At 48.6% G+C, this 55,074-nt stretch carries 41 protein-coding genes and 1 tRNA gene; 21 read left to right on the top strand and 21 right to left on the bottom strand.

From position 1 onward, the window contains the following. Positions 1-277 precede the first annotated feature (277 nt). From pssA to rluD, 4 genes are all read right to left on the bottom strand, one after another. Positions 278-1,093, bottom strand: coding sequence for a CDP-diacylglycerol--serine O-phosphatidyltransferase (pssA, locus tag HXZ99_RS11760; RefSeq protein ID WP_194757485.1), 816 nt, complete (start codon positions 1,091-1,093; stop codon positions 278-280). Between the two features lie 131 nt (positions 1,094-1,224). Then, complete coding sequence (gene clpB, locus HXZ99_RS11755; protein WP_194757484.1) at positions 1,225-3,798, bottom strand: ATP-dependent chaperone ClpB; 2,574 nt, start codon at positions 3,796-3,798, stop codon at positions 1,225-1,227. A 90-nt stretch (positions 3,799-3,888) separates the two neighbouring features. After that, positions 3,889-4,617: a peptidoglycan editing factor PgeF gene (gene pgeF / locus HXZ99_RS11750; RefSeq protein WP_194757483.1), complete on the bottom strand. Its 729-nt coding sequence runs from the start codon at positions 4,615-4,617 to the stop codon at positions 3,889-3,891. 29 nt (positions 4,618-4,646) lie between these two features. Then, positions 4,647-5,618 carry a 23S rRNA pseudouridine(1911/1915/1917) synthase RluD gene (rluD, locus tag HXZ99_RS11745; protein WP_194757482.1) on the bottom strand — a complete coding sequence of 324 codons (972 nt, stop codon included), beginning with the start codon at positions 5,616-5,618 and terminating at the stop codon, positions 4,647-4,649. A gap of 122 nt (positions 5,619-5,740) precedes the next feature. Here rluD and HXZ99_RS11740 point away from each other — a divergent pair, with 122 nt between their 5' ends. Further along, on the top strand, positions 5,741-6,463 hold the full coding sequence (locus tag HXZ99_RS11740; protein ID WP_194757481.1) for an outer membrane protein assembly factor BamD: 723 nt from the start codon (positions 5,741-5,743) through the stop codon (positions 6,461-6,463). 38 nt (positions 6,464-6,501) lie between these two features. Here the strand turns inward: HXZ99_RS11740 and glnB are convergent, their stop codons facing one another. The 4 genes from glnB to HXZ99_RS11720 all read right to left on the bottom strand — a co-directional run bounded on the left by glnB (position 6,502) and on the right by HXZ99_RS11720 (position 9,695). Further along, a complete protein-coding gene (glnB, locus tag HXZ99_RS11735; RefSeq protein WP_194757480.1) occupies positions 6,502-6,840 on the bottom strand; it encodes a nitrogen regulatory protein P-II in 339 nt (112 codons plus the stop codon). Between the two features lie 16 nt (positions 6,841-6,856). After that, positions 6,857-8,476, bottom strand: coding sequence for an NAD+ synthase (locus HXZ99_RS11730; RefSeq protein WP_194757479.1), 1,620 nt, complete (start codon positions 8,474-8,476; stop codon positions 6,857-6,859). 61 nt (positions 8,477-8,537) lie between these two features. Continuing rightward, positions 8,538-9,071, bottom strand: a complete 534-nt coding sequence (locus HXZ99_RS11725; RefSeq protein WP_194757478.1) for a DUF1285 domain-containing protein — start codon at positions 9,069-9,071, stop codon at positions 8,538-8,540. 18 nt (positions 9,072-9,089) lie between these two features. After that, positions 9,090-9,695: a LuxR C-terminal-related transcriptional regulator gene (locus HXZ99_RS11720; protein ID WP_194757477.1), complete on the bottom strand. Its 606-nt coding sequence runs from the start codon at positions 9,693-9,695 to the stop codon at positions 9,090-9,092. Positions 9,696-10,003: 308 nt separating this feature from the next. On the opposite strand from HXZ99_RS11720, the gene HXZ99_RS11715 reads away from it, so the two are divergent. The 3 genes from HXZ99_RS11715 to pdxH all read left to right on the top strand — a co-directional run bounded on the left by HXZ99_RS11715 (position 10,004) and on the right by pdxH (position 13,431). Then, entirely contained in the window at positions 10,004-11,737 is a 1,734-nt protein-coding gene (locus HXZ99_RS11715; RefSeq protein ID WP_194757476.1) for an amidohydrolase, read from the top strand. Positions 11,738-11,819: 82 nt separating this feature from the next. Further along, positions 11,820-12,779 (top strand): DUF3369 domain-containing protein, encoded by a 960-nt coding sequence (locus tag HXZ99_RS11710; protein WP_194757475.1) that lies wholly within the window; start codon positions 11,820-11,822, stop codon positions 12,777-12,779. A gap of 13 nt (positions 12,780-12,792) precedes the next feature. Beyond that, on the top strand, positions 12,793-13,431 hold the full coding sequence (pdxH, locus tag HXZ99_RS11705; RefSeq protein WP_194757474.1) for a pyridoxamine 5'-phosphate oxidase: 639 nt from the start codon (positions 12,793-12,795) through the stop codon (positions 13,429-13,431). Between the two features lie 31 nt (positions 13,432-13,462). Here the strand turns inward: pdxH and HXZ99_RS11700 are convergent, their stop codons facing one another. After that, entirely contained in the window at positions 13,463-14,509 is a 1,047-nt protein-coding gene (locus tag HXZ99_RS11700) for an Ldh family oxidoreductase (protein WP_194757473.1), read from the bottom strand. Positions 14,510-14,651: 142 nt separating this feature from the next. Here HXZ99_RS11700 and HXZ99_RS11695 point away from each other — a divergent pair, with 142 nt between their 5' ends. The 7 genes from HXZ99_RS11695 to aceA all read left to right on the top strand — a co-directional run bounded on the left by HXZ99_RS11695 (position 14,652) and on the right by aceA (position 23,783). Then, positions 14,652-15,665, top strand: a complete 1,014-nt coding sequence (locus HXZ99_RS11695; protein WP_194757472.1) for a 6-phosphofructokinase — start codon at positions 14,652-14,654, stop codon at positions 15,663-15,665. 61 nt (positions 15,666-15,726) lie between these two features. After that, positions 15,727-16,644 (top strand): agmatinase, encoded by a 918-nt coding sequence (speB, locus tag HXZ99_RS11690; RefSeq protein WP_194757471.1) that lies wholly within the window; start codon positions 15,727-15,729, stop codon positions 16,642-16,644. Further along, positions 16,641-18,551 (top strand): biosynthetic arginine decarboxylase, encoded by a 1,911-nt coding sequence (speA, locus tag HXZ99_RS11685; RefSeq protein ID WP_194757470.1) that lies wholly within the window; start codon positions 16,641-16,643, stop codon positions 18,549-18,551. Before speB ends, speA begins: the two co-directional genes overlap by 4 nt. Before the next feature lie 145 nt (positions 18,552-18,696). Further along, positions 18,697-18,772, top strand: a tRNA-Phe gene (locus tag HXZ99_RS11680). A gap of 353 nt (positions 18,773-19,125) precedes the next feature. Then, a complete protein-coding gene (gene nhaD, locus HXZ99_RS11675; protein ID WP_194757469.1) occupies positions 19,126-20,565 on the top strand; it encodes a sodium:proton antiporter NhaD in 1,440 nt (479 codons plus the stop codon). Between the two features lie 251 nt (positions 20,566-20,816). Next, positions 20,817-22,415: a malate synthase A gene (gene aceB, locus HXZ99_RS11670; protein ID WP_194757468.1), complete on the top strand. Its 1,599-nt coding sequence runs from the start codon at positions 20,817-20,819 to the stop codon at positions 22,413-22,415. Positions 22,416-22,445: 30 nt separating this feature from the next. Continuing rightward, a complete protein-coding gene (gene aceA, locus HXZ99_RS11665) occupies positions 22,446-23,783 on the top strand; it encodes an isocitrate lyase (protein ID WP_194757467.1) in 1,338 nt (445 codons plus the stop codon). 8 nt (positions 23,784-23,791) lie between these two features. Here the strand turns inward: aceA and aceK are convergent, their stop codons facing one another. After that, positions 23,792-25,573 carry a bifunctional isocitrate dehydrogenase kinase/phosphatase gene (gene aceK / locus HXZ99_RS11660; protein WP_228517982.1) on the bottom strand — a complete coding sequence of 594 codons (1,782 nt, stop codon included), beginning with the start codon at positions 25,571-25,573 and terminating at the stop codon, positions 23,792-23,794. Between the two features lie 146 nt (positions 25,574-25,719). Here aceK and HXZ99_RS11655 point away from each other — a divergent pair, with 146 nt between their 5' ends. Continuing rightward, positions 25,720-26,652, top strand: coding sequence for a LysR family transcriptional regulator (locus HXZ99_RS11655; protein WP_194757466.1), 933 nt, complete (start codon positions 25,720-25,722; stop codon positions 26,650-26,652). Between the two features lie 71 nt (positions 26,653-26,723). Here the strand turns inward: HXZ99_RS11655 and HXZ99_RS11650 are convergent, their stop codons facing one another. The 6 genes from HXZ99_RS11650 to HXZ99_RS11625 all read right to left on the bottom strand — a co-directional run bounded on the left by HXZ99_RS11650 (position 26,724) and on the right by HXZ99_RS11625 (position 37,113). Further along, positions 26,724-28,583 (bottom strand): S8 family serine peptidase, encoded by a 1,860-nt coding sequence (locus HXZ99_RS11650; protein WP_269434596.1) that lies wholly within the window; start codon positions 28,581-28,583, stop codon positions 26,724-26,726. A gap of 338 nt (positions 28,584-28,921) precedes the next feature. Then, on the bottom strand, positions 28,922-32,113 hold the full coding sequence (locus HXZ99_RS11645; RefSeq protein WP_194757465.1) for an amidohydrolase family protein: 3,192 nt from the start codon (positions 32,111-32,113) through the stop codon (positions 28,922-28,924). Between the two features lie 148 nt (positions 32,114-32,261). After that, entirely contained in the window at positions 32,262-33,626 is a 1,365-nt protein-coding gene (locus tag HXZ99_RS11640) for a GntP family permease (RefSeq protein WP_194757464.1), read from the bottom strand. Between the two features lie 50 nt (positions 33,627-33,676). Next, positions 33,677-34,990, bottom strand: coding sequence for an MFS transporter (locus tag HXZ99_RS11635; protein WP_194757463.1), 1,314 nt, complete (start codon positions 34,988-34,990; stop codon positions 33,677-33,679). A 24-nt stretch (positions 34,991-35,014) separates the two neighbouring features. Further along, positions 35,015-36,367 (bottom strand): hypothetical protein, encoded by a 1,353-nt coding sequence (locus HXZ99_RS11630; protein ID WP_194757462.1) that lies wholly within the window; start codon positions 36,365-36,367, stop codon positions 35,015-35,017. A 5-nt stretch (positions 36,368-36,372) separates the two neighbouring features. Beyond that, on the bottom strand, positions 36,373-37,113 hold the full coding sequence (locus HXZ99_RS11625; RefSeq protein ID WP_194757461.1) for a VC0807 family protein: 741 nt from the start codon (positions 37,111-37,113) through the stop codon (positions 36,373-36,375). Between the two features lie 120 nt (positions 37,114-37,233). Between HXZ99_RS11625 and HXZ99_RS11620 the strand changes: the two genes are divergently transcribed. Genes HXZ99_RS11620 through HXZ99_RS12335 form a run of 3 tightly spaced genes read left to right on the top strand, consistent with a single transcriptional unit; the run spans position 37,234 to position 39,816 of the window. Then, positions 37,234-38,259 (top strand): M28 family peptidase, encoded by a 1,026-nt coding sequence (locus tag HXZ99_RS11620; RefSeq protein ID WP_194757460.1) that lies wholly within the window; start codon positions 37,234-37,236, stop codon positions 38,257-38,259. A gap of 25 nt (positions 38,260-38,284) precedes the next feature. After that, positions 38,285-39,682, top strand: coding sequence for a serine hydrolase domain-containing protein (locus tag HXZ99_RS11615; RefSeq protein WP_194757459.1), 1,398 nt, complete (start codon positions 38,285-38,287; stop codon positions 39,680-39,682). After that, complete coding sequence (locus HXZ99_RS12335) at positions 39,682-39,816, top strand: hypothetical protein (protein ID WP_269434595.1); 135 nt, start codon at positions 39,682-39,684, stop codon at positions 39,814-39,816. Before HXZ99_RS11615 ends, HXZ99_RS12335 begins: the two co-directional genes overlap by 1 nt. 7 nt (positions 39,817-39,823) lie before the next feature. On the opposite strand, the gene HXZ99_RS11610 is transcribed toward HXZ99_RS12335, so the two are convergent. After that, positions 39,824-42,028, bottom strand: coding sequence for a sulfatase-like hydrolase/transferase (locus HXZ99_RS11610; RefSeq protein ID WP_194757458.1), 2,205 nt, complete (start codon positions 42,026-42,028; stop codon positions 39,824-39,826). A gap of 27 nt (positions 42,029-42,055) precedes the next feature. Next, on the bottom strand, positions 42,056-44,311 hold the full coding sequence (locus tag HXZ99_RS11605; RefSeq protein WP_194757457.1) for a multiheme c-type cytochrome: 2,256 nt from the start codon (positions 44,309-44,311) through the stop codon (positions 42,056-42,058). Between the two features lie 534 nt (positions 44,312-44,845). On the opposite strand from HXZ99_RS11605, the gene HXZ99_RS11600 reads away from it, so the two are divergent. Then, the gene (locus HXZ99_RS11600; RefSeq protein WP_194757456.1) at positions 44,846-45,673 is read left to right on the top strand and encodes a MipA/OmpV family protein; all 828 of its coding nucleotides are present in this window, start codon (positions 44,846-44,848) and stop codon (positions 45,671-45,673) included. Positions 45,674-47,278: 1,605 nt separating this feature from the next. Here the strand turns inward: HXZ99_RS11600 and HXZ99_RS11590 are convergent. Together HXZ99_RS11590 and HXZ99_RS11585 are read right to left on the bottom strand one after the other, a co-directional pair. Beyond that, positions 47,279-47,932 (bottom strand): hypothetical protein, encoded by a 654-nt coding sequence (locus tag HXZ99_RS11590; protein ID WP_194757455.1) that lies wholly within the window; start codon positions 47,930-47,932, stop codon positions 47,279-47,281. Between the two features lie 88 nt (positions 47,933-48,020). Continuing rightward, on the bottom strand, positions 48,021-48,929 hold the full coding sequence (locus HXZ99_RS11585; protein WP_194757454.1) for an abortive infection family protein: 909 nt from the start codon (positions 48,927-48,929) through the stop codon (positions 48,021-48,023). A 741-nt stretch (positions 48,930-49,670) separates the two neighbouring features. Between HXZ99_RS11585 and HXZ99_RS11580 the strand changes: the two genes are divergently transcribed. From HXZ99_RS11580 to HXZ99_RS11560, 5 genes are all read left to right on the top strand, one after another. Then, entirely contained in the window at positions 49,671-50,888 is a 1,218-nt protein-coding gene (locus HXZ99_RS11580) for a hypothetical protein (protein WP_194757453.1), read from the top strand. A 99-nt stretch (positions 50,889-50,987) separates the two neighbouring features. Beyond that, positions 50,988-51,509: a hypothetical protein gene (locus HXZ99_RS11575; protein ID WP_194757452.1), complete on the top strand. Its 522-nt coding sequence runs from the start codon at positions 50,988-50,990 to the stop codon at positions 51,507-51,509. A gap of 404 nt (positions 51,510-51,913) precedes the next feature. Next, complete coding sequence (locus HXZ99_RS11570; RefSeq protein WP_194757451.1) at positions 51,914-52,426, top strand: DUF2165 domain-containing protein; 513 nt, start codon at positions 51,914-51,916, stop codon at positions 52,424-52,426. A 244-nt stretch (positions 52,427-52,670) separates the two neighbouring features. Continuing rightward, on the top strand, positions 52,671-53,120 hold the full coding sequence (locus tag HXZ99_RS11565) for a hypothetical protein (protein ID WP_194757450.1): 450 nt from the start codon (positions 52,671-52,673) through the stop codon (positions 53,118-53,120). A gap of 448 nt (positions 53,121-53,568) precedes the next feature. Beyond that, the gene (locus HXZ99_RS11560; protein ID WP_194757449.1) at positions 53,569-53,784 is read left to right on the top strand and encodes a hypothetical protein; all 216 of its coding nucleotides are present in this window, start codon (positions 53,569-53,571) and stop codon (positions 53,782-53,784) included. A gap of 214 nt (positions 53,785-53,998) precedes the next feature. Here the strand turns inward: HXZ99_RS11560 and HXZ99_RS11555 are convergent, their stop codons facing one another. Continuing rightward, on the bottom strand, positions 53,999-54,709 hold the full coding sequence (locus HXZ99_RS11555) for a retron Ec48 family effector membrane protein (protein ID WP_194757448.1): 711 nt from the start codon (positions 54,707-54,709) through the stop codon (positions 53,999-54,001). Positions 54,710-55,074: the final 365 nt, after the last annotated feature.

Here is a 55,074-nt window from a genome sequence, read left to right as displayed (position 1 = left end):
TTACGCTCCCGAGCGAGGAAGTCAAGACCTTGAATTCAAATTTTTTGATTCTTCGGCGTTTCTTTCTCACCGTCACCATCTCGTGGCAACGGCGGCGAATTATATAGATCTTCGAACACTGATCAAGGCCTTTTTTGTAAAACCTGCGCGACCGCTTATTTTCTAATCAGAACGTTCAGAAACTAAACCACCGCCCATAAAAAAAGCCCGGTTTTCATAAAAACCAGACTTTTTTAAGTAAATCGAGACGTTCGATATTATTGCTGCTTAGCTCGCTTTATTTTTTCTCTGAATCAGATTTCTCAGACTTGGCATCTGTTTGTTCTTTCTTATCCGCCTCTTTGCAATCTTCACTCGGATCGCCCAGCACGTGCTCAAGTTTGAGCTTGCTTACATTCTTTATAGTAAGCACCGGACCCGATATGGCATAGGCAGTGAATAAAACAAACAATACCACTGCGGGTGCAGTTGCCACGATGACAAACCCCAACACCACGCTCAGCAGCACGATGAAATTCACATTATCGCGCCAATCTACATCTTTAAATGAGTGATATCTAAAGTTAGACACCATCAACAAACCACAGGCGATAGTGAAGAACACGACGATCAAACTTACATTTGTTGGATCAATCTCGTATTTCGCACCAACCCAAACCAAGCCAGCGACGATAGCTGCTGCACTCGGGATAGCTAAGCCTTGGAAGTAACGTTTATCTGCAGTGGCAATCGCGGTGTTGAATCGAGCCAAGCGCAACGCGCCCCCAGCTACAAATATAAATGCAGCCAACCAACCTAACTTACCAACGTCATGTAGCGCCCAATTATAGGCAACCAATGCAGGCGCAATACCGAAGGAAACGATGTCAGCCATCGAATCGTACTCGGCTCCAAAATCGCTTTGGGTATTTGTTAAACGCGCAACGCGACCATCAAGTCCGTCAAATACCATGGCCACAAAGATGGCAATGGCTGCAAGTTGGAAGTCGCCATTCATGGAGGCAACGATGGCATAAAAGCCTGAAAACAAACCTGCGGTTGTGAGCAAGTTTGGTAACAGATAAATGCCCCGTCGTTTATTTTGATCCGGCATATATTTCCTTTAAAACAGAAGTGACTATATGACTACTTTAAATGTAAGCATATCACACAGGCCTACATGTCTGACAAGAAAATCAAAAAGGGGCCCTCTCACAAGCCCCTTTTAAACGTTGCCAATTCAAGCTATTGGCTTAACTCAAGACCATGTTCACCCGCGTCTACCAGAATCGGTTTCCCCGGTAATAGTTGCCCGCTCAAAAGTTTTTGTGCGAGGGGATTTTCTAACTCAGTTTGAATAGCTCGCTTCAATGGGCGCGCCCCATACACGGGATCAAATCCGATTTTAGCAAGCTGCTCAAATGCATCGTCCGATACCTGAAGCTCAAAGCCCCGCTCTTCCAAGCGTTTAAACAAGCGCAGCATTTGAATCCGCGCAATACGTTTAATATGGTCATTATGTAGCGGATGGAACACCACCGTTTCATCGACCCGATTAAGAAACTCAGGGCGAAATGACGACGCCAGCACATCTTGTAGCATGACCTTCATTTCATCGTAATCGACCTCTCCCGCATGCTCTTGGATCAAGTGAGAGCCTAAGTTTGAGGTCATAATGATCACCGTATTACGAAAGTCGACGGTGCGTCCCTGACCATCGGTTAAACGACCGTCATCGAGAACTTGCAATAAGATGTTAAACACATCTGGATGCGCTTTCTCCACCTCATCGAGCAAGATCACCGAATAAGGACGACGGCGAACAGCCTCTGTTAGGTAGCCACCTTCCTCATAGCCAACGTAGCCCGGAGGTGCCCCAACAAGCCGAGCCACTGAATGCTTCTCCATAAATTCGGACATATCAATCCGAACCATGGCGTCGTCGGTATCAAACATAAAGTGGGCAAGCGCCTTACATAGCTCGGTTTTACCCACCCCTGTCGGGCCTAAAAACAAGAATGAACCAATGGGCCGATCAGGGTCGCTTAATCCAGCCCGCGAACGTCGAATGGCATTGGCGACCGCCACAACCGCTTCATGCTGTCCAACCACCCGTTCATGCAGGTCGTCTTCCATGCGCAATAGCTTCTCACGCTCTCCTTCGAGCATTCGAGCCACCGGAATTCCAGTCCATCGCGACAGAACTTCGGCAATTTCCTCGTCAGTAACGCGATTACGCAACAGGGTCATGTCCTGCATTTCAGCTTTAAGCGCCGCGTCCAATTGTCGTTCTAACTCAGGGATGCGTCCGTACTGTAATTCCGCCATGCGATTTAAGTCACGAGCGCGATTGGCAATTTCTAGTTCATTGCGCGCTTGATCCAATTGTTCTTTCACATGCTGGTGCCCTTGCACTGCTAATTTTTCACTACTCCATACTTCTTCAAGCGCCTTATATTTGCCTTCTAACTCGTCTAGTTCGGTATCGAGAACTTCAAGACGCTTCTTACTTGCATCGTCTTTTTCTTTTGCCAACGTTTGTCGCTCTAGCTTGAGCTGAATAATTCGTCGTTCAAGACGATCCAACTCTTCAGGCTTGGAGTCCATTTGCATGCGAATTGAAGACGCGGCTTCATCAATCAGATCGATTGCTTTGTCCGGTAATTGACGATCACTGATATAACGATGAGATAACGAAGCTGCCGCAACAATCGCCGGATCCGTAATTTCCACAGAGTGATGCAATTCATACTTTTCTTTGAGCCCACGCAGGATTGCAATAGTGTCTTCAACAGATGGTTCTTGTACCAACACCTTTTGAAAACGGCGCTCAAGTGCCGCGTCTTTTTCAATATACTGACGATACTCATCTAAGGTGGTGGCACCAACGCAATGTAGCTCGCCTCGTGCCAATGCAGGCTTGAGCATATTGCCCGCGTCCATAGCGCCTTCAGCTTTACCTGCCCCCACCATGGTATGCAGCTCATCAATGAATAAAATAACCTGCCCTTCTTCTTGCTGGAGTTCGTTGAGTACCGCTTTTAAACGCTCTTCAAACTCGCCTCGATACTTGGCGCCAGCTAGTAAAGCTCCCAGATCAAGCGATAGTACCCGCTTGTTTTTTAATCCTTCCGGAACCTCGCCATTGATAATGCGCTGCGCCAACCCCTCGACAATGGCGGTTTTACCCACGCCTGGCTCACCAATGAGAACTGGATTATTTTTGGTACGACGCTGGAGTACTTGAATGGCACGACGAATCTCTTCGTCACGCCCAATCACCGGGTCCAATTTTCCCTGTTCGGCGCGCTCAGTGAGATCGATGGTGTATTTCTTGAGTGCTTGACGCTGTTCTTCAGCGTTTGGGTCGTCCACTTTTTGCCCTTTGCGCACATCTTGAATGGCTTTTTCGACATTGCTGGCTTGCACGTTTTGCTCTTTTAACAACGCACCCAGTTTGCCTTTGTCCTCAAGGGCCGCTAGTACGAACAGCTCGCTAGAGATGTACTCGTCTTTGCGTTTTTGCGCATATTTGTCAGTAAGGTTTAAAAGCTGAGCGGTATCTCGCGATATCTGAATGTCGCCACCCGTTCCTGATACTTGGGGCAGCGCATCTAAAAGCTTACTGAGTTGAATACGGAAAGTGGCAATGTTGACGCCTACCGTTTGCAAGAGCGAACGCACGGTGCCGCCCTCTTGGTTTAATAAGGCCAACATAATATGAGCAGGCTCAATGTAAGCATGATCCCGCCCCAAGGCCAACGACTGCGCTTCAGCGATGGCTGCTTGAAATTTACTGGTAAAACGATCCATGCGCATGACAAACCTCACTATGCAAATACGACTTACATTAATGTGGGTCTTTTTTATACGGTTTCAAGTCACTGGAAAGTATTTTTTACAGGCTATTTAGCGCCACAGAAAGGACGCCATCCGCCCGGTGGTGCCGTCGCGACGGTAGGAGAAGTACTTTTCTGCTTCGGTATACGTGCAGGCCTTACTCGCGGAAATTTCTTTTAGACCGAGGCTTAACAGTTCAGTGTGCGCAATGTGGGCAAGATCAGCGAGGTACTTCCCGCCGGAAGGTTTAAACGCATTCGTGTGGTTTGGATTAAGTGCCGTCATAGCCTCCAATACATCGGCGCCTACTTCAAAGGCGTTTGGACCAATGCAGGGACCTAACCAAGCATGGATAGACGCTGGAGGGGCTTTAAATAGCGCAACCGCATTACTTAAAATCCCATGCGCCAACCCGCGCCAGCCGCAGTGAATTAACGCAAGCTCTTGACCGTCGTCAGATGCTAAAAACACCGGCAAGCAATCGGCGGTGAGCACTGTCAAAACCACGCCAGCTTGATCAGTATAAGCTCCGTCCGCCTCTGGGATATCGGATAAACCGTCGGCGCCAATCCGAACAACCCGATCGCTATGAATTTGCGCAAGCCAGTTTATCGGCGAAGGAATGTGAAGTTCCTGCTGAACGCGCTCTCGGTTGCGTTGTACCGAAGCCGGCAAATCGCCTACATGAGCACCTAAGTTTAAAGAAGCATAGGGAGCCACACTCACGCCGCCGTCACGCAGAGTGGTGTGCGCATGAACAAAACTCGGCACCTTCCATTGCGCAATTAGTGACTTCATGGCGCTCCCCCTTCTATAACCTCACAACACTAATGTGATATTCCATACTCGCGGGTATCTTCACGTAACGCTTTGAGTAACCCTTGCATATCTTCAGGCAAAGGTGCTTCCCATGTCATTTCTTCACCCGTACGCGGGTGTACTAACGACAGTCGAATCGCATGAAGCGCCTGACGTTGAAATCCACGTAGCGTCTCCATAAACCCTTGGCTTGCTTGTTTAGGAGGACGCGGACGACCACCGTACTGGGGATCACCCACTAACGGGTAGGTTAAATGCGCCATGTGCACTCGAATTTGATGGGTGCGGCCGCTAGCCAAACGCAAACGTAACCGAGTGTGAGCGCGAAAACGCTCAGCCACGCGATAATGCGTTAATGCCGGTTTTCCATTTGGGTTAACCGCCATTAAAGTACGTTTTGTTTGATGGCGACCAATCGGAGCATCAATACTGCCGCCCGCCGTCATCACGCCGGTTACAATGGCTTCATACTCACGTGTAATATCTCGCGCCTGCAATGCGGACACCAGAGCGGTATAGGCCGCCAGGGTTTTAGCGATAACCATTAATCCCGTTGTTTCTTTGTCTAAGCGGTGCACAATACCTGCCCGTGGCAGTTGTTCAAGCGTAGAACAATGATGAAGCAATGCGTTGAGCAAGGTGCCGTCGGGCGTTCCTGCCCCCGGATGAACAACGAGCCCAGCCGGCTTATTGATAACCAAGAGGTCATCGTCTTCGTAAACAATATTTAGGGCAATGGCCTGTGGCTCAGAAAATACCTCCGGCTCTAGTTCAGCCTCTAGGTGGAGCTCTTGACCGGCAAGAACTTTTTCCCGTGGTTTAGTCACTACAGAGCCGTCCACGCGAACGTTTCCGGCCTGAATCCAGTTTTTCAAACGCGAACGAGAAAAGTCTGGGAACAATTCCGCTAATGCTTGGTCCAATCGTGCTCCGAGCAATTGCTCAGGAACTACTGCTGTTTGCTTCACATAATCAGTCATAAAGAACTTGCGCTGTGCATCCTCTTATCAGTGCGCTACAATCCGAGCTTGGTGCCTAGTGTACTTCAGATGATGAGAAACATCACAGGGAATTCAACGTAAAATAAGAGATCACGTATCCAATGAAAGCAGTGTTACCAATTGTAGTCCTTGCCGTCCTCTTGCTAAATGGCTGCTCATCGCGCCCGCAAGAGCAAACTCGATCCGATGTTGAGCAGATGTATGAGATGGCCCAAGCGTACATTCGTGGCGGTCGATACGCCGATGCTTCTGGACTACTTCGTCAGATCAATAATCGCTTCCCATTCGGTCCTTATGCACAACAAGTGCAGTTGGATATCATTTTTACCGAATATAAAATCGGCCAGCAAGATCGCGCGCTTACCGCAATCGATCGGTTTTTATCACTGAATCCAAATCATCCCGACAATGATTATGTACGCTACATGCGTGGATTAGTGCATTTGCAGGCTGAGCAAAGCTTTTTCCAAGACGTGTTTCGTATTGACCGAAGCGACCGGAACCCGGTGTACGCCGAACGCGCATTCCGAGACTTCCGTGAAGTGGTATTACGTCATCCAGATAGCCCTTATGCCGCCGATGCGCGCCAGCGTATGATTGCGATTAAATCGCGATTAGCACAGCATGAGCTCCATGTAGCAGAATATTATCTGCGACGTGAAGCTTATATGGCCGCTGCGAATCGAGGCTTATACGTGGTTGATCAATTCCAAGATGTGGAAGAAGTGAAACGCGCTTTAGAAATTATGGTCACGGCATACAGCCGACTTGGATTAGAACAGCAGGCGAACGATGCGCGCGCTGTATTAGAAGCGAACTTCTAACGAAGTTGCTCTAAAGAAAGCAAATACAATCGAGGACGCTAAATAGCGTCCTCGTTTTCTTCACCGGTACGAATACGAATAATACGTTCAATGGCGGTCACAAAGATTTTGCCGTCACCTATTTTGCCCGTCTGTGCTGTTTCAATGATAGCTTCGATACAACGCTCAACGTCATCATCAGCAACCACGATTTCAAGTTTTACCTTGGGTAAAAAATCCACCATGTACTCGGCACCGCGGTATAATTCGGTATGGCCACGCTGACGTCCAAAGCCTTTAACCTCTGAAACCGTCATACCCGCAACACCCACTTCCGACAGTGCGGCACGCACGTCATCGAGCTTAAACGGTTTAATTATGGCTTCGATTTTTTTCATGTTCTTATCCTTGCGCTTAGGACTCTAATAAATGTCGCGTATATTGATTGGTAATAGGATAACGACGATCTTTATTAAAGTTACGTCGCGTTACCTTAGGCCCAACCGCCCCTTGTCTTCGTTTATATTCATTGCGGTCAATTAAGCGTATCACATCACGCACAACGGTTTCGTCATAACCTGCCGCCACTAAATCACTCACCGATAAATCACGCTCTGCGTAGCCGTCGATAATTTCATCGAGCACATCATAGGGTGGCAACGAATCCTGATCTTTTTGATCCGGAGCCAACTCAGCCGAGGGTGGACGGGTGATAACCCGTTCAGGAATAGCTGGGCCAAGCGTATTTCGATACTCAGACAAACGATAAACTAAGGATTTTGGCAAATCTTTGATGGGTGCAAAGCCCCCGCACATATCACCATAGAGCGTACAGTATCCCACCGCTAGCTCACTTTTATTGCCAGTGGTTAATACCAAGGAACCGTATTTATTAGAAAGCGCCATCAGCAAAGTGCCACGACAACGTGCCTGCAAATTTTCTTCGGTGGTATCTTTTTGTGTGTTCACAAACAAAGGCGCAAGCGTGTCTAGAAAGCTATCCACCATGGGCGCTATGGCAACCACATCAAACTGATTACCGAGCCACTCACTTTGTTGTTGGGCGTCTTCGATACTCATGTCGGCGGTGTAACGATACGGCATCATCACAGCGCGCACCCGCTCAGGACCTAGCGCATCCACTGCTAACGCTAAAGTAAGGGCTGAATCTATGCCCCCTGAGAGTCCTAACAATACCGATGGAAACCGATTCTTTTCCACATAATCGCGCACTGCGAGCACTAACGCCTGGTACAAACTCGCTTCATTATCAGGATTATCCGGCAGCTTTTGCATACGCACATGCTTGCCTTCAAACTCCGCTGTCATAACGGCTTCTTCACAATGAGGTAGATGTAAAGCAACATCCCCCTCCTCGTTCATCACCACTGAATTGCCATCGAAGATAACTTCATCTTGCCCACCCACGAGGTTTACATACACGAGAGGAACCTGATTTTCTTGGCAGCGGGCTCTTAATACTTGCAAGCGCTGGGGGTATTTATATTCTTCAAAGGGTGAGGCATTCACGGAAATTAGCACCTGAGCGCCGGCTTCTCGCGCTCGCTTCGCGGGCATTTCATTCCAAAGATCTTCGCAAATCAACATACCAATGCGATGTTCGCCAAGATTAAATACGGTTGATTCGGTGCCTGGAGTAAAATACCGTTTCTCGTCAAACACGCCATAATTCGGCAACACTTGCTTATGATAGGTGGCTATCTCGCGCCCTTGATGGAATACACCTAAAGTGTTCCAAACCTTATGTCCATCGGTTTGCGGATATCCCACCGCGACAGCCACCTGATCGGTCGCTTCCGCTATTTCATCCAAGGCACTCGCTACCGCCTGATATAAATCAGGACGATACAGCAAATCTTCAGGGGGGTAGCCAGTTAGGGCAAGTTCAGGAAAGATAAGAAGATCGGTCTCTGCATTTTCTCGAATCGTTTGCAGAATTTTGTCTTTGTTCTCGCCAATCGCCCCAACGGTGAAATTCAACTGAGCGAGACTGATCTTCAAGGTGCTGGACATAGATTTACCCGTCTTCATTGATTAAGCGCGCGATCATATAGCAAGGGCAAGATATCGGCAATCAACCAAGGTTTTCCGCGGCTAACAAAAATCGTTCGCCGGCACTATCGATGTAGTAGCCCTCGGATTCGCCTGCTTGTGCAGCTGTGGCAATATCCGCCCACTGATAATACACATTACGATGCACACGAGCCTTCAAACCATCACGCACAACAACTGCAGGTAAGCCTGCGTCGACAATTAAGGGATGCTTGCTACTTAATAAGTAAGTTTCATCCACATTCGTAGTGACCCGAATGACAGGTTCACCATCGTGGTCTATTTGCTCCCAAGCGACCACCATAAACGGCAGATCTTCCACTTGGATACCCACTTTCTCAACGGGAGTCACTAAGTAATAACGCCCATTCTCTTGCTTAATCACACTGGCAAATAACTTCACCATGGCCTTTCGGCCAATCGGCGAGTTTTGGTAATCCCAACGCCCTGAGGCGCGAATAACTAGGTCAAGATCACCACAAAACGGAGGATCCCATTGATCAACGGGAGCCCCTTTGTGATGTTCGAGTTGTTTTGCAAGTGCAGTTAAATCCATAGCTCCCCCGTGAACGGGTTAGTTCTGGCGCAATAAATACCATAATGTGGCTTCGGTTCGGTTGGAAACCTTGATGGCCTTAAATATTGCTGAGAGATGAACGCGAATAGTTCCTTCCGTGATGCCAAGAATGTTGGCAATCTCTTTATTTGAAAGGCCCTGCGCCAGAAGTTGCATAATTTCTCGCTGACGTGGTGACAGCTTGCGTTCCGCTTCCGATTGCTCACGATATTGCAAGGTTTCTGAAGGCAAATAAGGGCGATTCTGAAGTAATCCATGAATGGCCAGTTTTACATCTTCTGCCAGCGAATCTTTACGCAGATAACTACGCGCACCCTGACTCACCGCCCCTTGGATATCATTGGTCTGATTACGCCAAGTGAACAGCACGATATGAGCATCGGGCGATAGCTCTTGCAGGCGCGATACCACGTGGCGGTAATCCGCATCGGGTAAATCCAGCTCTGTGAAAATCAGATCAAACCGTTCACCTGATGCTAAATAGTCTTTAGCAAAGGCATAAGTAGAAGCTTCATAAATCGCAACGTCGCTCAAATAGGTCGTAATCACATGGATCAGCCCAGAGCGGGTGATAAAATGTGGATCGATGATAAGAATTTTCATATGTGATCTTGCACCAGAGTGTTGAGTCCCTTGAAATCCGTAACAAGGAGTTGCCAATACTTTAACAAATATATTAGTGAAGTGTTAGCCCATGCCAGCAATTACATCTAGGTTTGGATACGCAATTATGTAAAGATTTGGATCGAAGTGCGGTCAAGCACCACAAAATTCGCTTAAAATAGAATACATGTAAAGATGGGAAAAACTTTGTATAGTAGGTTCATAAAGATAACTAAAGTTTAACAATGCTTTGGGTTTGAATATTAAACCCCACAACTGGTCCGGAAACGACTTAATCGAGGCAAGTCATGCGCAGCATATTCGCTATTTTGGCATCCATGGTTCTTTTTGTAAGCTCAACAGCCGTTGGTGCGGCCGACGACTCAAAGAGTTCTGACAAAGAAAAGAACTATGGGCACTACCATGTATTTCATAATGCCAACGGCTACAGCTTCAACAACGGTATTGGCGAGCAAGCCGAACTCGTTCAGTTCAGTGTGTTGGTCACCAAAAAAGGAAAAATTGTTGCTATTGGCGACGATTCCTTGCTTGAGGAATATAAAGGCGCGCACAAGGTTAACGTGCGTGGACAAACTATGATACCGGGAATCATTGATGCCCACGGTCATATTTCAAGTTTGGGTGAAAACCTGCTGCAAATCGATTTGCGTGGCCTAACAAGTAGAACTGCTGCGGTGGCAAAAGTCGCCAACTATGCCCACGACCATCAAGATCAAGAGTGGCTAATCGGACGCGGCTGGAATCAAGAATTGTGGCCCGACCGTCGGTTCCCAAGCCGCACAGACCTCGACGAAGTGGTTTCTGACCGTCCGGTATGGTTAGTCCGCGTCGATGCGCATGCTGGCTGGGCAAACAGTAAAGCATTAGAGCTTGCGGGCATTACCCGCGATTCCGTTGATCCCCCCGGTGGCCAAATTATCCGTGATGCCGATGGCTATCCGACCGGCGTACTCATCGATACCGCCATGTATATGGTGCAAGATGTAATGCCTTCTTTATCTGATGCACAATTACGTCACGCTGTCTCGCTCGCCTTTGATCATCTGCTAGCGCTAGGGATTACCCAAGTACACGATGCTGGGGTGGAGCAGCGCGAGATCGAACTATTTAAAGAAATGAGTGAGAATAAAGAGCTCCCTTTGCGGGTAAATGCAATGATTTCAGGACGCGATCCCCATTTAGGGGCGTGGCTTGAAAGTGGCCCCTACCGCGACGAGTACGACCGTTTACAAGTGAATAGCGTTAAACTATACGGAGACGGTGCCTTAGGTAGCCGCGGCGCCGCGTTGATTGAGCCATATTCAGACGACGAAGGGAATACGGGCTTAGTGATCACCCCGGAAGATGATGTCAAACGTTTGTTTGGTATGATTCATCAGGCAGGTTTCCAAATTAATTACCACGCCATTGGTGATTACACGAATAAACTCGCCTTAGATACCTTTGAATCGCTGTATCAAGCCGAAGCAATGTTAGAAGATGCGTGGCACACCGACCCACGCCATCGGATTGAGCATGCGCAAGTAGTGCGTGTGGAAGATATCCCCCGCTTTTTTGAGTTGGGGGTCATTCCATCGATGCAGCCCACTCACGCAACCAGCGATATGAACATGGCAGAAGATCGTGTCGGGTCTGAGCGCATTGCAGGAGCCTATGCATGGCGCAAGTTCCTGGATCAAGGCTCACTCATTGCCGCAGGTTCCGATTTCCCAGTTGAACTTGCAAACCCCTTCTATGGAATTCACGCGGCCGTAACTCGCCAAGATCGTGATAATCAGCCTGTTGAAGGGTGGTACCCAGAGCAGCGCATGACAGTGGCCGAGGCGATTCGCAGTTTCACCATCGATGCCGCCTATGCAGGTCACCTTGAAAGTCGCACGGGAAGTTTGGAACCAGGTAAATGGGCTGATTTCCTCATTCTCAGCCATGACCCATTTAAAATTAAGCCTGAGCACCTTTGGCGGATCCGTGTCGAGCAAACTTACGTTGCAGGTAAACGACACTATCAACGCGCTCACTAGGCAAATCTTAGTATTTTCAGGTAAGCTGCAAAGCATCATTTGCAGCACCTGAATGCTGCTTAATTGAGCAAGGAAGATTCCAATGACAGATCAATTTCTGTTTGCTGATGAGCCTACGACCCCCGCGACTCAAGCAGAAACGAGAGAGCCATTTCATATTTTGGTTGTCGATGACGATGAAGAAATTCATGTCATTACCCGCATGGCGTTGTCCGATTTTAAACTCGATAAGCGTCCGTTGCAGTTTCACTCTGCGTATTCAGGCGAAGAAGCAAAGCGAAAATTACAAGAGCGTGATGATTATGCCCTCATGCTCCTCGATGTAGTCATGGAATCTGATCACGCAGGGCTCGATATCGCGCGATGGACCCGCGAGGTGTTACAAAATCATCTGGTGCGCATTGTGCTGCGTACTGGCCAGCCGGGACAAGCGCCCGAAGAAGAAGTGATCGCTAAATACGACATTGATGATTACAAAGAAAAAACCGAGTTAACTTATCGAAAACTCGTTACCTTGATGTACTCTAGCCTTCGTGCCTTTCGCGATCTTCAATCAATCGAGCGCTACAAGTCCGGTCTTGAACGCATTATTAAGGCATCGGCAGAAATATTCTCGGCGCAATCGGTAAATCAACTCAGCCAGGGCATTCTTGAGCAACTCGTTGCGCTGCTCACCCGCTCCGACGCTGCCGCCTACTGCAAGCTCAACCTCGAAGGCTACACAGCTTCCGGGCATGATGATGAGCCCTTTTCAATTATTGCGGCTACGGGCAAGTACAAAGAGCAAGTAGGCAGTAGGCTAAAACAAGAACACGACCAACAAATTATTCATACTTTGCGCCAACGCAAAGAACCCGTTGCTTATGAAATTCATAATGAAACTTATTACGGCTTATACCGTACTAGTGCTAAGCATTTTTACTTGCTGTACATCCAAGGCATCAGCGAGTTATCGGACAACGATAAAAATTTGCTCACACTCTTTATGAACAACACGGCCATTGCATTTGAACATGCAGAGTTAATTAGCCAGCAACGTTAGATAAGGGTTTTGTATGAGTATGAAGGATATTCGCCGCGACTATATCCGGCGCGAACTTAACTTTAATGATATGAATCCAGATCCATTCACGCAGTTTCAGCAATGGTTTGATGAAACCTTGCAAAGTGAATGGAGCTTAGATCCAACGGCCATGGTGCTTGCCACCTGCGCCGATAACCTGCCTACGCAGCGAGTCGTGTTACTCAAAGACGCAAGCCCAGACGGCTTTGTGTTTTATACCAATTATGAGAGCCAGAAAGGGCGCCAGCTCAGCGCAAACCCCCATTGCAGTATCCATTTTGCGTGGTTACCACTAGAGCGCCAAATCACCATAGTAGGTAAAGCTGAAAAACTCACGAATGCAGAAAATGAGAGCTACTTTCAATCCCGTCCGCGGGCGAGCCAGCTAGCGGCTTGGGCATCTCAGCAAAGCGAAATCATCCATGGCCGTGATGCCCTTGATGCCCGTGTCCGCGCTGTTGAAGAAAAATTCGCCGACGTTGATCCGGTCCCATTGCCCCCATTTTGGGGTGGCTTTCGCATTGTTCCAGAGCAATTTGAGTTTTGGCAGGGCCGTTCTGCCCGCCTGCACGACCGTTTTCGCTACTCTCGCAGTGATGAACAGTGGCAGGTCGAGCGCTTACAGCCTTAATTTGTTCAAATTTTAACCCGAGGTCTCACGCTTACACGCGAGGGAGAGTTACATTTAATTTATCGGCGAGGTGTTGCAAACGCGGCCACGTTAGCTCGTCGAGCTCCACACCCAAACGCTGCTGCTCTTCCGCCAGGGTCAGTGCGCGTTCGCCTGGAATGCGCACTGGTTCTGCCGGATGAATAGCCTCAGCACCACGACAGCGCTCCAGTAAATCATCGGTGACCGCCAGAAAATCTTGGCGGGTGCCAAAGGCTTCCGGATCACTTACTTGCACATACAAGGTGTTCATTTCGCCATCATGAGCACCATGCAAGCGACCATGATTGGAAAGCGCAAGGGTGAAAATCTCACTCATAAGACACAAACCATAGCCTTTGTAGCCTAAGTCGGAGCCTCCTAGTGGAAGGATCGCCCCGCCATGGTCAATATACGCCGCAGGATCATCCGTAATTTCACCCGATTTTGTCACAATCGCAGGCCACGGTAAGCGTTCTTTCCGATCATAGGCTTGCCGAACTTTGCCCGCAGCGGTCATGGAAAAACTCATATCTAACAATATCGGCGTGCTGCTAGTGGGAATGCCCATGCCATAAGGGTTGGGTGAGAACACCGGAGAGCGTGCGCCATGAGGAGCTACGCTCGCTTGTGCTGGTGTTGCCGCAATCATGGTAATTAATAGGCCTTGCTCGGTCGCTTGTTGAAGATAGGCCGCTAAGCTCGCCACATGCTCACAGCGTTTTACCACAACAGTGCCCGTCCCCGCCGACTTAGCCATCGCCATAGCACGCCGCACCGCCATAGGCGCAACATACAAACCCGATAACGATTCGGCATCCCAGGTTTCAATCGCAGCGCGTCTTCGAAGGATTTGTGGCTCCCCATGTCGACGCATTTTATTCGATTGCAGCTGCTTCACATTGTAAGGCAGTCGGCGCACACCATGGGTCCGGTATCCGAGCAGATCCCCCTGCACTAACGAGTTTGCCATCACCTGCGCGATCGCTTGGTGAGCGCCGGCACGGATTAAACACGTTTCTGTAAAGTGCAAAAGATCGTCTAATTGGATTCGAACCATGGCAAAAACCCTTAAATTTGCAGAAAAGCTGAGTGTAACTGGAAAATCGCACTTGGTCAGCGTTTGAATTGCCGTTAAGCTGTATAGTTATAACGAAATAGTTTGTGCGGTTCATGCTGCACAAGGATGTAAGGATAATGCAATGAAGAAAATCGCTGTGATCACCAGCGGCGGTGATGCACCTGGCATGAACGCATGTATTCGGGCGGTTGTTATCACTGCCTGGCAACATGATGTTGAAGTGATCGGGTTTCGCCACGGCTTTCGTGGCATTGTCGATGATTTAAATCAACCGTTGCATCCAGACGATATGCGCCTTGTGAGCCAGCGCGGCGGAACCTTTTTAAAAAGCTCGCGCTACCCTGAGTTTCGCGAAGTTGCCCGCGCGAAAGACGCGGCAAAAGTTTTAGACGCCCACGACATTAGTGCACTCCTTGTCATCGGCGGCGATGGTTCTTTTCAGGGCGCAGACCACTTAGCGAAATACTGGAAGGGTCAAGTAATCGGTATTCCTGGAACCATCGACAACGATTTGGCGGGTACCGATACCACCATCGGCTTTTCCACAGCCGTCGACACCGCCATGGAAGCGATTGACCGCGTCCGTGAAACCGCAGAAGCCATGGCTCGTGTATTTTTAATCGAAGTGATGGGCCGCCATGCGGGTTTCATCGGCTTGCACGCCGCCATCGCTAGCTCCGCCGAAGCCATGCTCCTTCCTGAACTTGAACCACAACCGAAACTTGCCGAAATGGCCGATGCCATATTACAGGCACGCAGCGCGTTTCCCGACAGTAGCTATGTGGTGGTGGTCTCGGAAAACTTGTGGCCCGGGGGTGTTTCCGGACTTGCCACAAACTTATCAAAAGCAACCGGCGTCACCTGTCACCCGTGCCCCTTAGGACACATTCAGCGGGGCGGTCGCCCCAATGCCCAAGATCGAATTTTAGCGATGCAATTGGGCCATGCTGCTGTGCATGCCGTAATAGATGGAAAGTCACAAATCATGATTGGTCTCGAGCAAGAACATGTGGTGGAAGTTCCACTGCATTTAACCTTTGAACGGGATAAACCACTTGACCCTCGTTTAGTTCAGCTACAATTAGGGCTTCAAGGCGTAAATTTCGCTTCAAAAAAGGGGAGTAAAACCGCATAATGTCGGCCCTTTTTTGACCATGCGTGAAATTCTCTGAGCAAACACAGAAGGTGATTGGAAATTGGCTAACACATTCCCTGTTCCGGTACCATTGGACGAACCGGTACGCGCTTATTTTGGCGCGGATTTGGCGACGGAAATCCAGTCGAACAAAACCTATATTATCGGTTTTGGATTCGATGGCACCGCCTGTTTCCGCAAAGGCACCCGTTATGGGCCGAACGGATTACGTTCGATCTCTGAGGATATTGAATCCTATTCTCCCTATTTAGACGCAGACTTAGACGATCATGAGTTCTATGATCTAGGTAATCTGCAGTTGGGTGAAAGTACCGATGTTGAAACTCAGTGGAAGTATGCTTCTGACGACTTTAACCAAATATTCGAGCCGATCGATCTCGAAAGCGAGCAGGTTAAAGTGCTTACACTAGGCGGAGAACACTCAATCTCCTACGCACCTATCGTCAAGTATCTTAAGCAATACCCTGATTTGGTGTTGCTGCATCTTGATGCGCACGCAGATTTGCGTGACGGTTTCACCGGTTACCACTATTCACACGCGTCGATTATTCGCCGCGCGCTCGATCATTTCGGGCCTGGTCATCAGCTAATTCAATATGGCATCCGCTCAGGAACACGCGAGGAATATCAATACATGCGTGAGCACGGTACCGTGCGCACATCGCGTAAAGATTTTCTCGATAGCGTCGCCAACATTCCAGGCGACCGCCCAATTTATCTTACGTTGGACCTCGATTACTTCGATCCATCGTTTCTTCCTGGCACCGGCACACCGGAGCCCGGCGGAGAAGATTTTCACTCGTTCGTGAGCTTGATCAAGTTATTACGAGAGCGCAATTTTGTAGGGTGTGACGTGGTTGAACTCTCACCACAGATCGATCCTACTGGAAATTCAGATGTGTTTGCGGCCAAAGTTGTCCGCGAATTGCTATTAACCTTGGAGGAAGGCCGTCGATGAGCCAGTGGTCAATTGAAGATGCAGAAAGTCTATATGGCGTAAAACGCTGGGGTGCTGGATATTTCTCCATTGGCGAGCACGGTAATATTCAAATTTCTCCAAATCATCGCAAACCTGATGTGTTTATCGACATGCAGGAAGTTCTCGATGAAATGAAGGCAGAGGGAATCGAGTTCCCTGCCGTTATCCGTTTTCACGATATTTTGCGCTCGCAAGTAGAAATTCTTAATGAAACCTTCCGCGAAACCATTAATAGCGCCGATTACGAAGGGCGCTATGTGGGCGTGTACCCCATTAAAGTAAATCAAATGCGGGAAGTGGTAGAGGAAATTTTAGACGCGGGTGAACCCTATAACTATGGTCTTGAAGCCGGCTCAAAGCCCGAGCTTATGGCGGTTATGGCGTACAACGAAAACCCCGAAGCACTAACGATTTTAAACGGCTACAAAGACGAAGATTACCTCACCCTCGCGCTGCTCGGCAGACACCTCGGGCGGCGCATGATCGTGGTAGTCGAGAAGTTCTCTGAACTCGAAATGCTGGTGCGCCTCGCCAAGAAATTCAAAATCGAGCCATTAATTGGTTTGCGCTCAAAAATGATGGTTCGTAGCACCGGAAAATGGTCGAGCTCTTCTGGCGATAGAGCCAAATTTGGCTTAAGCATTGCTGAGATCGTCAATGCCATCGAATATCTCAAAGAAAATGAAATGCTGCACTGTGCCAAGCTTTTGCATTTCCATATTGGCAGCCAATTATCCGATATCCGCAAAGTAAAAGAAGCGGTCACCGAGGGCGCGCGCTTGTACGCCAAACTCGTACAAATGGGCGTTCCACTCGAATATTTAGATATCGGCGGTGGTTTAGGCATTGATTACGATGGTAGCAGTACCACAACAGACTCCTCGCGCAATTACTCTACCGAGGAATACGTTGCCGACGTGGTTTATGGCGTAAAGCAAATCTGTGATTTAGAAAAAGTGGCCCATCCTAATTTGGTCAGCGAAAGTGGCCGCGCCATTACCGCGCACCACAGTCTTGTGGTGACCAATGTGGTAGGTGAAGTAAACCCTAGCGCCACTGATTTTAATATCGAGTTTGAGAAAGACGAACACGTATTAGTGAGTAACATGCGTGAGCTTATCGGCGCCAACGATTTGCACCCGCAAGAGCGTTTTAACGATGCCGCGGCATACAAACAAAGTGCCTATGAAGCCTTTAAGCTTGGTATTTTGACGATTCGCGAGATGGCAAAAATCGATACCATGTATTGGATGACGCTCAAGGATATTCATCAATCATTGGATGAAGAAACCCGTCATATCCAAGAGTTGGGTGAGCTCGAAGATACCTTGGCAAGCCAGTATTTGGCGAATATGTCGATATTCCAGTCGGCCGCAGATACCTGGGCAATTGGTCAGCTTTTACCCATCGTCCCACTCACGCGTCTTAATGAACAACCGTCAGTGCGCGTGTCGATTGCTGATATCACCTGTGATAGTGACGGTAAAATTGGCAAGTACATCGAAAGCAATCACATCAGCGATAACATTCCTATGCACCGTTTAAACAAGGGGGAATCCTACCCTATCGGTATGTTCCTCACCGGTGCCTACCAGGATGTTATGGGCGATATGCATAACTTATTCGGCCGCTTGGCTGAAGTTCACATTTTTAGTCATGACGATGAACCAGGCGCTTTCTACATTGAAGAAATTGTACCGGGACATAGTGCGGAGAAAGTACTGGAGACCATGCAGTACAACACCGATTACATGGCAAAGATGGTGAAGAAATCGGTGGATAAGCAAATTCGCAAAGGCAATTTAGCGCCACGAGAAGGTGTGCGTTGGACTGATTTTTACGAGCGTTGTTTGGCCGGTACCACCTATCTTCGTCACGATAAATAGACAACGCAAACGGCTAATGTAGAAAAATGTGCATTTCCTGAGCAATTAAACGTGAACCGACAAAAAGCGGTTGACTTCAATCCTGCAAACACGTTTAATTGCACCCGTTGTTGCTTAGCCACTACTGGTTTGGCTCAACCCGGATGCCCAGATAGCTCAGTCGGTAGAGCAGGGGATTGAAAATCCCCGTGTCGGTGGTTCGATTCCGCCTCTGGGCACCATTTATTTAAGTAAGAAATTAAGAAAGCCTGTTCTCGCGAACAGGCTTTTTTATTGCGCGTTTCTAAGTGATTTATCGAGATTTTCATCGCCCCCTCCTCCCCTTTTTGGGTTACCTCTAAAAATGTTAAGTCTCGGTTAAATTTTGCGTGTATTTTTACCAGTATATGATAATCTTGCGCCGCTTTTGCAGGGGGATGGGGATTCGATTGGCCGTCGATAATAAGATTTTGTCAATCAACTCGGATTCCTGCCGATAATACTCCCGCAAAACATACTCGCCTTGCTCGTGAATCGTGCGGCTCCCGCACCTCTCGGGCGTTACATACTCTATGCTCGAGTTACAGGTTTAACCATGACGTTTAGAATTGTACTACTCGCTGTTTTCGCCTTGTTGGTGAGCCCCCCTGCGTTTGCCGCAGCTCCAGAACTGGATCTCACTGGCACTGGGTTGGGTATATTTGCTCTCGTTATCTTTTCACTCGCTTATATCTTGGTTATGGGCGAAGAGAAGCTTCACATGCGCAAATCCAAACCGGTTCTGGTTGCCGCCGGGATTATTTGGATAATCATTGGCTGGGTATACACACAGCACGGCATGCAAGCCGCCGCCGAGAGTGCATTTCGAACGACCTTGCTCGAATTTGCCGAGCTTATGTTATTCCTGCTTGTGGCAATGACCTATATCAACGCCCTCGAAGAACGTCGGTTATTTGATGCGCTGCGCTCTTGGCTCATTCGCAAAGGCTTTAGTTATCGGTCGTTGTTTTGGATTACCGGTATCCTGTCGTTCTTTATCTCCCCCATTGCCGATAACCTCACTACCGCGTTATTGATGTGTGCGGTGGTCATGAAAGTCGCGGAAGGTGACAAGAAGTTTATCGCGCTAAGTTGTGTGAATATTGTGGTGGCCGCGAACGCCGGCGGCGCCTTTAGTCCCTTTGGCGATATTACCACCCTGATGGTTTGGCAAGCAGGACTCGTGCACATTAATGAATTTTTGGTGCTGTTCGTTCCAGCGGTGGTTAATTACGCCATCCCTGCCATCATCATGAGTTTCTTTGTTGAGAATAAGAAACCCGTGGCCTCTGATGAAGTGGTCGAACTCAAGCGCGGCGCTATTCGCATCACCCTGTTATTTATGCTTACGATTGCGACCGCGGTAGCATGCCATACGCTGCTTCATTTGCCGCCGGTATTGGGCATGATGATGGGTCTTGGCTACTTGCAATTCTTTGGCTACTTCCTGCGGATGACGTTACCTGGTTCACTTGCCCGCAAACGGGCTATGGCCGAGCGTGCCGGCGATCAAGAGCGCTTAAAGCGCCTTGGTGGTGTGGTGCCATTCGACGTATTTAGCCGGGTTGCACGTGCCGAGTGGGATACCCTGTTATTCTTCTACGGCGTCGTCATGTGTGTCGGCGGTTTAGGATTCTTAGGCTACTTAGGCTTAATGTCCGATTTCCTCTACACTCAATGGAACCCCACCTATGCCAATATCGTGTTAGGTATGGCATCTGCGGTGATTGATAACATTCCTGTGATGTTTGCTGTACTGACCATGGAACCGGAAATGTCCCATGGCCACTGGCTATTGATAACGCTCACCGCAGGTACCGGAGGTAGCTTACTCTCGGTAGGCTCTGCCGCAGGCGTTGCACTCATGGGGCAGGCGCGCGGCTATTACACCTTTATGAGCCACTTAAAATGGGCGCCTGTTATATTCTTGGGATATATCGCCAGTATCTTCACCCATCTCTACCTGAACACCCATTCGTTTACTGTATACGGCTAATTTGCCGGTTAATACGCTCGGGTTGGACACTGTTGCTGCGACATAATATGTCGCAGCAACACAGCGTCCAAACGCACAAGTCCTTTATATTTCAGTTTATTATCCATTATTCGTTGTGATTCACCATATTTATGGCCTTTATTCATAATCTCTGTGAATGATGATGATTTACGCCATACATTGGATGAATAAAAAATAGCGTCGCATACTGATTTCGTGGTTAACAATCTTGTAACAACACGGATCAATTTATGACCAGTGCAACGCAACTTCATAACTTTCAATTCACGCAGCCTCTTACGACGCAGCAAGAAGCGATACTTACCCCAGACGCCTTAGATTTTCTGAGTGCCTTAGTCGAGGAGTTTAGTGAGCCGCGCGAGCAACTTCTGGCGGCGCGACTAAAGCAACAAGAGCGCTACGATGCCGGTGAGCTGCCTAATTTCTCTGAACAGACGGAGTCCGTGCGTCTCTCCGAGTGGTCGGTTGCTCCAATTCCAAAGGATTTACAGAAACGCCACTTAGAAATTACCGGCCCCGTTGATCGGAAAATGATCATTAATGCATTGAATGCCGATGTTGACGTCTTTATGGCCGACTTTGAAGATGCGCAATCCCCTACTTGGGATGGCATTATTCAGGGGCAAATCAATTTACGCGATGCGAACCTAGGCACCATCAGCCACAGCGATCCCGTTTCCGGTAAGCATTACGCACTAAAACCAAACCCGGCGATGCTGATTGCCCGCGTGCGTGGTTTGCACCTTCCGGAAAAACACGTTTTGTTCAAGGGCCGTGCTATTTCCGGCGCCTTGTTTGATTTTGCGCTCTATTTTTTCCATAACCTGAACGTCCGTCAGAACAACAACAGCGGTGTTTATTACTATATCCCCAAATTGCAGCACCACACTGAAGCGGCTTGGTGGAGCAACGTGTTCCACTTTACCGAGCAGTATTTTGGCGTAAAAACCGGCACCATTCGTTGCACTGTACTCATTGAAACCTTGCCTGCAGTGTTTCAAATGCATGAGATTTTGCATGCCCTGAAAGAACACATTGTCGGTCTGAATTGCGGTCGTTGGGACTATATCTTTAGCTACATTAAAACCCTTAAGCGTCATCCTGATCGGGTGCTGCCCGATCGTCAAGTGGTCACCATGGAGCAGCCATTCCTCAGTGCCTATTCCCGTCTATTAATTCAAACCTGTCATCAACGGGGGGCTTTGGCCATGGGCGGAATGGCGGCACTTATTCCCGCTAAAGATCCGCAAGAAAACAGCAAAATTCTGGAAAAAGTGCGGGCAGATAAGGAACTTGAATTTCGCAATGGTCATGATGGTACCTGGATTGCCCACCCTGGCCTCGCGTCAACGGTGCGGGATGTAGTGGCCAAATATATTGGCGATTATCCCAATCAACTCCATGTACTACGTGCAGACGATGCCCCCATTACCCAAGCCGACTTGCTTGAACCGTCACAAGGCGAGCGCACGGAAGCAGGTATGCGCACCAATATACGCGTGGCCTTGCAATATATCGCCGCTTGGCTTGATGGCAAAGGTTGTGTGCCGATTTATGGATTAATGGAGGACGCAGCTACTGCAGAAATCTCCCGCACCTCAATTTGGCAGTGGATTCAGCACGAAAAAACACTCAGTGATGGCCGCGTCGTAACCAAAGATCTATTCCGTCAGCTGCTCCGGGAAGAAAGCGACGTGGTGGCCGAGCACGTGGGCCCTGAACGCTGGCAACAGGAGCCTTTTGCACAAGCAATCGAACTGCTGGAAACCATTACCACCGCCGACGAACTCACTGAATTCTTAACCCTTCCTGGGTATGAACTTCTTTAGATCTCACCCTTATCAACAAGGAATATCATTATGGCTAGCTCAATACATATTCAACAAGCGGCGCAAGACCTGAAAGATACCTGGGAGACATCCCCGCGTTGGCAAGGAATTGAACGAACCTACAGCGCGGAAGATGTGGTGCGTCTAAGAGGCTCTCGCCAAGTTCAATACACCCATGCCCAACAAGGTGCCGGCAAGCTTTGGCGGTTACTTAACGGAGCGGCCCAGGAAAAATTCGGCAAGGACTATGTTAATGCACTCGGGGCCCTTACCGGCGGTCAGGCGGTGCAGCAAGTGAAAGCGGGCTTACAAGCCATCTACTTATCGGGTTGGCAAGTGGCGGCCGATAACAACTCAGCGGCCAGCATGTATCCAGATCAGTCGTTGTATCCGGTGGACTCGGTGCCCAAGGTGATCGAGCGCATCAATAATTCGTTCGCGCGCGCCGACCAAATTCAATGGTCGAAAGGAATTCATCCCGACGATCCAAAATATATTGATTACTTTGCACCTATCGTCGCCGATGCCGAAGCGGGTTTTGGTGGAGTGCTCAATGCCTACGAACTGATGCTGGGTATGATTAAAGCAGGCGCCGCCGGGGTTCACTTCGAAGATCAGTTAGCATCGGTGAAAAAATGCGGCCATATGGGCGGGAAAGTGCTGGTGCCTACACAAGAGGCCGTACAGAAACTCATTGCAGCGCGATTAGCTGCTGATGTCGCCGGTGTCGATACCCTTATTGTTGCACGCACCGATGCCAACGCGGCGGATTTGCTGACAAACGATGTCGACCCAAATGACATGCCATTTATTACGGGAGAGCGCACTGCGGAGGGCTTCTATCGGGTGAAACCGGGTATCGAGCAAGCGATATCACGCGGGTTAGCCTATGCGCCTTATGCTGATTTGGTGTGGTGTGAAACAGCCAAGCCGGATCTCGACGAAGCGCGGCAATTTGCCGAAGCCATTCACAAAAAGTATCCGGGTAAAATGCTTGCCTACAACTGTTCACCGTCGTTTAACTGGAAGCGCAATCTAGACGACACCACCATTGCCAAGTTCCAACGTGAACTAGCGGCCATGGGTTATAAGTTCCAGTTTATTACCCTCGCTGGGGTGCATAACATGTGGTATCACATGTTTAATCTGGCGTACGACTATGCGCGCAATGACATGTCGGCCTATGTGAAGCTTCAGGAAGAAGAGTTCGCCTCGGCGGATCGCGGTTATACCTTCGTAGCGCATCAGCAAGAGGTCGGTACGGGCTACTTCGATGATGTCACTAATGTCATTCAAGGCGGCGCCTCGTCCGTGACTGCATTAAAAGGCTCCACGGAAGAAGAGCAGTTCAGCGAACCTGCTGCCTAGAGTAAGTCTTAAATTTCGTTTTTCAGCGCGACTTCCTCGCACTTTTGCCCGGTACTTTGTGTATCGGGCTTTTTTTCGTGGTGAAACCGAATCGATTGCGGGTACGGAAATACATCAGCAATGACGCCTTTCGCCACCGCCTGTTGCTGTTGCGTCCAATAATCGGCGTCGATCAATTCTGGGTGCAGCTCAGTGAACAACGCCCGCAGTTTAGCGTTGGGAAATACAAAGGTGGCCACTTGCTCGGGAAACACATCGTTGGGCGCCACTGAATGCGCGTTATCCGCCATTAAACTATCTTCATAGGTGTTCGGCTTGGGGAGACGCCTAAAATTCACTTCATGCAGGTACTGCACTTCATCATAGTCATAGAACACCACGCGCTTACCGCGGGTGACACCGAAGTTCTTCAGCAACATGTCACCGGGGAAAATATTGGCGGCAATCATTTCTTTTAAGGCCAAACCGTAGTCGTCTATAAGATGACGGGTCTCCGCTTCATCGGCGTATTCAAGATAAAGATTTAGCGGGATCATGCGTTTTTCAATATAGCAGTGACGCAGAATCACCAAACCATCTTCAACCTTCATGGAACCAGCAATGGAGGTCTGTAGCTCGTCGAACAATTCATCAGAAAAGCGTTCGCGTGGCAGCGCCACCTCGGAATACTCGATGGTATCTGCCATGCGACCCACGCGGTCATGGCGTTTTACCAATTGATAGCGGGCCAACACTGTATCGCGACCAAAAGGTTTGCTTTCCGGAAACTGATCACGAATCACTTTAAACACATAAGGGAACGACGGCAGCGTAAATACCATCATCACTAAACCGCGAATACCGGGGGCTACCGCTAATTTATCGTTAGATTTCTCTAAGTGTTGGAGCAGCTCGCGATAGAACTCGGTTTTTCCTTGTTTGTGAAAACCAATCGCCGAGTAGAGCTCCGCCAGCGTCTTTCGTGGCATTAACCCCTGCAAAAATCGAACGAGCGCAGACGGTGCGCGCGTTTTCACCATAAAGTAGGCACGGGCGAAGCTGAAGATAATCACCATCTGATCGACATCGGTAATTAACGCATCAAGAAATAACAAACGCTGACGGTTGATAAGTACAGGCACAATAAACGGATACTGGGCTTGCTCGGTGACAATGCGCCCTACAATATAAGCCGCTTTATTGCGGTAAAAAGGACTGCGCAACACGTCCACCCGCATTTGATGCGCCGACAATGCTCGCACTTGTGCTTGCTTGGCAAAGGCGCGCATTAATATGTGAAGATCATTCTCAAGGTCGGCAAAGGGCGCACCGAGATCCATATCGTGCAAGATGCTGCGTAACGTCGATTTGACGCCGTCGGCGACAGGAAAGTAACTTTGATATTCGGTTTCCACCGACAGTGGGATACGGCGCGCTAATGTCGATTCAACGAAAATAAATTGATTATGAAAATAGCGCCGGTGGAACAGCTTACAGAACACTGAATTAAAGAAAGTTTCAGCGAGCTCTGCTTGTGGGTGAAACTGCAGAAGTTCTTCGTAAAAAGCGCGGACATGCTGCCACAAAGCACTATCGGGAATGTCGGTTTGTAACTGCTCACGCAGGGTTTCCACACATTCATTAACGCGCTCATCATAAAAAGAGATGCGCGCCCGCGCAGCATATTGAATGGCTACCCAATCTCTCTCGATAAAGCGCTGTCGGGCTTCCTCGGTGATTTCCTGAAAACCACGATAATGGGCGTGAAAGCCTTGTAAAATAAGCCGTGCTATTTGTTTTCCATGGATCATGGTCACCGCCGTTATCGTCATTTTCGGGTGTCTAAGGTTCTTGATACTGCAATCGGGCGCAGATAAACAAGAGAAATCATTGCAGAACCTCACGCCCCCTTTATAATTCATGGTACTTATTCTTTAGCGCAGAGACAATTCACTCCATGAATCATTTTCGCCATGTCGATCTCAACCTGCTGATCTATCTTGACGCGCTGCTTCGAGAACGCAACGTGACTCGCGCTGCGGAACAGCTCAATATTACCCAGCCGGCCATGAGTAACGGCCTTAAGCGCCTGCGTAACTTGCTGAACGATCCCATCTTGGTACGCACATCTGAAGGCATGATGCCCACGGAACGCGCGCTGGCCATGCAATCGCAAGTGCGCGAAATTCTGTATTCGGTCGAAGAAGTGATTCAACCTTCTCGTACCTTTGAGGCCGCGAACAGTGACCGCGTGTTTCGTATCATGGTGTCAGATTACGCCGCGTCCACATTAATGGCACCGCTGTTAAAAGCATTACGCGAGCAAGCGCCCAACATCACCATCGATTTGATGACGCCGAGCGATGTAAGCTTTCATGATGTTGAGAATGGGAAGGTGGATATCGCCATTAACCGCTTCGACGATTTGCCCCAAAGTTTTCATCAGAAGAAGTTATGGGACGATGACTTTAGTTGCTTGATTCATCATGAACATCCGATTTTGCAGAACTATAACCTCGATAACTACTTGCAAGCCCGCCATTGTTGGGTAAGTAAAACAGGGTTTGGGGTAGGCATTGGTATGACACCCGATGCGGTACAAAAGCTCGGCTGGGTTGATGAAGCCTTGGCCAAACTAGGGCATCAGCGGCGCATAAAAGTGTTCACTCGAAACTATCACGTGGCGATGCACTTGGCGCGCGAAGGTTTAATTGCAACCTTGCCTACTCGGGCTGGGAAACTCTATGAATCTAGCCCAGATTTGGTGCTAAGAGAGCCCCCATTCCCGATTCCAAAAATCGATTTGCAAATGATCTGGAGCCCGTTGTTACAACACGACGATGGCCACAAATGGTTTCGCCAGTTAATTGCCGACGTCGCCGCCAATTAACGTCCAGTTTGCCCAATCACAACCATAAAAAAGGGCCAGCTCCCGCTGGCCCATACGTACACCAACGTTTCTTAGTTCGAGTAGGTCGCTTCTAAGCGCACACCACTGTAAGCCTCATAAGCGTGAACACCGAAGTACCAGTTACCTGCCGCAGGGTTCTGGAATGTACATATTTCATCATTCCCCCATTGGTAAGGACGACAATCCCAATCATTTAAAGTGGGTTGTGAGCCAAACCGAACATAAAGATCCGCATCACCGGTGCCACCGGAGATACGTACTTCAAGTTGCGTCATTCCAGCAGGTACTTCCATAAAGAAGCGATTCCAGTCGCCTGTGGCCGCCGATAAGTTATCAACTGCGCCACCACCACTTTGACCACCCCCTGAGCCCATGGCCAACTGCACTGCCGCTTCCGCATCAATGATGCCGGCACCACAGCCACTGCAATTTGCAGGGAAGCTACGCACAGTGTCGAGCATGATTTGCTCAATCTCTGCAGGGGTTGCTGAAGGATTAGCCTGACGGATCAGAGCAACGACACCCGCCACATGAGGGGCCGCCATCGACGTGCCTTGGCTATAGGAATAGTTATCCGATGCAGGCGTCGTTGAACCTGAGTTATAGGTAGACAAGACACCCTCAGGATCCCCTGCTGAACTCATGGCGCCGCCTGGTGCCGCTAAATCAACAACAGAGCCGTAGTTCGAGTAATACGCACGACCGCCATCACGATTTGTGGCAGCAACAGTAACCACGTTGTTACAGCTTGCTGGCGTAAAGTTGGCCGCATTCGTGTTGCTGTTCCCTGCTGCCACAACAATTACAGAGCCTGCGTTACGGGCGCTATTAATGGCAGATTGAGTGACCGACTGACAGCTACCGCCGCCGCCCAAACTCAAGTTAATTACATCGGCCGGATTCGCATTTGCTGGAGCGCCCGGAACACTTAATCCTGCAGCCCATAAGATGCCATCGGCGATATCCGCGGTGGTACCGCCACAACGACCAAGCACGCGTACCGGCACTACTTTGGCGTCATAAGCCACACCGGCAACCCCGGTTCCATTGTTGGTCACCGCCGAGACCGTACCGGCCACGTGGGTACCATGCCAACTTGATGGTTGGTCCTGAGGCGGGTTATTAAAACCACATGCCCCGGCAGAAACCCAATCACCTGGATCGCGGGCATCAGTATCGCGACCATCACCATCGTTTGCCATAAATACATCGCTGATCATGTCGTAGCCTTGCAAAATGTTTGCGGCTAAATCCACATGAGGGCGATAACCGGTATCTAGCACAGCAACCACAGCGCCCTGACCGGTAATGCCCTGACTCCAGGCGCCTTCGGCGTTCATGCCACCCACCGGCTCATAGTAATGCCATTGAGCAGAGTAGCCCGGATCATTCGGCGCGGCGGTAATGGTGTGAATACGGTTCTCTTCCACATTCGCAACGCCATCAAGCCCACGCAGCTTCTGTAAGGTTTCACGAACCTCTTTGCCATTCAGCTGTTTATCTAACTGAAATACGTAATGATGAGGCAAGCCCATTGCCCGCTGGAAGCGCATGTTTTGTCCGGCGCGTGCCGACAATTCAGCGGCCCGTTGTTGCATTAATGCACCGCGCTCACTTGGATTACCTTTTACCTTGGCTTCCACCTCCGGATCCCGATCAGGCGAGAATTGCACAATAAAGCCTGTCACCATCCCCGCTTGTTGCGTGCGGTTGGGTTGGGCCTGTGCGGGCAACTCGCGTACTTGTCGGGCTTGACCGGGAGGCGCTGGCTTAGCGACATCGGTTTGAATTAAAGGATTGGTATCGGCGTTTGCACTGCTATCTGCATAAAGGGCAAATGGCACGGCCAAACCGAGTGCGGCGACAACCGCGGCTGTTGTTACAGTTAATCTATTGTTTTTATTTTTCATAATCACTTATTTTTTCTTGGTTTCATCGGGGGATACCCGGAAAGGTATCGACTCTATTTTTGTTTTCTCTGAGCAAACAACGAACAACTTTTGCGCAGTTTGCATACTCAGAGTCCAGAAACCAAAATGGAAAGTAAACCTCCGTTGTACCTCGTAATATGTTGCAAAGTTGTTAGTTAAGACACCAAAAAACGCTTAGGGGAAATCCCTCAGGGCGAAGAGCAACAACCCCCTAGATCGTCTTTTCCGCCCTGTTTAGAAATCCTGCATTGAGCCATAAAAAAAGCCCCGAGCAAGTGCTCAGGGCTTTTGTAAAGGAGGGTAAACCCTCAGAAATTTTACTGTTCGAAGTAGAACGGACGACGCTCGCGAGCATTTCGACCAAGTTCATTCATCGTTTCTGCATCGAACAAGCGACCATTCACCATGGTGTAAGTCACTCGGTCACTGATGCGCAGGTTTTCAAGCGGATTGCCATCGATGATGACCAAATCAGCCAGCTTACCCACTTCGATAGAACCAATCGCATGCTCCATTCCTAAGCTCTTCGCCGCATCATAAGTTGCCGTGCGTAGTGCTTGTAACGGTGTCATCCCGCCTTGTTCCATCATCCAAATTTCCCAATGTTGCGCCAAGCCTTCACGTTGGCCATGGGCACCTGCAGTAACCATCACACCTTGATCCTGCAAGTCTTTTGCGCCAGCAGCTATATTAAAGTGATTGTAATGATGCGCTGGGGCAATTTCGCGACGCATCGAGCGCGGGCGAAGAACACGTTCGGGTACATATTGGCTCAAACGCGGATGATTCCATACATCCGTATGTGCATACCAATAGTTCTCACCCCAAATACCACCGTAGGAAACACCCAGTGTTGGTGTATATGCGGTTTCTGTTTGGCTCCAAAACTGAAGCACATCGCCATACAACACTTCCGTTGGAATCGAGTGCTCAATCACTGAGTGACCATCGGCCACCATGCTTAAGTTGTGCTGGAACAGAGAACCACCTTCAGGCATCACCAACATTTCAAGCTCACGCGCCGCTTGAATAATTTGCTGGCGTTGATCACGGCGTGGCTGGTTATAGCTCTTCACCGAGAACGCACCTACTTTCTTCATGCGCTCAAGATGGAAGCGGGCATCATCCAAGCTATCCACGTGGGCAGTGAAGCCCGGTCCATTAGCACCATAAAGAATGGTACCGGTAGAGAAGATCCGCGGACCGACAATTTTGCCCGCTTTTTGCATTTCGCTCGCCGTGAAAATCTGACGGGTGTTATTCGATGGATCATGAATTGTCGTAACACCAAACGTCAAACCTGCATATAGCAACCAGTTCTGTTGCGGAATAATTTGATTTTCACCTTGGGCACCATGGGCATGGGTATCGATTAACCCAGGAATCATAGTCTTGCCGGTGAAATCAATCACTTCTGCACCACGAGGAACACGAACCTGTGGCTCTTGCCCAATGGCGGTAATGCGGTTGCCTTCCACAACCACAATGGCGTTCTCAATCACTTCATCACCGTTCATGGAAACCACAGTACCGCCAACAAAGGCAATGGTTTGCTCCGGAACGTACTGAGCGCGCGAGAAGCTAATGTTAGTGCCATCTGCAACCTTAGTGAAATCTGGCTTGCCGCTAATATCAAACATGCCATTGAGGCTTGCTGAATAAAGCTCAGGACCTAAGGTCCAGTACAAGCTGGCGCTGTCTGAGGTCCACGACAGGTTATCACCAGCACGTTGAGATAATTGCTCAATGGGGAACTGACGATCGTTAGGACCAATCGCAATCGGCTGCCCACGCTCCACAAATGGTGTTACAAACACCCGGAAACGCTCAGCAAAGGCTAAATACTGGCCATCTGGTGAAACGCGGAATTCAGTGGCATGTTGCGAGGTGTACAAAGTACGCGACTCACCCGTGTCCACATCGATACTGCGAAGCTCAGGGCCGCTTGCGCCAAAGCCATTCACATACACACGGTCGCTGCGAGAGCCAAACTGCGGTTCGCTGCCATTGCGAGAAATATGCTTAGGCTCATCGCTGTCTAGCGCTAAGTAATACAAACCCGTGTTTAGGCCATGCTTAGGATCGCTTAAATAACCGCCGCTAATTTTGCGATAAACCACGGCATTACCGTCTGGCGAAAATACCGGCTCAACGAACTTACCCGGTCCTGTCGGTAACACGCGCTCTTGGCCTGAGCGCAAGTTGCGCACAACCACCTGCCCTTGGGATTGATCATGCCAAGTGGTGTATACCAAGTATTGGCCGTTACGTGAAAAGCTTGGGAACTGTTCAAAACGGTCGCTGCGAGACGTTAAGCGCTCGGCAGTACCATTCGGTAAAGAACGGCTATACAAATGACCTAAGGCTTCGTAAATCACCCGATCCCCTGACGGCGAAACCACCGCGCTTCGCAACATACGCACATCAAACTCGTCGTTTTCGATATGCTGACGGAAACGCACCACTTCCTGCACTTCCTTCTCCACGTTTACTTGGAAAGGGATTTCTGCAGCTTGCTTGGTTTGGGTGTTCACCCGGTTAATTTTACCCTTGGCGTAAAACACGATGTCACGGCTGTCCGCTGTCCAGCTCATGTGCGGATATACCCCATGAATCGCCCAGGTTTCTTGCATGTCACGAGAAAGGTCACCGTACACTTCGGTACGCTCACCGGTTTCTAAATCGTAAACATAGAGCTTGCTCTGGAAATCATCACGGCTCACGAACGCAAGTTTCTTGCCGTCTGGTGAAGGTGTTGGACGAATCGCACCGCCCATGCCACCGATGATGCTATCAATATCACCGGTTTCTAGATCGTAACGCTTGATCGTATAAATACCGGATACGGAATCTTTGTTGTAATGGAAGGTATTACCCGGCGTGTCATCTTGTGAGAAATATACATAACGACCATCGGGTGAGAATGCCGGTTCGCCCAGATCTTTTTGATCATTCGGACGTGCGGTAAGCATCACCCCTTGACCGCCGCGCTTGTGATACATCCATACTTCACCGGCTCCCAGTGAACGTCGCGCAGTGAAATGCTTACGTGCCACCAAATAATTGCCATCGGGAGACCAGGCAGGGCTGTTCAGCAAGCGAAAGCTTTCGTCGGTTACTTGCCAGGCTTCGTCGCCATCAGCCGACATCACCCAAATATTGTCACCGCCACCTTCATCCGAGGTAAATGCGATGTATTGGCCATCAGGGCTATACGCAGGCTGCATGTGCCAGGCAATTCCGCCTCGCAATAACTGCGCATCGCCGCCGCTTGCAGGCATGCGATAGATGTCGCCTAACATATCAAAAACAATGTACTGCCCGTCTGGACTTATATCCACGGACATCCAGGTACCTTCATCGGTATTCACCTGAACGGTTTTGAACTCGCCCATGGGTTCATTCACCGACCACGAATTGCTCGCGGATACGGTGTTCGAGAAACAGAGTGCTGCAGCCAAACCTGCCGCGGGCAACCACTGTTTTAATGTGTGTGTAATTGTGTGCATGGGTTTTCCTTTTATTGCAATCTCCTCGGTTGTAAACCAGAGACTACTGAATGTCTACGTTGAAGCGGCAAACAAGTGTCGTACTGCGATAAAGCACGACAGCGTGGTGTTTCCCAAAGCCACTAACGAAGGCAAGATTGAGGGGCCGTTAGGCCCAAAATAACATCGCTAACGCAACCACGACCAATGCCGCGAGTAAGGGCACCAATACGGTAACCACAAAAATGTCACGATAAGCTTCCTTGTGGGTTAAACCCATCAAGGTAAACAATGCAATCACCGCCCCGGAGTGTGGCAACGAATCTAAGCCGCCGGCGGCCAGGTTGGCGATACGATGGAGAATTTCAGGTGCAACTCCCGCGTCAAGATAGGCCGGCGCCAAACTCGACATAAAGATCTGCAAGCCACCGGACGCCGACGCTGTAATACCGGAAATCAGATTGGCTGATAAAAATACCGACACCAACGGCGGTAGCGGTAATTCCAATAACCAGGCGGCAAAACCATGAAAGCCTGCGGTTTGAATAACAACACCACCAAAGCCAATCACGGCAGCGGTATTAATTAAGGGCAACAAGGCATCGTCTGCACCCTGCCCGGCGGTACGCACAAAGTGCTTACGAACCGGCGGGAACAACAGATAACAAAACACGGTACCACTAAGCAGGGCAAAGCTCGCCCACAGCACAGGTTGGGTTAAAGCGAACTGAATCCAATCGGCTTGTACGCCAGACATGAGCAACACCCGGGGAAGTGCAATCATGCCCAGCACCAGCAAAATGGGCAGTACCGATTTGCGTAAAGTCGGCAAAGACTGGCCATCAGAAGCCGCCAGCGCCGCCATTTGCTCATCTTTTGGCGTGGCTTCATAGCCTTCACCTTGCGCTGTCGCAAGACGCCATTGACGCTCCAGATACCACATCCCCAGAACCGCCATCAGCACACCGGCCACTAAGCCCAGCCAGCCACCGGCAAAGAGATCGGTTCCCAGTGAGCGCGCGGCGATGACATTATGAATGGAGGGAGTGCCCGGCAAGGCCGTCATGGTGAACGTACCGGCGCCAAGCGCAATGGCGGCGGCATACAAACGCCGCGGAATATTGGCCTCTTTCATCAAGGTCACGCCGATAGGATACATGGTGAAGATCACCACAAATACAACCACGCCGCCGTAGGTGAGCAATGCACATACCAACATGGCTATGAGCAATGCGCGTTTGGCACCGAGCCGGCGCGTAATGCCCATGGCAACGCCTTGGGCTGCATGGCTTGCCGCCATGATGCGGCCAAATAGCGCACCACATAGAAACAGCAATAAAAAGTTGCCGGCAAAGGTAAAGGCGCCTGAGGCTCCAAACGGAAAATATTCCAGAAAAATAGCTTGGAACGCCATGCCGTTGGTTAAGCCAATCACCAATACTGAAAACAGCACCGCCAGTAGAATATTTACGCCGCGCAGTGCCAATGTAATCAGTAACACGAGCCCCAATATAAGACCAATATGACCTAACATGCTGACATTCCTATTTTTATTAATATTATCAACGGATTTTTGTAAAACCCTTACGGTTCGCGGCTTGCTTTCGACAAATCGCGCACCCGCGCCAACAAAATCGCTCCAACCACGAAGAACCCGAGCACCAGTAATAACGCATCTTGGCGTGAAAAGAGATCGGACGCGATACCAAAGGTGGCGGCCAACAACATCGCTAATCGATTAAATACGCCCCACAAGCCAAAGGCACTACCGTCGCGCTCGGGCGAAGCGAGTAAGCCCACAAGCGACCGGCTCGAGGCCTGAATCGAGCCAATCCCGGTTCCAGCAAGCAGCGCAATCACCAAGAAGATGTTACGTGTACTCCAACCACTCCATGCTGCGAGATCATGAATGGTATACATCCCAGCAATAGCAATCAGCCAAATACCGATAACGGCAAACAATACTTTACGGGCACCCACGAAGCGCTCAAGAATACCAAAGGTAATGGCCCCAAACATGGCACTAAATTGGGTCATTAAGAACACGGCCACGAGATCTTGTTGGGTCATTCCCAGCTCACCGGTGGTATAAATACCGATGAACTTAATTACCGTTTGCACCCCAGCCATGTAGAACAAAAACGCCCAAAAGAACTTAAATAACATGGGCTGCGAGCTGCGCTGCTTAATAAAGTTTAAGCTAACATACCAGGCTTTTCGATCCACCGGTTGCACCCGACGCTGGCGATTCTTCACCAATAAGAACGTAGGAATGGCCACCAACACGAAGTAAATAGAAATCGCGACCATGGCCCATTGATGTTGGCTGATATAGGCTTCTGTTTGCGTTTCCGGATCGGCCCGAATAATCAGCACCGACACCATCACCATACTGACAAAGCCGCCGATATAACCGAGGCCCCAGCCTAAACCCGACACCACGCCCATATTTTTTCGCGTAGCGAGCTCAGGTAAGAATGACGACATAATGGCTTCACCGAGCATCCACGCGGTGTTGGTAACGAGGATAATGGCAATTCCCCACCAAATATCGCCAGGGCTTACCCAATACAGCAAACAGGTAAAGCTCGCGCAGATCGCCGTCGACCATGCAAGTAGCTTCTTTTTCGACACCCCTTGGTCGATCCACTGCCCGACAATCGGTGACAGCACCATGGCCATCAAGGTGGAGCCGATAATCGCAATAGACCAGTAGGCATCTCGCCAAGCACTGTCTTGCGGGACGATATAAGCGACGAAAAAAGCGGAATAAACAAAAGAAATAACAATAGTGGTGTAGGCCTGATTGGCAATGTCATACATAGCCCAGCCAAAAATTTCGCGCTTAGGTGCGTTCTTTTCTAACCCTCTTTGCTTCTGTTTGACCTGCTCTGTCATGCAACAAATCCTTTTCGTTAAGCCCTAGTTATCCGCCTCGGTTTCGACAATACCATTTCGATTTAATACTACTTTCCACCGCTGAATATCCTCGCGATCACCCCAGCACTCACGGATCACAATATTCAGCACAGAGCGCTTCTCAACGGTTTCTTTCACCACATCGTTGCCCTCCTGCCGATAAATCAGATAGGTGGTTTGCTCGAGCAACGGCGCCAGCACTTCTAAATCCAGCACGATGGTTTCGCGCGTAGTGGCATAACCGCTAAGAAAACGCGAGGTAAGCATTTTCGACCAACTGCCGTAATGCAGAACAATTTCACCACGTTGCGGCGCGCCGGCTTTTCGTGCTTTTTGAATCGGCTCGGGTAAATCGGAGAGTCGTTTGTAATCGATCCACTCTTGGGATTTACCCACCGCTTGCTCGGTGTTGGGATCGATAAACTGGTGTCGCCATTTCGGGCGTCCGCGCCGCAGCCACAACCATAACTTTTGCCGCACTTCGTCACGAAATACTTCCCGGGCCGCATACAAAAGCGCCACCAACAAAATAAACACTGCGGTTACATCAAACAATACATCCCGGGCGCTTAGGATCATCAAGGACACGGCGGTCATCAGTACCGCGGCAACACCGGCTTTCACTAAACGCTCTTCTACCTGGCCCAGCTCTTGGCCAATGCGACGCAAAGTAACCGGGTATTCGATAAGCCGCCGTAGCAAGCGCATTTTGTTCGACATACGCGTGCTGTCTTTATTGACGCGCTCCGAGTTATAGCGTAATTCGTCACGATACTTGGCTTCACGCCGAGCAATGCGCAGCATCAATTCGCGCATATCTTGCTCGTCGTCCTTAAAGTCCATTTCCGCAGCGAGGCGCAAGAACTGCTGCTCCGAAAACCAACTTAAATAGTTATCAATATTGGTGTAGTAGCGGCGCAGGCCCTCGTCTTTTGGCGCAGTACGGCGTAATCGTCGCAAAATGGTGGCACTGAGATCGAGCAATTCCGCCAAGTCTTCGCGCAGATTTTCGGGGCGCTCACGTAATAAGTTCGCTATCTCCTGCTCCATCGCGGTCACGTACTGGTAGGCATAGAGGCTCAAACTTAAACGATATTCAGGGCTTTGCCGTTCTTGTTGGCGGGCAATGCGCTGAATTAAACGGCTGCGTACCAGCGGCTCGAGCTGCACCTGACTGTGGTAGGTGCGACTGACATGAAATACCTGATGATAAAAAGCACGTTCTGTAACGATATCTGAGGTTAGCCCCAGCTCACCGGGCACAAACAAGCAAATATCCAGCTTATGCTCTGGATAGTCGCCAAGTTCGCGTACCACTCGCAAACTAAAAGAATCGTTACTATCAATCGTAACCACGTGTATTAGGTGTCCTTGTGATCAGAAGGTGACGTCGCTGCATTCTTTTTATCGTGCATGTAAGTTTCTATTGAATCACCGGTCAGTGCGTTAATTTGGTGAAAAAGATAGAAAATTGCACCAAACATCACAAGCATAGTCGGTAAAACAATGACCGGGAAACTCAATGCCGTCATGCGACCAATTTCATTATTAAAGGCTTCGGTGCCCGCCGGGCTCACCACAATGGCGCGGGCAAGCACGTAATTGAGTACCGCCGAGAGCGCAAACGCCGCCGTCACGCCATTGCCTGCCATATTCATCACGGTTTTAAAACGCGCCTGATTGCCACGCTCGGCAAGTTTACGATAAAGCGCATCAACATCGAGCATTTGCCGGTTCAGCAGCAGCTTTTCCACAATCGGAAACTTAGTATATCGGCTACCCCATACCACCAAACCAAAGATCGCCGGCACCGCAGCCTCTTTGATGGCGATATATTTAGGGTCGAGTTGCAGCAGGCCAATGCCGCCGGTTAATAAAACACTGATAATCCCCAGAACAGAGAAGCCATTGATTTTTTTGCGGTTCCATAAATCCCATATGCCGTAACCTACTGGAAACGCTAAACCAATGATGAGCGCCAGCACAGGTCCCAATCGCTCTTCACTGCTTAGTTGCATTAAAATCACAACCGGCAGCAAGATATTAAACATTAAATTCGCAAAAAGACCGGGTTGTTTTTGCGCCTGTGGCCTTGTGTTCATAACCTCTCCGCTGCACACAAACTTAAAAAAACTATGGTACGGCATCTAGCGGGATTTTGCAGCAAGGAAAGGCTGATGTAAGATACGGCTTCAATTCGGTTTTACAGGATCGTGAAGCACATGAATATTCCATCTTGGATTCGTCGTTTTTGGCCACTTTGGGCCTTAATTATCATTGTCGTTATTCTGTGGTGGCCCGGCCGAGCGATGTACATGAATGTACTGACCGAGCGCGAAGCGGAACGTATCGCCGCCATTACCCCAGCACGGGGCGCTGAAACCACCCCCGTACGTTTAGATATCGACCGCATGATGGCGGATTTGATATGGCTTGCCGACGCTGAGCGGGCCGGACGTTTCCCTGGAACCGAAGGTGGCATTGCCGCACGCGAGTTTATTGAAGCGCAATTTGCCGAACTCGGCCTGTTACCCGCAGGCACCGATGGCTTTATTCATCCGTTTACCCATGAAGGCGTGGAAGATGCCGCCAACGTGCTTGGCATCATTCCCGGACGCGACCCAAGCCTTCGCACCATCGTGATCACCGCCCATTACGATCACCTTGGCGTGCGCGACGGCGAGATTTTTTACGGTGCCGACGACAATGCTTCAGGCACGGCTGCCTTACTCGAATACGCCCGTTACTTTACCGAGAATCAGCCGAATCACACCCTACTCTTCGCAGCCGTTGATAGCGAAGAACACGGACTGCTGGGCGCGCATGCGTTATTCAATACCGGGCATCTGAATCCAAAGGATATCGCCTTTAATGTGAACGTGGATATGCTTAGCCGCGATACCGACCAAATCTTGTTTGCCGTGGGTACCTATCATCATCCGTGGCTCGTGCCGCTGGTTCGTCGTGTGCAACAAGAAAACGAAGCCCGCATTGTCATGGCCCACGACCGTCCCTGGTGGCGCGCCGGCCATACCGATGATTGGACCATGAGCTCTGATCACGGTGCCTTCCATCGCGTGGGCGTACCCTTTATCTACTTCGGGGTTGCTGACCATCCCGATTACCATACGCCACGGGATACCTCGGATAAGGTGGATGTGGAGTTTTTCCGAATCACCTCAGAGGCGGCGTTAAGCTTTATTAAGCTTATCGATCAGGTACTCCAAGAAAAGATTAAGACTCACTAGTGCATACCTTATATGGTGAGCGAGCATGAGTAGAGCACCGCAAACAATGCCACAGGCCAATGGTAAACGCAGATTTTTGCGTACGCGCTGGCCTGTGACCGGACTCTTGCTCGCCGCACTTGTGGGATCTGCGTTTTTTAGCACCAGCAATGCCGCGTTTGCGAAATTGCCGAGCCTATTTCCAAACCCACTGCCAAAATCGTTACAAGCACTAACACCGCCGGATCCAGTTCCTTTGGTGCCCGGCTATGCTGATTTTTTCACGCAACAGTTGGCAAATGATAACGTGCCTGGTGGCGTTTACGCGATCGTTCATCAAGATCGCATTATTGAAATGCATACCTTTGGCGTGCGAGCGCGCGGCAACCCCGAGCCCATCACGCCCAATACCGTATTTCGCATTGCGTCGGTATCAAAAACCTTTGCCGGCAATATGGCCTCGATGCTGGAACACCGAGGCTACTTTACCCTGAGCGATTCGGTGAAAGCATACGTTCCCGATCTCGATTTCAAAAGCGCGGAGTATTCATTACAGCTGCAAATCGAACATATCTTGGCCCACAGCTCCGGTGTGATTCCTAATGCGTACGATAACTTGATTGAAGCCAATTTAGAGCGCCAGCAAATTATTCCGCACTTTAATCGCATCAACCCCATGTGTACCCCAGGACGTTGCTACGGCTACCAGAATGTACTCTTTAGCTTTATTGAGGATGTGGTGGAAGAAACCACCGGACAAAGCTACGCGGATTGGGTGGCCACGCATATATTTACGCCACTGGCGATGACCACCGCATCCATGGGCTATGAAGCCTATGTGAACACCGAAGATAAAGCCCTACCCCATATTCGTGGCCGCAATGGTTGGGTAACACGCGCGGTCGCACCGCACTATTATCGGTTTTCGTCGGCCGCCGGCGTAAATGCCAGCGCCCACGATTTAACCCAGTGGCTGATTGCACAAATGGGCTACAACAGTGAAATCATCCCGCCGGAAGTTCTTGCGCAAGTGCGGGAGAAGCGTATTCACACCTCACGAGATATGCGTCGACGCGCTTGGCAGCCCTACTTAAACAACGCGCACTATGGTTTAGGCTGGCGCATCTACGAATTTATGAACCACGATATTGTGTACCACGGCGGTTGGGTACAGGGATTCCGAGCAGAAATTGCCTATTCCCCGGATTTTGATATCGGCATCGCGATTCTTATGAATGCGGAAAGCAGCGCCATGAATAGCCTGTCGCCAGAGTTTTGGCGTCGAGTGATACCCATGATGCAAGAAGAGCAATATGTACCCTATGCGTTCGCCACCGGCGTGCGCACCTCGTACGTTACCCGCACCCCAAGACGCGCCTCGTTGCTCTCCGAGCAACTGCCCCAGCCTACACCGGATTTATTGTGGGATTTGTTGGGGCGGTGATGGGGTTACTAGATCCAGCAAAAGAAGCCTTCGGCCGCCAGTTCAGCACCGATGACACTACCTATGCCGATGAAAGCCATTGGCACCGAATGTTATATCGGTTCATGGAATTCACCGGCCTAAGCACCTTCTAACGGTATTCTAACTACACACATTACCCATGTTGGCGAGAATGATTTCTAAATCAGCCTCATCGGTAACGCCATCGCGGTTCAGATCATACCAACTTGCTAAGCCACCACCGCGTTCTGGGTCGGCCCAGTATTCCCAATTTTCAACATCGGTTTGGTCTACCACTAGGTTGCCATCACCATCGCCTGGGCAATCGATGACGCCATCTTTTAGTTCGGTAAGCTTGGCTCTGAGCCAATTTAAGCGTTCTTGCTGTAGTTCGGTTAATTCGTGCTCTGCGAAATTCGCTAGTAAATTATCTTCTTCGCGGTCCAGTTTTAGTTGGCTTGCATATGGACTTTCATTAACTTCATAAAACTCTTCAACGGCAAACAACTGCTGCGTTTCGCAATTCAATCGATTGATTTGTAGCAGCTTAAAGTTAGCATCGCGAATGGCTTGTTGCGATTCCGGGAACAGCTCTGCTTCCTCTATGCCTTGTTCTGCAAAATAGCTATTTACCTCACAGCAGGAGCTGAAACCCTCAGGTTTGATATCGTTGCCGGGACCATACCATTCACCACTTTGATCTGTGCAAACTTGGCGTTGCGGGAATAGTTGCACGCAAATATTGGCGTTTGCAATTACACAGGGTGGGGCGGCTTCTACCGTATCATTGGTGCCGAGCTCGGAAAAATTATAATCGCGAATGGCCGCTTGTTCAGGTACTAGCAAATACGGCATGACGGGCTGGCCATCTAGCCGCAGCTCTGCGCTAAGGGTTTCACTATCCAGCCCAGCAATATCCAAAAACAAGCGGTATAAATCGGTACTGTTAATTAAGTGCGGCACATCTCGGTTCGGAGAAGCAACCAAATCGCCAGTAACAATTAAGGGTACCCAAATGCCGGATTGATATAGCGAACCTTTGGCGCGCAACGGATCGAAAGGCAACTTCACGCTGGGCATATAGGTGCCGTTATCCGTGGTAAATACAATAACCGTGTTGCTCTCTGGATTGTATTCCAAGCTACCATCACTTTGGCGGATAGCAATTCCGGTTTCTACAAGAATGCGGCCAATTTCGAAATCAATGGCCTCTAGTTTGTGTTGCATGATCAGGCGTTGCTGCGCGAATTCCATTCTATCGCCACAGCCAGCAAGGCTGGTTTCCCGGTCGGGATATGGCAGTAAATGGGCAGGAGGCGGCTGCAAGGGCTCGTGCAATGCGGCAAAGCCGAGGCTTAACATCCAAGGCGTGCCCTCTTGCTCTTGCGCACTCTTAATCCATTCAATGGTGCGGTTTGCTTCTTGCACTGTGCGGTAGCCGCGGCCCAATGGGTTTGCTGCAGTTAGGGTTTCGTTGCGGCCATCGGCATAGTTAATTTTCCACTCGGCGGTGTAGAAACCGTTTTGATGATCAAACCGTAATTCTGCGAACCGATCAGAACTGTACTCAGTTGCGTTCGGATCGAGAATACCTCCCTGCTCGATACAGGTTTTACCTGGTGTTGGGAATTGCTCTGCATTGTTCATGACCTGATGCTCGCCATCGGCGAGATAGCAAACCCCGAAATCAGCACCTACTTCTTTGTTGGCGCGGGTGTTAGGAACAAAGCCGCATTGGTAAGTACCTTCAGGACCAACGCCACCAGCGGTTGTGTCTATGGGGTAAGGTGCGCCATCTAAGTAACCGGCAAAGAAATCCCAGCCCAGCTCGCGCATGGCGTCATCACCGAGTGGGTGATTATCCGGATCAACCTCGCTGCCGGTTATATGCATTTTACCGATTAGCGCACTTTGATAGCCCGCATGTTCGCGTAATACTTTGGGTAAGGTTGCGCGGTAGGGTGACATTTGCGACGTGGCGAGGGTATTGGATACTACCGCATTCAACACATTGTTCCGCGATGGATATCGACCATCAAAATAGGTGGTTCGGGTAGGCGAGCAAGTAGGCATCGACCAGGTGTTACGAAAGCGTACCCCTTGCTCAGCAATGTCATTGATACTGTGCGTGATGGGTGGCTCTATACCGCCGTAACCAAAGGCTTCGAACTGATCCATACCAGCATCGTCTACCACAATAAAGAGGATATTCGGTGGTGCCTGAGCAACCGGTGGTCGAGGTGGATTAATGATTAAGTCATCGTTGCTGCTTGAGGTTGATCCCCAGTTGCATCCCGCAAGAGCGAGCATGCATGTGCAAACGGAAATATATCTTATGAGTTTCATAGCATGCCCTTTATAGGTTTCATTGAGTTATTCCTGCCCCTGAGTATCTTGCTGCCAAATCAGGGGATCGTATGGGTTTTGCAGCTCAAGTTCGCTGCGTAACATCTGTTTTTCGGTTTCATCATTCAGGTAATCAATTAAAGTGAGCCGCAATTGCCCATTCTGCGGGCTGTTCTGTAGTTGTGAGCGTAGTATCTGCTGTGCACGCTCCACTTCCCCTGCGCCATGCCATGCAACGGCAAGCACATAGGCGTAGTAATCATTTTCCGGGGCAATAGCAAAGGCGCGTTGTAACGCCTGAATACCGCCGGTGAGAGAGCCGCTACGAATGCGCGCTAAGGCCAGCGCAAATTGCAGTTCGGCAACCTGTGGCCATTGTTCCGCTTGCCCCTCTAAGTATTGCAATCCGCCCGCAGGCGAAAGCGCTTCTAGTGCTTGCGCATTGGCTACAATAGCTGGGCTGAACCCTGGCTCAATGGTTAAAGCTTGTTGCAGTGCGCTAACGGCTTGTTCGGTTTGTTGAGTTGCTTGATAGAACCCGGCCAAACTGAAATGGGCTTCCGGCCGGCCCATTAATTCCGTTTGTACGCTTACAAATTCTGCGAGTTCGCCAGCAGCAATGGGCTGCCCGGTTTCCAGTGCATGTTCGATGGTAAGTTCACTGGCCACCATCCGTACAGAGCGGCTCGTATCGGAACGCATTTGTTGTAACACCAATTGCAGTTGCATGGGCGCAGCAAAGGCAACCGATGCTTGCAGTGCCGCGCGGCGCACCAGCGGGCTGGTGTGTTGTAGTGATTGCATTACTTGTTGGGAAAGCGGTTCCGCAGGGTAGTTCGGCGTTTCTGCGATTAAGGCGGCATAGCGCATAGGTGGTAAATCGGTGCGCAGCAGCTGGAATAGTAATGCTTTTACTGCATCAGGCTTACCGTGGCGCGCTGTATAGAGGGTGCGGGCAAAGCCACCATCGGCGGCTACATAATCAGGGTAACGCTCGGTGAAGGCAGCAACGATGATGTCGGGATTATCGCCCTGATGGCAACTTAAGCAGGCATCGGGATGCCCAAGCTCTAACGCTTGTTTAGGGTTAGGAATACTAAAGCTGTGATCGTGGCGAAGATCATTGCCCATGTAGAATTTGCTCGGCATGTGGCAGCTACTGCATTGCGAGCCCACCGATGCGCTGGCATGAAAGTGGTGCAGCTCGCTTTGATAGTCAACGGCAAGTAAGCCACTTTTATTGAAGTCCGGCCGGGGAGCCGCAAGTTGCGGGTTATGGCACTGCAAACACACGCCATTGCCTGACGCTTTCAACTCTCCCGAATGCGGGTTATGGCAATCGCTGCACACCACGCCTTGTTCATGCATTTTGCTTTGGATAAACGAACCGTACTCGAATACTTCGTCTTTTATGGTGCCGTTTACTTCGTACAAATCGGCGGTGAGCAAACTTAGCAAGTATTGATCGTGAAAATCTTCGGATGGCTTTAGATCGCCTAGTGCGGTTCGCCGGCTATGGCATTGCGCGCACGTTGCTACTTGCTGGCCAGAATTAGGCTGCAGCGATGAATGAAAGCCTTTATGCGGATCATCGTTTTCGTTGACTAGCCATTGCAGGTGGCCTTTAGCAGGGCCATGGCATGCTTGGCAGCCAACTCCTAACGATTGCCATTGGGTTTCATAAGTGTTGGTTTCCGGGGCGTAGTGCACCTGATAGCCGCTAGTGTGGCATTCCACACATTGCACGGTGGCGTTCTGTGCGGCACGTTGCCAGTGCAGTGGATGCTCGGCGGTGATGTGCATATCTTCATATAGCTGGAACCAGTGCTCTTGCTCGGTATCCCACGCAATAGGTAATGCTTGCAGTGCCCCGGTTTCTTCTTCCTGCACTAGGTATTGCTGCAGAGGTTCCCAACCAAAGGTGTAGGCAATCTGGTAATTTTGCTCCGCTTGACCATCTTTGAGAACGTTAACAAAGTATTGCTGATCTTGTTTAGAGAAATTAAACAACTCGCCAGCGGTATCGAATGAAGTATTAAGAAAAGCAGCGCGAACAGATGAGTATGTGGGTGCAAGCATTGCTAATTGATGGTGAGAGTTTTGCCAATCTTGGAATTGCGCTTGATGGCATTGCGCACAATCACTCTCGCTTACCCACTCGGAAGCTTCCTGAACATTAGCTGTTACAGAGGGCTGGCGTTCAAATGCTGTGAATTGAAAGGCGCCAATAATTACAGCAAGAACAATAGCAAAAGATAAGTAGAGCCAACGAGCTGTTAGCATAAGCTAAGCTGTATCCCTTCATAAAATGATCGATCGTTAGGCGACGACTCATAATTAGTAGGGCATTATGAACAATCTTTGGGCAGGCTAGAAAAGAATGTGTACCTTAGGTATAGCTAAATAAGTGGGTAGTGTCAAGCATGCTGGAATTGAGTTTAACGATACGACTCCTGTCTCACTTGAAGTGCACAATCCTTTAAAAGCAGGCCATAGGCGAAAAGCAATCAGGCTTTATCGTAAAATCACAGGTGCAGGTTTAAAAGAAGCATCCGAGGTAGTGAATGGCTTGGTAAAAAACACATAACTTTGTTCTCGGGCTTATACCTCTACTGGGGTTGATTTGCCTCATTGTTTTAGTGTGTAAGCCTGATGTAATCACCGGTTCCGCAGCAAGTTAAAGCCAGCACCCTCCATCCCACAAAAAGAGCCCTCCAACTATAAATTGTGAGTGTGTGATCAACTTCCCAACGCTTCACGTATTTTGCTGACGCCCTAAGAAGGCTATACACACCAACACACGCTGGAGGGTTTTCAATGAAAAAGGTCACAGTTCTACTATTGGCATTGTTAACAAATGCCCTATTCCTTCAAACCGCAGTCGCACAGGACCAAGGCAGAGCTTTGGTGCCTTTACCTTCGCTCGAAGACTTCACCAGAGGTGAGGATGGCTGGAGCTTCGGTTTGGGCTTGGGTATTGAATATGAATCTGCCTACGAAGGCTCGGATGAATTTGGCTTCGAGTTAGATCCCGCTGGCGCCGTTCAGTGGCGTCGAGGCGATGATATTTTTTATTGGGCGGGAGAAGCTTTGGGATGGCGTGGTCTTCGCGCTGACACATGGCTATTCGAGGTCACCGTTGGTTTCGACGAGGGCCGCGAAGAAAGTGATTCCAGTAAGGGTCGTTTAGATGGACTCGGCGATGGCGATGAAGGATTTGAGCTCGTGTTGCAAACCCGTCGCGCTTTCGATGCCGACTGGCGTTATTGGCTGGATGGTCGTCTGATCGCTAGTGAGAACGGCAACCTGGGTATTTTTGGAGTTGGCCGTCGCTTCGGCGAACGAAAAGATGGTTCGGGTTCTGAAATTTCGATTGCCGTGCTTTATCATGATAGCGATTATGCCAATAAAGATTTTGGCATCAACGCGACGCAGGCGGCTGCATCAGGGCTGAATGAAACCAACATGAAAGGTGGATTTCGCTCAGTTGGGCTCCATTACAACTATCGTAATTACATTTCGAAAAATTGGCAGATATTCGGCGAAGTACTCTACGAGCATTACGGAAGCGACTTAAGACGCAGCCCTATCGCGCGTAACAACTTTGAAGCCGAAGTAGGTATTGGAATCATCTACGTGTTCTAAACCACCTAAGCACGAGCCTCGCGCTGGTGCGTCTGTATGGATATTTCAACCGCAAGACACTAGTGCACTCAGTGTCTTGCGGCTAACGCCCAGTGCTTCTGCCGCTGCGGTAACAGAAAGACCAAGGGGCTCAATACAAAGCTCTCGCAGTACTTCACCCGGATGCGGGGGTTGTGCATTAACATTGGCGGTACCTCAGTGATAATCCTCGTAGTTTACAATCTCGGCATCGCCGTCTTCGAACCGGAAGGCCACTGGCGAGTTACTACTGAGGTCACTGACCAGATTCCGGCACGGTTGCCAGAGAGTTCGTGCAAACGAAGTCCGGGTAAGTCCTTATCATTGGCATTCACCGCTGCATTCAATCTACCGAGAATGAGCCGAAGCCTCTTCGCGTGAGCGGCTTGAAGATGATGTCACCGAGAGAGTATCGAGCTCTTAAAGTGGCTAGTTAAACTGTCCGTTTTAGCGGGGGCAACTACACTAACAATTCCGAATGACTACGCTCTCTCTTTATCTTTGTTAGAGCTTATCTTTCTTCTTATATCGATCATATCTCTGAAAGTCATGAATGTGGACAGAAAAATGGCCCATGAAAAGAATGTGACCAGATCTTTCTTCGACGAAAGATTAATGTCAACTCGAAAATCAAACGCTACGTATATACCATGAATAACCATTAATAGACCAATCACTAAAAGCGTATTGATTACAAATCTTTTGCAGAAAAGAGTAATAGTCACTTTGCGTCCTTATTGCCGCCTATGGGATGTCCCATCCTATAAACCTTTCCAAGTCCCAAGAGCCATAATACATCGCACTCTCTACAAGCGCAAAGGGTGCAACGATGTCTTAAACACTAATTGATTGAGCAATGAATGAATAGTCTGAGCACACTATATAAGTTGAGCCAGTGTGCGGAAGGTTGTAAGTACCAGGGTGTCCACTTGCCAGTTACCACTGACCGTCACTGACCAGATTCCGGCACGGTTGCCAGAGAGTTCGTGCAAACGAAGTCCGAGTAAGTCCTTATCATTGGCATTCACCACTGCATTCAATCTACCGAGAATGAGCCGAAGCCTCTTCGCGTGAGCGGCTTGAATCCCTGCCCCACCAGTCAATGGGTCTCGATTGTTTCTGAGCCCCTTGATCTTGCTATTTTTTTATGACCCACCAACCTCCCCATGCAATCGCTAATGGCAGGACGGTAAATAGAGCAAAAGTTCGTATGAAAACGAACCAAAAATCACTTCCAACCTCTGGGTACTCAATATAAACCAAGTTAAGAATAGTTACGGTGCTGAGCAGCATCCATATCAGCGTCATGACTATTGAAAATTTCAGAGACCGGCTCATAGAATCCTCTTATTGTTAATTTTTAAAGCACTGAGCACGCAACTTTCCAACCTACTTACCCTACATACGGCGAAATCAAGGAATCAGGCCCCGTTTGTGCAGCTAACGCTGAAGCGCACCGGTGGCCTTGACGCAGCGAAGCGGAGGAAGTCCACGTCCGAGTGCTTTGAATTGTTAGCGCAACGCATGATTTCCAAAAGTATTACAAGAATATTGGTTTCACAAACAGAAGCGACACAACCAACTACATTAGATAGACTCATTATTTCCCTTAACTTTATTTACTGCTCGGTTTTCTAAAGAGTTAGCCTCTATAAGGTTAGATAACTTCCTTACATCTTGATTAAGTTTACCTACTCTTTTCCCTACACCGTCTATGGAATCCACAATCTTCAGTAAATATGGCTTGTTAATAATACCCGGCAGATCAGCGTACGGCTTAACATCCAATAGATAGTCTTCACATTTTACATTCGCTCCATTCAAGCTAGTCCACTCCAAGCGAACGCTAAAAGGGGGCATGGGTTCTTTAGAGTCAGAATCTTTAGGCTTGAAGAGTTGAAAGCCGATAGCAAACAAGATCGAAATTTTCTCTCCTTGCGGAATTAGAGTTATCGGGCCTCTCTTTGTGGTGCAATCCAGGATCAGGTCATACCGGGTGAAATGCTCCGACTCTCCTAAGAATTGAAAGTAGACATTTCTTGCGGGGCCTGTACCTACATTAGCGATTGAGATGTTCAAGCCACCTGTTCCATCTGGATGCGGCTCAAAGTACGCAACCAAATTAGGCTCCGAGCCTGCCTTCCGCAACAAACGATTCTCACGCCACAAAAATACGGTAAGAATAGCTATTGCAACCGTGGAGAAACCGCTGAGAATCGTAGCTATGTCGTCTAGGCCCATTACTGCGTCCTCTCGTATCGATGCCTTTTGGCTTGAGCGCTAACGCAAAGCGCAGCGGCGGCATAAAGCCGTCCACTGACGCGTTTTGTTAATCGTCATTACTGGCCTCTCGATGGGTCTCAACCAAGAATACTGCAAGTGTAGACGCTGCTCCTACGGCCAGCTTGGCATGTCTTGGACCAAGGCCTTTGTACGATGCAGCTTTACCATGCCCAGTGCCGTATTTGTTTCTGAGGGCCGCAATCCCATTTGTTATCGCGGCTAAATTGCTCAATAAAATACGAATAGTGTCTACGGCTTTCGCTTCGTCCGGTATATCTTTTGGAGTAAGCTTCAGCTCCTTTACGGTACGCTTAACCAGTTGCCCCAAATCATCGTTTTTGGGCGGCTCTATTCCTCGCTCACTGAGGATTGTTTTACAACATGTTTCCAGTAACTCTTTTGCGGTTCCGATAGCAAGGCCGGGATCATTGAGAACAGCAGCTTCCATTCTTGTGATTTGCTGGGTGACGTAGACCACATCACTGCCGCTTAAAGATTCTTTTGCAGCGCCGACCCCTGGGACGGAGATAACACCTACGTTACGACCTATATAGATGGGTTTTCCTGATATTCTTGTCCTTTCAGCGATTTCAAATCCATCGTTAACTAAGAAGCTGTTATACAGTTGGACAAGCTTTTGGCATTCCGTGACATCCGGACGCACAACCGGATGCGCTGATTCAGCCAAGAATCTTAAAAGGATCTCGTCGTCACCGTTCATAAGGTGAAAACGACGATCATAAAAAACCCAGTGATCCTCCCAGTCATAGTTATTAACCCGATGCTGCCAGATGTCTCCCGCAGCATCGGAAAAACGTTGATCTGTCGACGGTAAAGAGCTCAAGTCATACAGACGTGAAAGGAACTCGGATTCTTCCAGCGTTCCTGCCCAGTTGACATTTTCCATAACCATTGCATCGAAGAGGTCTTTTCTAGTGATCTGGGTAATTTTCATATCGACCTTTATCGATTAACATTTGAATACTGCGAATGCGCAGTATATCGGGATGATCAATTGAGCTGGAGTCCCTATAGATAATGACAAAGGCATGACATGCTCCCTGCATTGTTCTGACACAAACCGTGCGTGCCTGTTTATGTGTCTTGTAGCAACATAATTACTGCACATTTTATGTTCAATTCTTCGACTTTAGCCTGCTTCAAAGCGTTCAGCAAGCTGATAATGTGTGGCGTTGCCCTGTAAAGGGTGGGTCGATAAGTGCCGTGATTAGTTCCCTTTATATAAACAGTCACAAGCATTGAGTCTTGTCTAAACAGTTTTAGTATTGCTTGTACTGCAGAACGGTTCTGATATTGCTGCTTTAGGCGCGTCTTTGGGCCTCAGGGACGTTAGAGCATTTTAGATAAATACCCACACACTTGGGCAACACTGCGCTGGAAACAGGAGACTGTTAATAGGTTGAATCCCCTGCTTTAGCTCGCCTCATATCCTCAACGGCAATAGCTCATTATCAACTTGCCCAATTGCTAAAAGCCGTTTATTGTCTAATTTATTGAAGAAATAGTAAGCAAACATGAAAGTATTAATGAGCATGCGCGTTTTGAACCGCACAAAAATAGGGAGCCATTCATGAAATCCTCAGTATTCATCGACCCCGCACGCCGTTTCCTGCTGCTAATACTCCGCGCATGCCTGATATTCAAATGTTAAATTTCTTAGGAGAGCATGTCCATAATGGACGATTTCTTTAAAACAAAGGTCGGCTTTACCATAGGGCTTCTGGCTGCAGTTTTTACTATTAAGCCATTAATCGACGCGAATGGAAGCTTTGGGTTTGCAGTTTTTGGTTTGAAGATTACTATCGAATATGCCTATCTGTTTCTCATGGCATGTCTCGGCTTGGCTGTGTATTTCATTTCCCTGCAGTTTGCTTCCAAGAGGCATGTTAGTGTCTTAGACAAGGCTAGCAACGCTTGCTATGCGGTTGCGCTTGCAACACCACCTGTATTTATTGCTTTTTGGGCTCTTACGGTAATCATGAACTTAGTAGGAAGAGTGGTCGTTCAGATTCCTCAGAGCGTACTGACGGCGGTTGCTGGTGTTATCGCCGGCGCCCTCGGCAATTACTTATATAAATTCCTCACGAACTCAATTCAATTTAAACTTTCGAGAGCGGAAAAAGAGCAAGAGAGGAAAAACGACCTTATTGTGCTAGCCAGAGCATCAGATCTATTTAACTCAGGCATGTACGATTTGTCAGTCCTTGAATCTAGTAAAGTAGTCGAGTCAATTATTAGGCGTATGTTGGATATGCGTGGCGTTTCGGTGGAAAACATAAATATGTATGAGTTAATTCGGTTAATTCAGAGTCAACGATTACTTAATAAGCACGACATAGAGCTTCTTCATGAAATCAGAAAATACCGAAATGAGTCAGTTCATACTGTGGGCAAGATTTCACGTTTAACCGCTGAACGAGTGTTAAACCTATCTCGAGAGTTAATCTTCAAGCTTGAACAGAGTTCCGATTCAGTTGGGTATGCATGGCTAGAAAATAACAGAAAGAAAGTTATTGAATTATTCAAAGAGGGTGATACCAGAAAGAGCAAAAAGGCACTGGAAATGCTCAAGATGGCTTGGAAGAATAGGGATGGAGCAGTTTGGTTGGAAATTGCTGACTTCTTTGAGGCTGCACTTATTCATAACCCTAATCTCATCATAGATATGTTTGATAATGATGAAGAGCTTTTAGATAGTTGGTTAGAAAAAGCAGAAGTTCAGCTCTTCACCGATTTTTCTGGCGGACAGAAAGAGCGTTACAAAAAGGTCAAAAATGCGATTCTACAAAGTTTGTCAGAATACATGAATAATACGAAGTCTCCCGAAAAGTTAGAGGTCGCGAAGAAAATATATGGCACTCTAGAATCTGCTGAAGTTCGGGAAATCGACTAGACAAAATTTAACAAACGCGTCAATCAGGACGCTCGCGAGCTCGCGCCTATTACGCGGGCGTTAACATGCATTATTTATAACCAGAATCGAGATAGATACATGAAGATTTTAACGATTGTATTTTTTGCGGCCCTTCTCAGTGGTTGCGGAGTCACTCCATATAAATTCAATCAGGATACAAACATGTTTCCTGAAAGGGCTGGAGCTAACATCACGACTAGGAAAATTAAGGATTTTTCAAATAAAGAGTTCTCAGTCGTTAATCTTGATATTAGCCAAGACGCGATTTTGGCAGATTTTATCCGCCGTCAATATACCGAACTATTTATAGATGCTTTCAAGCAATTGGGGTTCAAAGAAATATGCTTGAATGATCACGAATGCTCAAATGGAATGGATGGATTGAATGTGAAAATAAAATATTTTAGTCCTATGAGGGGGAATCAATACGAGAGACGAATGGAAGTATACGTTTTAGATAGTAATTCTGAAGTTGTATTTTGGGTTGTTGGGGAGAAGTTGGCGATTTTTTCAAGTCATGAAAAGGAGCTTATATATCCAACCATCAATAAACTTGTAGAGTGGATGAATTATAATGATATCCGATCATCGCGCATGTAAATGAGGTGCAATATTCTGTGTCAGCTAAGTCATGGTTTAGTTTTTAATACAAGCAGCTGTGCCGCTCTTCGGGTTTGCTAGTGCGGCAAGCCGTCCACGTTTGGTGTGGGCTGTTAACAAGGCCAGGCAGGCTTGGAGCTAGAATTTGCTCCAAAGCACATCATCGATATCTATGCTGACGACTGACATCCTTAACAAGGCCAAGCACAGGGACAGCTTTTCCGTTGCGGCTTCGCCTTCACTACAAAGCTGCCCGTGCTGGCAGCGTTATGCCTTGGGGCAGATGGGTGAAACATGCTTACCATGATTGATTTACAACGATTAGTGCAAGTACACCGCAAACGTCAGGGAAGCATGGTGCTTGCTGTAAGCAACTTTCCAGCAAAAATTTTAAGGAGGGAACAATGGAAATCCGAATCTTGAAAATTGTGTTGATACTCTTTGTCGGATTAATGGCTTTGTTTTTTGCTGCGGCAAACATCGCAAACTGGGATCCAGGACTCGAGACTGTAGCGTATGTACTTAGTATGGAAGGGCACGACTATTACTCCAACCGCATCTTTCCACCGATCATAAATCCCGTCTTAGTTACCATAACCTTTCTGGCCATCATTGCGGGAGAGTCGCTTGTCGGCGTGTTATCACTAAAGGGCGCTTGGGATCTTTGGCGGAAGCGGAAGGTAAGTGGGGACGAGTTCGATTCGGCCAAGACGTTGGCGATACTTGGATGCGGAATGGCGATGGTGGTCTGGTTTGGTGGCTTTATGGTGTTGGGTGGTGGCCTTTTCCAAATGTGGCAAAGTGAAATCGGCGCTGGGTCATTTCGCGATTCGTTCACAGTCGCAGTTACCAGTGGAATTATTATGCTGTTCTTGATCACTCCCGATAGCTGGGCGAGTGGTCGGCATAGCATATGATGAAGATCAAATCTGGCATCTAGCAATGAGTAAATTATACCAAGACAAAATTATCGAAGCACCTCTGATGGGATGCAATTCAACGGTGGACATTAGAACTATTGAAACAGTGGAAGAAGAAATGCCAGAAGAGTTTAGACTTGGCTAAAGGCGCAACAAAACGCTGTTTGTCGGACTGCTCTTCCGCTGGCGCCTCAAAGCAGCCGCAGAGCGCGGTGTTATAACCCTAAGGAGTCATCAAGTTATGCGTGAGTATTTTAGAAATTTCGGCTCAGGATTTTTTTGGGGAGCCGGTTTTATTACTGCCTCATTAATTGTCATCTCCATGCACACGATTTTTGTTGAAAGACAAATATTAAGGTTAGCTGATGACATGTATGAGGCACAATCTCTGAAACGCCTAACAGAACAATGGCGAGAAAATTTCGATGTTGAGACGTTAAATTTGTATAAATTGGAAAGACAGTTGCGAATTACGGCATCAATAAATAACAACTCCGGCAACCCATCTTTTTTGCCAAACATAAATTTTGACATTTTTAATGAAGATGGAAATTTCATTTCTAAGTGCAAATATTTCTCTGACCGTTCGGGCGCACACCTAAATGAACCTATATACGTCGAAGCAACATGTAATGTTTCCGTTTTACAAGCCGAGCAAGCAAGTTATGCCATTGGATATTTTAGTTTATGAGATGGCTTATAACGTCTCGCACCAGCGGAGCGAATCGTGAAAAGCGCCAAGTTCCCCAGTTAGTAGATCTAGTTTCTTTTTTTGGGCGAGGTTGCTAACCATAAGGATTTAGGTGGTTTCCGACTAAATACAATTTGGACTCTAACAAGTGCGCTACATCTAACGTTAATAAGCTGTATAAGAGACGGAGTGGGAACATATCCTTGAAAGCAGACATTAGAGAAAGCAAGGGAAATACTAAGGTTATTGGAGCAACATCCACTGGTACAACACGATAGACCTGACAACCCTTCCAAGGGTATTTATTCGTGGCCCAGCTAAACACGCATTAGACTGGATTGACACGGGGTTGAAAAACAATGCCTAATAAGCTGCTGCACTCGGAAAGATTACTCGCTACGCTCCCAATTTTTCGGTGAGCAAAGCGCAATAAAACCAAGGAGAAAAAATGGAAATCAACGTAATGCTATATAGCCAAATCATCTTCATCATCGCGCTAGCCATAGGCGCTGTCAGTTATTACTTGGGTCGCAAAAAAACCAAGCAGCCTATGCTAACTGGGGTTTTAGGGTTTTTTCTGGGGCTAATACCGATCCTGGGGTTAATTTACCTTATCGTATTGGTACGCAAACCGGAACTAGCTGCCAGCACCGCTGAAGCTTAGAAAACCACAAAAAAATGCCCTCCAAAAGGAGGGCATTCAAAAACTATCTCATGGGTTCAACTATTCTCATGAAATAAGTCGTTTAAACAAGGTCAGTCATAATAAAGCATTCGGAAAGTAGCACTATTAAATAAGTCGTTTACTAGTGAGTCTAGCATTCAAAGTGATTATTCATTCATCTGCCTCACTCCAGTTCAACGTATAAAGTCTAATTTTAAATGTATTGCCTTTCTCGAATGGGCTTTTCAATACCGCAAAACTCCACATTGATAACATGGAGGAGCTTAAGAATTTGCTCCTCAGTTTGATAATAGTCATTTCTATCGAGAACGGGTAAGGTCATGCCTATTTTGGATAAAACTAGCGCCATTTTAAATTGATGTTTCTTATAGCTAAAATCGGGTTTTTGAGAGCTGCTTACTATTTTATTTGAAGTTTCAATAACGGCGTCCACTTCACTTATAAAGTTATGATACCCATCTCCGACATTCAAAATGCCCGCTCTAGACGCAGGGAATACCCTGTTGTACCAAGTTATAGTATTTATTGAATTCTTGTTCACGCGATCAAGCTTTGCAACTTCAAAGTCAACAAAATCCTTAAAAACCCTGAAATTCGATATATGATTTGATATGGAAGCGGAGTAGCTTGTACTTAAGTAGTTCTTAACGGCTATAATAATTCCACCAACTGTCGAAACGGCAACCACGAGCTTTATAGTAGCTACTATAATGTCTAACGAAGGAGAAAACCTATCTGAAAAACTTTCAACGCATGCCGTCGATAGACAAATTTTAGTTGGCCCATTGGAAATTAGCTCACCAAAATAAAGAACGATTGCAACAATTGCTCCGACAACGGCTATGCGCCAGATATATGTTATCAAGCGCTTAAGCAAGGGGTCATTTATTTCTTCTAAAGACAAAATAACACTCCATCAATGTTCGTAATTGTACGGAAAGCTTCTTAACTTTTCTCTCAGCCTTTCTGCGTCATGAAAAAATGTTCTTCGAATGACCGCAATCCTTTGTGACGCTCGGTTGTAGCGTTTCCAGTACCAATAAGTATTATTGCTTCCTTTATTATATTCGCGTTCAAGTCCAGCCAGAGCTTTCTCGCACCGCTCGATATCTTTCTTCGATGGAAGGGGCTGTATTTTCTGGAGTCTTTTATAAAGCTTTAAGTAGTCTTTATGATTACGGTGTTTTTCAAGCTAGTTGTCACCATCAGCCCGTTTAAGCGGCCTGTTTTTGTTCCTCTTTCATCTGCTCTTTTGCTGGGTTAAGGGTT

Origin of the sequence: Aliidiomarina indica (assembly GCF_015354615.1) — a bacterium.
Taxonomy (GTDB): Bacteria; Pseudomonadota; Gammaproteobacteria; order Enterobacterales; family Alteromonadaceae; genus Aliidiomarina; species Aliidiomarina indica.
This window is presented reverse-complemented; position numbering and strand designations above follow the sequence as displayed.

What these genes read in the sequence shown, in the direction of transcription:
- pssA (WP_194757485.1), bottom strand. Translation starts at nt 1,093, where the DNA reads ATGCCGGATCAAAATAAACGACGGGGCATTTATCTGTTACCAAACTTG.
- clpB (WP_194757484.1), bottom strand. Translation starts at nt 3,798, where the DNA reads ATGCGCATGGATCGTTTTACCAGTAAATTTCAAGCAGCCATCGCTGAA.
- pgeF (WP_194757483.1), bottom strand. Translation starts at nt 4,617, where the DNA reads ATGAAGTCACTAATTGCGCAATGGAAGGTGCCGAGTTTTGTTCATGCG.
- rluD (WP_194757482.1), bottom strand. Translation starts at nt 5,618, where the DNA reads ATGACTGATTATGTGAAGCAAACAGCAGTAGTTCCTGAGCAATTGCTC.
- HXZ99_RS11740 (WP_194757481.1), top strand. Translation starts at nt 5,741, where the DNA reads ATGAAAGCAGTGTTACCAATTGTAGTCCTTGCCGTCCTCTTGCTAAAT.
- glnB (WP_194757480.1), bottom strand. Translation starts at nt 6,840, where the DNA reads ATGAAAAAAATCGAAGCCATAATTAAACCGTTTAAGCTCGATGACGTG.
- HXZ99_RS11730 (WP_194757479.1), bottom strand. Translation starts at nt 8,476, where the DNA reads ATGTCCAGCACCTTGAAGATCAGTCTCGCTCAGTTGAATTTCACCGTT.
- HXZ99_RS11725 (WP_194757478.1), bottom strand. Translation starts at nt 9,071, where the DNA reads ATGGATTTAACTGCACTTGCAAAACAACTCGAACATCACAAAGGGGCT.
- HXZ99_RS11720 (WP_194757477.1), bottom strand. Translation starts at nt 9,695, where the DNA reads ATGAAAATTCTTATCATCGATCCACATTTTATCACCCGCTCTGGGCTG.
- HXZ99_RS11715 (WP_194757476.1), top strand. Translation starts at nt 10,004, where the DNA reads ATGCGCAGCATATTCGCTATTTTGGCATCCATGGTTCTTTTTGTAAGC.
- HXZ99_RS11710 (WP_194757475.1), top strand. Translation starts at nt 11,820, where the DNA reads ATGACAGATCAATTTCTGTTTGCTGATGAGCCTACGACCCCCGCGACT.
- pdxH (WP_194757474.1), top strand. Translation starts at nt 12,793, where the DNA reads ATGAGTATGAAGGATATTCGCCGCGACTATATCCGGCGCGAACTTAAC.
- HXZ99_RS11700 (WP_194757473.1), bottom strand. Translation starts at nt 14,509, where the DNA reads ATGGTTCGAATCCAATTAGACGATCTTTTGCACTTTACAGAAACGTGT.
- HXZ99_RS11695 (WP_194757472.1), top strand. Translation starts at nt 14,652, where the DNA reads ATGAAGAAAATCGCTGTGATCACCAGCGGCGGTGATGCACCTGGCATG.
- speA (WP_194757470.1), top strand. Translation starts at nt 16,641, where the DNA reads ATGAGCCAGTGGTCAATTGAAGATGCAGAAAGTCTATATGGCGTAAAA.
- nhaD (WP_194757469.1), top strand. Translation starts at nt 19,126, where the DNA reads ATGACGTTTAGAATTGTACTACTCGCTGTTTTCGCCTTGTTGGTGAGC.
- aceB (WP_194757468.1), top strand. Translation starts at nt 20,817, where the DNA reads ATGACCAGTGCAACGCAACTTCATAACTTTCAATTCACGCAGCCTCTT.
- aceA (WP_194757467.1), top strand. Translation starts at nt 22,446, where the DNA reads ATGGCTAGCTCAATACATATTCAACAAGCGGCGCAAGACCTGAAAGAT.
- aceK (WP_228517982.1), bottom strand. Translation starts at nt 25,573, where the DNA reads ATGATCCATGGAAAACAAATAGCACGGCTTATTTTACAAGGCTTTCAC.
- HXZ99_RS11655 (WP_194757466.1), top strand. Translation starts at nt 25,720, where the DNA reads ATGAATCATTTTCGCCATGTCGATCTCAACCTGCTGATCTATCTTGAC.
- HXZ99_RS11650 (WP_269434596.1), bottom strand. Translation starts at nt 28,583, where the DNA reads ATGAAAAATAAAAACAATAGATTAACTGTAACAACAGCCGCGGTTGTC.
- HXZ99_RS11645 (WP_194757465.1), bottom strand. Translation starts at nt 32,113, where the DNA reads ATGCACACAATTACACACACATTAAAACAGTGGTTGCCCGCGGCAGGT.
- HXZ99_RS11640 (WP_194757464.1), bottom strand. Translation starts at nt 33,626, where the DNA reads ATGTTAGGTCATATTGGTCTTATATTGGGGCTCGTGTTACTGATTACA.
- HXZ99_RS11635 (WP_194757463.1), bottom strand. Translation starts at nt 34,990, where the DNA reads ATGACAGAGCAGGTCAAACAGAAGCAAAGAGGGTTAGAAAAGAACGCA.
- HXZ99_RS11625 (WP_194757461.1), bottom strand. Translation starts at nt 37,113, where the DNA reads ATGAACACAAGGCCACAGGCGCAAAAACAACCCGGTCTTTTTGCGAAT.
- HXZ99_RS11620 (WP_194757460.1), top strand. Translation starts at nt 37,234, where the DNA reads ATGAATATTCCATCTTGGATTCGTCGTTTTTGGCCACTTTGGGCCTTA.
- HXZ99_RS11615 (WP_194757459.1), top strand. Translation starts at nt 38,285, where the DNA reads ATGAGTAGAGCACCGCAAACAATGCCACAGGCCAATGGTAAACGCAGA.
- HXZ99_RS12335 (WP_269434595.1), top strand. Translation starts at nt 39,682, where the DNA reads ATGGGGTTACTAGATCCAGCAAAAGAAGCCTTCGGCCGCCAGTTCAGC.
- HXZ99_RS11610 (WP_194757458.1), bottom strand. Translation starts at nt 42,028, where the DNA reads ATGAAACTCATAAGATATATTTCCGTTTGCACATGCATGCTCGCTCTT.
- HXZ99_RS11605 (WP_194757457.1), bottom strand. Translation starts at nt 44,311, where the DNA reads ATGCTAACAGCTCGTTGGCTCTACTTATCTTTTGCTATTGTTCTTGCT.
- HXZ99_RS11600 (WP_194757456.1), top strand. Translation starts at nt 44,846, where the DNA reads ATGAAAAAGGTCACAGTTCTACTATTGGCATTGTTAACAAATGCCCTA.
- HXZ99_RS11590 (WP_194757455.1), bottom strand. Translation starts at nt 47,932, where the DNA reads ATGGGCCTAGACGACATAGCTACGATTCTCAGCGGTTTCTCCACGGTT.
- HXZ99_RS11585 (WP_194757454.1), bottom strand. Translation starts at nt 48,929, where the DNA reads ATGAAAATTACCCAGATCACTAGAAAAGACCTCTTCGATGCAATGGTT.
- HXZ99_RS11580 (WP_194757453.1), top strand. Translation starts at nt 49,671, where the DNA reads ATGGACGATTTCTTTAAAACAAAGGTCGGCTTTACCATAGGGCTTCTG.
- HXZ99_RS11575 (WP_194757452.1), top strand. Translation starts at nt 50,988, where the DNA reads ATGAAGATTTTAACGATTGTATTTTTTGCGGCCCTTCTCAGTGGTTGC.
- HXZ99_RS11570 (WP_194757451.1), top strand. Translation starts at nt 51,914, where the DNA reads ATGGAAATCCGAATCTTGAAAATTGTGTTGATACTCTTTGTCGGATTA.
- HXZ99_RS11565 (WP_194757450.1), top strand. Translation starts at nt 52,671, where the DNA reads ATGCGTGAGTATTTTAGAAATTTCGGCTCAGGATTTTTTTGGGGAGCC.
- HXZ99_RS11560 (WP_194757449.1), top strand. Translation starts at nt 53,569, where the DNA reads ATGGAAATCAACGTAATGCTATATAGCCAAATCATCTTCATCATCGCG.